Annotated in this window: 57 protein-coding genes, 1 pseudogene and 2 other annotated features (2 of these 60 only partly in view); of the genes and pseudogenes, 5 read left to right on the top strand and 53 right to left on the bottom strand. The window is 37.1% G+C overall.

Features of this window, described 5'->3' with window-relative positions; all coding sequences use genetic code 11:
- The 5 genes in view from tgt to ruvA are tightly spaced (at most 19 nt apart) and all read right to left on the bottom strand, a layout consistent with a single transcriptional unit that may run on beyond the window.
- Nucleotides 1–1,083, bottom strand: partial view of a tRNA guanosine(34) transglycosylase Tgt gene (gene tgt / locus KHA96_RS01735; RefSeq protein WP_213127574.1) — the 5' portion only. 66 nt of this gene lie to the left of the window's left edge; 1,083 of the gene's 1,149 nt are visible here — the first part of the coding sequence; the start codon lies at nucleotides 1,081–1,083; its stop codon lies off the left edge, out of view.
- A 16-nt stretch (nucleotides 1,084–1,099) separates the two neighbouring features.
- Nucleotides 1,100–2,125, bottom strand: coding sequence for a tRNA preQ1(34) S-adenosylmethionine ribosyltransferase-isomerase QueA (gene queA / locus KHA96_RS01730; protein WP_213127573.1), 1,026 nt, complete (start codon nucleotides 2,123–2,125; stop codon nucleotides 1,100–1,102).
- Nucleotides 2,125–2,334, bottom strand: coding sequence for a DUF2905 domain-containing protein (locus KHA96_RS01725; protein ID WP_213127572.1), 210 nt, complete (start codon nucleotides 2,332–2,334; stop codon nucleotides 2,125–2,127). Before KHA96_RS01725 ends, queA begins: the two co-directional genes overlap by 1 nt.
- Complete coding sequence (gene ruvB / locus KHA96_RS01720) at nucleotides 2,331–3,332, bottom strand: Holliday junction branch migration DNA helicase RuvB (protein ID WP_213127571.1); 1,002 nt, start codon at nucleotides 3,330–3,332, stop codon at nucleotides 2,331–2,333. The genes KHA96_RS01725 and ruvB overlap by 4 nt, the downstream gene beginning before the upstream one ends.
- Nucleotides 3,333–3,351: 19 nt before the next feature.
- On the bottom strand, nucleotides 3,352–3,969 hold the full coding sequence (gene ruvA / locus KHA96_RS01715) for a Holliday junction branch migration protein RuvA (protein ID WP_213127570.1): 618 nt from the start codon (nucleotides 3,967–3,969) through the stop codon (nucleotides 3,352–3,354).
- Nucleotides 3,970–4,165: 196 nt separating this feature from the next.
- Here ruvA and KHA96_RS01710 point away from each other — a divergent pair, with 196 nt between their 5' ends.
- The gene (locus tag KHA96_RS01710) at nucleotides 4,166–4,750 is read left to right on the top strand and encodes a YflT domain-containing protein (RefSeq protein WP_213127569.1); all 585 of its coding nucleotides are present in this window, start codon (nucleotides 4,166–4,168) and stop codon (nucleotides 4,748–4,750) included.
- Between the two features lie 36 nt (nucleotides 4,751–4,786).
- On the opposite strand, the gene KHA96_RS01705 is transcribed toward KHA96_RS01710, so the two are convergent.
- The 3 genes and pseudogenes from KHA96_RS01705 to safA all read right to left on the bottom strand — a co-directional run.
- A complete protein-coding gene (locus KHA96_RS01705; RefSeq protein WP_213127568.1) occupies nucleotides 4,787–5,323 on the bottom strand; it encodes an intercompartmental signaling factor BofC in 537 nt (178 codons plus the stop codon).
- Nucleotides 5,324–5,451: 128 nt separating this feature from the next.
- Nucleotides 5,452–6,369: a phosphotransferase gene (locus KHA96_RS01700; RefSeq protein ID WP_213127567.1), complete on the bottom strand. Its 918-nt coding sequence runs from the start codon at nucleotides 6,367–6,369 to the stop codon at nucleotides 5,452–5,454.
- 916 nt (nucleotides 6,370–7,285) lie between these two features.
- A pseudogene (gene safA / locus KHA96_RS23445) lies at nucleotides 7,286–7,429 on the bottom strand (SafA/ExsA family spore coat assembly protein); the annotation flags it as partial.
- Between the two features lie 193 nt (nucleotides 7,430–7,622).
- On the opposite strand from safA, the gene KHA96_RS01690 reads away from it, so the two are divergent.
- Nucleotides 7,623–8,171 carry a transcription repressor NadR gene (locus KHA96_RS01690; RefSeq protein WP_213127565.1) on the top strand — a complete coding sequence of 183 codons (549 nt, stop codon included), beginning with the start codon at nucleotides 7,623–7,625 and terminating at the stop codon, nucleotides 8,169–8,171.
- 22 nt (nucleotides 8,172–8,193) lie between these two features.
- Here KHA96_RS01690 and KHA96_RS01685 read toward each other — a convergent pair whose 3' ends face one another.
- The 28 genes from KHA96_RS01685 to KHA96_RS01550 all read right to left on the bottom strand — a co-directional run bounded on the left by KHA96_RS01685 (nucleotide 8,194) and on the right by KHA96_RS01550 (nucleotide 32,437).
- Nucleotides 8,194–8,649, bottom strand: coding sequence for an ACT domain-containing protein (locus tag KHA96_RS01685; protein WP_213127564.1), 456 nt, complete (start codon nucleotides 8,647–8,649; stop codon nucleotides 8,194–8,196).
- Nucleotides 8,650–8,675: 26 nt separating this feature from the next.
- Entirely contained in the window at nucleotides 8,676–9,968 is a 1,293-nt protein-coding gene (gene obgE / locus KHA96_RS01680; RefSeq protein WP_213127563.1) for a GTPase ObgE, read from the bottom strand.
- Between the two features lie 361 nt (nucleotides 9,969–10,329).
- Complete coding sequence (locus KHA96_RS01675; protein WP_213127562.1) at nucleotides 10,330–10,863, bottom strand: Spo0B C-terminal domain-containing protein; 534 nt, start codon at nucleotides 10,861–10,863, stop codon at nucleotides 10,330–10,332.
- 324 nt (nucleotides 10,864–11,187) lie between these two features.
- Complete coding sequence (gene rpmA / locus KHA96_RS01670) at nucleotides 11,188–11,472, bottom strand: 50S ribosomal protein L27 (protein ID WP_213110444.1); 285 nt, start codon at nucleotides 11,470–11,472, stop codon at nucleotides 11,188–11,190.
- 16 nt (nucleotides 11,473–11,488) lie between these two features.
- The gene (locus KHA96_RS01665; protein ID WP_213127561.1) at nucleotides 11,489–11,803 is read right to left on the bottom strand and encodes a ribosomal-processing cysteine protease Prp; all 315 of its coding nucleotides are present in this window, start codon (nucleotides 11,801–11,803) and stop codon (nucleotides 11,489–11,491) included.
- Nucleotides 11,804–11,815: 12 nt separating this feature from the next.
- A complete protein-coding gene (gene rplU, locus KHA96_RS01660; RefSeq protein ID WP_213127560.1) occupies nucleotides 11,816–12,124 on the bottom strand; it encodes a 50S ribosomal protein L21 in 309 nt (102 codons plus the stop codon).
- Between the two features lie 14 nt (nucleotides 12,125–12,138).
- Nucleotides 12,139–12,272, bottom strand: a sequence feature (ribosomal protein L21 leader region).
- A 26-nt stretch (nucleotides 12,273–12,298) separates the two neighbouring features.
- Nucleotides 12,299–13,792, bottom strand: coding sequence for an Rne/Rng family ribonuclease (locus KHA96_RS01655; RefSeq protein WP_213127559.1), 1,494 nt, complete (start codon nucleotides 13,790–13,792; stop codon nucleotides 12,299–12,301).
- 88 nt (nucleotides 13,793–13,880) lie between these two features.
- Complete coding sequence (locus tag KHA96_RS01650) at nucleotides 13,881–14,747, bottom strand: M50 family metallopeptidase (protein WP_213127558.1); 867 nt, start codon at nucleotides 14,745–14,747, stop codon at nucleotides 13,881–13,883.
- A complete protein-coding gene (locus KHA96_RS01645; RefSeq protein WP_213127557.1) occupies nucleotides 14,740–15,498 on the bottom strand; it encodes a M23 family metallopeptidase in 759 nt (252 codons plus the stop codon). The genes KHA96_RS01650 and KHA96_RS01645 overlap by 8 nt, the downstream gene beginning before the upstream one ends.
- A gap of 124 nt (nucleotides 15,499–15,622) precedes the next feature.
- Nucleotides 15,623–16,432, bottom strand: coding sequence for a septum site-determining protein MinD (gene minD / locus KHA96_RS01640; protein ID WP_213127556.1), 810 nt, complete (start codon nucleotides 16,430–16,432; stop codon nucleotides 15,623–15,625).
- Entirely contained in the window at nucleotides 16,425–17,114 is a 690-nt protein-coding gene (gene minC, locus KHA96_RS01635) for a septum site-determining protein MinC (RefSeq protein WP_213127555.1), read from the bottom strand. The genes minD and minC overlap by 8 nt, the downstream gene beginning before the upstream one ends.
- Nucleotides 17,115–17,270: 156 nt before the next feature.
- Nucleotides 17,271–17,789, bottom strand: a complete 519-nt coding sequence (gene mreD, locus KHA96_RS01630; protein ID WP_213127554.1) for a rod shape-determining protein MreD — start codon at nucleotides 17,787–17,789, stop codon at nucleotides 17,271–17,273.
- Nucleotides 17,789–18,655, bottom strand: coding sequence for a rod shape-determining protein MreC (mreC, locus tag KHA96_RS01625; RefSeq protein WP_213127553.1), 867 nt, complete (start codon nucleotides 18,653–18,655; stop codon nucleotides 17,789–17,791). Before mreC ends, mreD begins: the two co-directional genes overlap by 1 nt.
- Before the next feature lie 334 nt (nucleotides 18,656–18,989).
- The gene (locus tag KHA96_RS01620; protein ID WP_213127552.1) at nucleotides 18,990–20,012 is read right to left on the bottom strand and encodes a rod shape-determining protein; all 1,023 of its coding nucleotides are present in this window, start codon (nucleotides 20,010–20,012) and stop codon (nucleotides 18,990–18,992) included.
- Between the two features lie 239 nt (nucleotides 20,013–20,251).
- A complete protein-coding gene (gene radC / locus KHA96_RS01615) occupies nucleotides 20,252–20,941 on the bottom strand; it encodes a RadC family protein (RefSeq protein WP_283248429.1) in 690 nt (229 codons plus the stop codon).
- Nucleotides 20,942–20,963: 22 nt separating this feature from the next.
- Nucleotides 20,964–21,539: a Maf family protein gene (locus KHA96_RS01610; RefSeq protein ID WP_213127551.1), complete on the bottom strand. Its 576-nt coding sequence runs from the start codon at nucleotides 21,537–21,539 to the stop codon at nucleotides 20,964–20,966.
- Nucleotides 21,540–21,663: 124 nt separating this feature from the next.
- Nucleotides 21,664–22,677: a hypothetical protein gene (locus tag KHA96_RS01605; RefSeq protein WP_213127550.1), complete on the bottom strand. Its 1,014-nt coding sequence runs from the start codon at nucleotides 22,675–22,677 to the stop codon at nucleotides 21,664–21,666.
- 105 nt (nucleotides 22,678–22,782) lie between these two features.
- A complete protein-coding gene (locus tag KHA96_RS01600) occupies nucleotides 22,783–23,526 on the bottom strand; it encodes a hypothetical protein (protein ID WP_213127549.1) in 744 nt (247 codons plus the stop codon).
- The gene (locus tag KHA96_RS01595; protein WP_213127548.1) at nucleotides 23,526–24,122 is read right to left on the bottom strand and encodes a PilN domain-containing protein; all 597 of its coding nucleotides are present in this window, start codon (nucleotides 24,120–24,122) and stop codon (nucleotides 23,526–23,528) included. Before KHA96_RS01595 ends, KHA96_RS01600 begins: the two co-directional genes overlap by 1 nt.
- Nucleotides 24,119–25,081 (bottom strand): type IV pilus biogenesis protein PilM, encoded by a 963-nt coding sequence (pilM, locus tag KHA96_RS01590; RefSeq protein ID WP_213127547.1) that lies wholly within the window; start codon nucleotides 25,079–25,081, stop codon nucleotides 24,119–24,121. Before pilM ends, KHA96_RS01595 begins: the two co-directional genes overlap by 4 nt.
- A 21-nt stretch (nucleotides 25,082–25,102) precedes the next feature.
- Nucleotides 25,103–25,846 carry a prepilin peptidase gene (locus tag KHA96_RS01585; protein ID WP_249315207.1) on the bottom strand — a complete coding sequence of 248 codons (744 nt, stop codon included), beginning with the start codon at nucleotides 25,844–25,846 and terminating at the stop codon, nucleotides 25,103–25,105.
- An 11-nt stretch (nucleotides 25,847–25,857) separates the two neighbouring features.
- Nucleotides 25,858–26,316 (bottom strand): prepilin-type N-terminal cleavage/methylation domain-containing protein, encoded by a 459-nt coding sequence (locus KHA96_RS01580; protein ID WP_213127546.1) that lies wholly within the window; start codon nucleotides 26,314–26,316, stop codon nucleotides 25,858–25,860.
- A 90-nt stretch (nucleotides 26,317–26,406) separates the two neighbouring features.
- On the bottom strand, nucleotides 26,407–27,618 hold the full coding sequence (locus KHA96_RS01575) for a type II secretion system F family protein (RefSeq protein WP_213127545.1): 1,212 nt from the start codon (nucleotides 27,616–27,618) through the stop codon (nucleotides 26,407–26,409).
- Nucleotides 27,618–28,658 carry a type IV pilus twitching motility protein PilT gene (locus tag KHA96_RS01570; protein WP_213127544.1) on the bottom strand — a complete coding sequence of 347 codons (1,041 nt, stop codon included), beginning with the start codon at nucleotides 28,656–28,658 and terminating at the stop codon, nucleotides 27,618–27,620. The genes KHA96_RS01575 and KHA96_RS01570 overlap by 1 nt, the downstream gene beginning before the upstream one ends.
- 8 nt (nucleotides 28,659–28,666) lie before the next feature.
- Nucleotides 28,667–30,331, bottom strand: a complete 1,665-nt coding sequence (locus tag KHA96_RS01565) for a GspE/PulE family protein (protein ID WP_213127543.1) — start codon at nucleotides 30,329–30,331, stop codon at nucleotides 28,667–28,669.
- Between the two features lie 20 nt (nucleotides 30,332–30,351).
- Nucleotides 30,352–31,341 (bottom strand): VanW family protein, encoded by a 990-nt coding sequence (locus KHA96_RS01560; RefSeq protein ID WP_213127542.1) that lies wholly within the window; start codon nucleotides 31,339–31,341, stop codon nucleotides 30,352–30,354.
- Between the two features lie 180 nt (nucleotides 31,342–31,521).
- Nucleotides 31,522–32,010 carry a hypothetical protein gene (locus KHA96_RS01555; RefSeq protein ID WP_213127541.1) on the bottom strand — a complete coding sequence of 163 codons (489 nt, stop codon included), beginning with the start codon at nucleotides 32,008–32,010 and terminating at the stop codon, nucleotides 31,522–31,524.
- Nucleotides 32,003–32,437 carry a type IV pilus modification PilV family protein gene (locus KHA96_RS01550; protein ID WP_213127540.1) on the bottom strand — a complete coding sequence of 145 codons (435 nt, stop codon included), beginning with the start codon at nucleotides 32,435–32,437 and terminating at the stop codon, nucleotides 32,003–32,005. The genes KHA96_RS01555 and KHA96_RS01550 overlap by 8 nt, the downstream gene beginning before the upstream one ends.
- Nucleotides 32,438–32,491: 54 nt before the next feature.
- On the opposite strand from KHA96_RS01550, the gene KHA96_RS01545 reads away from it, so the two are divergent.
- Nucleotides 32,492–33,973 carry a hypothetical protein gene (locus KHA96_RS01545; protein WP_213127539.1) on the top strand — a complete coding sequence of 494 codons (1,482 nt, stop codon included), beginning with the start codon at nucleotides 32,492–32,494 and terminating at the stop codon, nucleotides 33,971–33,973.
- Between the two features lie 157 nt (nucleotides 33,974–34,130).
- Here KHA96_RS01545 and KHA96_RS01540 read toward each other — a convergent pair whose 3' ends face one another.
- Together KHA96_RS01540 and KHA96_RS01535 are read right to left on the bottom strand one after the other, a co-directional pair.
- On the bottom strand, nucleotides 34,131–35,435 hold the full coding sequence (locus tag KHA96_RS01540) for a bifunctional folylpolyglutamate synthase/dihydrofolate synthase (protein WP_213127538.1): 1,305 nt from the start codon (nucleotides 35,433–35,435) through the stop codon (nucleotides 34,131–34,133).
- 59 nt (nucleotides 35,436–35,494) lie between these two features.
- Nucleotides 35,495–38,134, bottom strand: a complete 2,640-nt coding sequence (locus KHA96_RS01535; protein ID WP_213127537.1) for a valine--tRNA ligase — start codon at nucleotides 38,132–38,134, stop codon at nucleotides 35,495–35,497.
- 48 nt (nucleotides 38,135–38,182) lie between these two features.
- Nucleotides 38,183–38,412: a binding site (T-box leader), on the bottom strand.
- A gap of 286 nt (nucleotides 38,413–38,698) precedes the next feature.
- On the opposite strand from KHA96_RS01535, the gene KHA96_RS01530 reads away from it, so the two are divergent.
- On the top strand, nucleotides 38,699–38,890 hold the full coding sequence (locus KHA96_RS01530) for a hypothetical protein (protein WP_213127536.1): 192 nt from the start codon (nucleotides 38,699–38,701) through the stop codon (nucleotides 38,888–38,890).
- A gap of 18 nt (nucleotides 38,891–38,908) precedes the next feature.
- Here the strand turns inward: KHA96_RS01530 and ysxE are convergent, their stop codons facing one another.
- From ysxE to hemA, 8 genes are all read right to left on the bottom strand, one after another.
- A complete protein-coding gene (gene ysxE / locus KHA96_RS01525) occupies nucleotides 38,909–39,943 on the bottom strand; it encodes a spore coat protein YsxE (protein ID WP_213127535.1) in 1,035 nt (344 codons plus the stop codon).
- 76 nt (nucleotides 39,944–40,019) lie between these two features.
- Nucleotides 40,020–41,138, bottom strand: a complete 1,119-nt coding sequence (gene spoVID, locus KHA96_RS01520) for a stage VI sporulation protein D (protein ID WP_213127534.1) — start codon at nucleotides 41,136–41,138, stop codon at nucleotides 40,020–40,022.
- A 120-nt stretch (nucleotides 41,139–41,258) separates the two neighbouring features.
- Nucleotides 41,259–42,548, bottom strand: a complete 1,290-nt coding sequence (hemL, locus tag KHA96_RS01515) for a glutamate-1-semialdehyde 2,1-aminomutase (protein WP_213127533.1) — start codon at nucleotides 42,546–42,548, stop codon at nucleotides 41,259–41,261.
- Nucleotides 42,549–42,563: 15 nt separating this feature from the next.
- Nucleotides 42,564–43,547, bottom strand: coding sequence for a porphobilinogen synthase (hemB, locus tag KHA96_RS01510; RefSeq protein ID WP_213127532.1), 984 nt, complete (start codon nucleotides 43,545–43,547; stop codon nucleotides 42,564–42,566).
- On the bottom strand, nucleotides 43,540–44,358 hold the full coding sequence (locus KHA96_RS01505) for a uroporphyrinogen-III synthase (RefSeq protein ID WP_213127531.1): 819 nt from the start codon (nucleotides 44,356–44,358) through the stop codon (nucleotides 43,540–43,542). Before KHA96_RS01505 ends, hemB begins: the two co-directional genes overlap by 8 nt.
- Nucleotides 44,355–45,287 (bottom strand): hydroxymethylbilane synthase, encoded by a 933-nt coding sequence (hemC, locus tag KHA96_RS01500; protein ID WP_213127530.1) that lies wholly within the window; start codon nucleotides 45,285–45,287, stop codon nucleotides 44,355–44,357. The genes KHA96_RS01505 and hemC overlap by 4 nt, the downstream gene beginning before the upstream one ends.
- A gap of 239 nt (nucleotides 45,288–45,526) precedes the next feature.
- Nucleotides 45,527–46,354 (bottom strand): cytochrome c biogenesis protein CcsA, encoded by an 828-nt coding sequence (gene ccsA, locus KHA96_RS01495; protein WP_213127529.1) that lies wholly within the window; start codon nucleotides 46,352–46,354, stop codon nucleotides 45,527–45,529.
- Between the two features lie 13 nt (nucleotides 46,355–46,367).
- Entirely contained in the window at nucleotides 46,368–47,702 is a 1,335-nt protein-coding gene (gene hemA / locus KHA96_RS01490; protein WP_213127528.1) for a glutamyl-tRNA reductase, read from the bottom strand.
- 194 nt (nucleotides 47,703–47,896) lie between these two features.
- Here hemA and KHA96_RS01485 point away from each other — a divergent pair, with 194 nt between their 5' ends.
- Complete coding sequence (locus KHA96_RS01485; protein ID WP_213127527.1) at nucleotides 47,897–48,385, top strand: LiaI-LiaF-like domain-containing protein; 489 nt, start codon at nucleotides 47,897–47,899, stop codon at nucleotides 48,383–48,385.
- A gap of 70 nt (nucleotides 48,386–48,455) precedes the next feature.
- Here KHA96_RS01485 and yihA read toward each other — a convergent pair whose 3' ends face one another.
- The 7 genes from yihA to KHA96_RS01450 form a co-directional block, all read right to left on the bottom strand.
- Nucleotides 48,456–49,046 carry a ribosome biogenesis GTP-binding protein YihA/YsxC gene (gene yihA / locus KHA96_RS01480; protein ID WP_213127526.1) on the bottom strand — a complete coding sequence of 197 codons (591 nt, stop codon included), beginning with the start codon at nucleotides 49,044–49,046 and terminating at the stop codon, nucleotides 48,456–48,458.
- The gene (lon, locus tag KHA96_RS01475; RefSeq protein ID WP_481748216.1) at nucleotides 49,043–51,319 is read right to left on the bottom strand and encodes an endopeptidase La; all 2,277 of its coding nucleotides are present in this window, start codon (nucleotides 51,317–51,319) and stop codon (nucleotides 49,043–49,045) included. Before lon ends, yihA begins: the two co-directional genes overlap by 4 nt.
- Before the next feature lie 229 nt (nucleotides 51,320–51,548).
- On the bottom strand, nucleotides 51,549–53,213 hold the full coding sequence (gene lonB, locus KHA96_RS01470; protein ID WP_213127524.1) for an ATP-dependent protease LonB: 1,665 nt from the start codon (nucleotides 53,211–53,213) through the stop codon (nucleotides 51,549–51,551).
- Between the two features lie 680 nt (nucleotides 53,214–53,893).
- Entirely contained in the window at nucleotides 53,894–54,361 is a 468-nt protein-coding gene (locus KHA96_RS01465) for a transposase (protein WP_349305639.1), read from the bottom strand.
- 146 nt (nucleotides 54,362–54,507) lie between these two features.
- A complete protein-coding gene (gene clpX / locus KHA96_RS01460; RefSeq protein WP_213127523.1) occupies nucleotides 54,508–55,773 on the bottom strand; it encodes an ATP-dependent protease ATP-binding subunit ClpX in 1,266 nt (421 codons plus the stop codon).
- A 223-nt stretch (nucleotides 55,774–55,996) separates the two neighbouring features.
- Nucleotides 55,997–57,286 carry a trigger factor gene (gene tig, locus KHA96_RS01455; RefSeq protein WP_213127522.1) on the bottom strand — a complete coding sequence of 430 codons (1,290 nt, stop codon included), beginning with the start codon at nucleotides 57,284–57,286 and terminating at the stop codon, nucleotides 55,997–55,999.
- A 146-nt stretch (nucleotides 57,287–57,432) separates the two neighbouring features.
- A protein-coding gene (locus KHA96_RS01450; RefSeq protein WP_213127521.1) for a tetratricopeptide repeat protein crosses the window boundary here: on the bottom strand, nucleotides 57,433–57,671 show its 3' end. 772 nt of this gene lie beyond the right edge of the window; the window shows 239 of its 1,011 coding nt (coding positions 773–1,011); the start codon falls outside the window, past its right edge; its stop codon occupies nucleotides 57,433–57,435.

Genomic DNA, 57,671 nt, shown 5'->3' with positions numbered 1-57,671 from the left:
TAGGCGATCCTCTTTAATCGCATTTCTGACTTGCTTCATCAATTTTAACAGAAAATATAAATTATGGTAAGTCGTAAGTCTAATTCCGAACGTTTCGTCACATTTTATTAAATGTCTAATATACGCGCGTGAATAGTTTCTACAAGTGTAGCATTCACATTCTTCATCAAGAGGCCTAAAATCCCTTGCAAATGCTGCATTTTTTACTACAAGTCTTCCATTGGTCGTCATACATGTTCCATTTCTCGCTATTCTAGTAGGCAACACACAATCAAACATATCCACGCCGCGGATCGCTCCATCAATTAACGAATCTGGAGAACCAACCCCCATTAAATATCTTGGCTTATCACTTGGTAAAAGCGGTGTAGTAAATTCCAAAACTTTATTCATGACATCTTTTGGTTCACCTACGGATAATCCACCAATTGCATAGCCAGGAAAATCTAATGAAACTAAGTCCTTTGCACTTTGTGTTCTTAAATCCTCATATTCCCCGCCTTGTACAATCCCAAACAACCCCTGATCTTCCGATCGTTGATGTGCTTTCAAACATCTCTCCGCCCACCGGGACGTACGCTCCACTGACTTTTTCATATATTCATGTGTTGCAGGAAAAGGGGGACACTCATCAAAAGCCATCATAATATCTGAGCCTAGTGCATTTTGAATTTCCATTGCCTTTTCCGGTGATAAAAATAACTTGTCACCGTTTAAGTGGTTGCGAAAATGGACACCCTCTTCTTCTATTTTTCTAAAATCACTTAATGAAAAAACTTGAAAACCGCCTGAATCGGTAAGAATAGCTTGATCCCAATTCATAAATGAATGAAGACCACCTGCTTCCTTTACAATCTCATGTCCAGGCCTGAGCCAAAGATGATAAGTGTTACTCAGGATGATTCCCGCACCCATTTCCTTTAATTCTTCAGGAGACATCGTTTTAACTGTTGCCAATGTACCAACAGGCATAAACATAGGTGTTTCATACGATCCATGGGGCGTATGGACCATGCCAAGGCGCGCTCCTGTTTGCTTACAAGTCTTAATTAATTCGTATTTAATAGCAGTCAAGCACTTCATTTCCTTTCTACATATCCTAAATGATCAACATTGCATCTCCAAAACTAAAGAAACGATATCGCTCTTTAACAGCTTCGTTATATGCACGGAGCACGTGCTCACGTCCAGCTAAAGCACTGACAAGCATAATTAATGTGGACATCGGCAAATGAAAATTTGTGATCATGCCATCAATTGCCTTAAAGGTATAGCCGGGATAAATAAAAATATCTGTCCAGCCGCTGCCGGATTTAAAATGTCCATTATTACTGGCAATCGTTTCTAATGTTCTTGTAGAAGTAGTACCTACTGATATGATACGGCCACCTTGTTTTTTTACCTCATTTAACAAAGAGGCTGTTTCCTCTGAAATACTATAATATTCCGAATGCATGTCGTGTTCATCAATATTTTCAACACTGACCGGCCTAAAAGTCCCGAGTCCAACATGAAGTGTTATAAAAGCGATTTTTATACCTTTATCCTGAATTTCTTCCAGAAGTTTTTCTGTAAAATGAAGTCCAGCTGTAGGTGCTGCAGCAGATCCTCGCTCTTTTGCATAAACGGTTTGATACCTGCCTTGATCTTCCAGTTGTTCCTTAATATATGGAGGTAAAGGCATTTTCCCTAAAGAATCAAGTATTTCATAAAAAATACCCTTATAATGAAATTCTAGAATTCTTCCTCCATGCTCCAGTTCCTCGATACAAATTGCATTCAGCTGACCATCACCAAATGAAATAGTTGTTCCTTTTTTTACTCTTTTCGCTGGTTTAACGAGAACTTCCCATTTATCTCCCTCTACTTGCTTAAGCAGCAGCACTTCAATTTTAGCACGCGTATCAAGCTTTGAGCCGAGTAATCTTGCTGGCAAAACTTTTGTATCATTTAATACAAGACAATCGCCTTTTTGCAAATAATTTAATATATGGTTGAACGTATCATGTTTGATATCACCTGATTCTTTTTCAAGCACCATCAACCGACTAGATGCACGATTTTCTAAAGGTACTTGAGCAATTAATTCTTCAGGCAATTCAAAATTAAACATATCAACTTTCACTATTTCCCAAGCCTCCCAACAACATACAGAACAATGGTTAAAATAATACTAATTATAATGGAGGTCATCATTGGAAAGTAAAAGGTTGTATTGCCTTTTTTAACAATGAAATCTCCTGGTAATTTGCCAATTTTCACAAACTGTATAATAAAGCCTATTAAAAAAATAGCAGCTCCAATAACCATCAACAGTTTGGACATACCACTCATTTCCCCGGTACCTCCATTTTAAAATGCTCATATACAAGAGGCGTAACAATTCTTCCCCTTGGTGTCCTTTGCAGAAAACCAATTTGCAATAAATATGGTTCATATACGTCCTCAATCGTGGTCGCTTCTTCCCCAATGCTGGCGGCTATCGTGTCGATTCCGACTGGACCACCTCTAAATCTTTCGATCATTCCGATCAATAGTTTGTGATCAATATTGTCTAAACCGAGACGATCCACTTGCAGCAGTTCCAATGCCTCATCTGCTAAAGTAAAAGAAATAACTCCATCCGCTCTTACTTGTGCAAAATCCCTCACCCTTCGAAGGAGTCGATTGGCAATTCTAGGCGTTCCCCGAGAACGGCGTGCAATCTCAACTGCTGCATTCCAGTCAATATCTGTTTCTAGTATTTGTGCCGTTCTTACAATGATATCTGTCAGCTGTTCCTCATTATAATATTCAAGCCTGCTCAAAACACCAAAACGGTCCCTGAGAGGTGCAGATACCGCTCCTGCGCGAGTCGTAGCCCCCACTAATGTAAAAGGAGGAAGATCAAGTCTCACTGATCTTGATTCTGGTCCTTTTCCAATTACGATATCTAAGCAATAATCCTCCATAGCTGGATATAATACTTCTTCAATAGCTCTTGGCAACCGATGTATTTCATCGATAAATAATACTTCACCCGGCTCTAAAGAAGTTAATATTGCCGCTAGATCACCTGGACGTTCGATTGCTGGTCCTGAAGTTGTTCTTACATTCACACCCATCTCATTGGCAATGACAACAGCTAAAGTAGTTTTCCCAAGACCGGGAGGACCGTATAAAAGGACGTGATCCAATGTTTCCTTTCTCATTTTAGCGGCTTCAATAAATACAGCCAAGTTACTTTTCACTTTATCTTGGCCAATATATTGAGACAACCTTTGTGGGCGGAGACTTTGCTCGAAAGAAAGATCATTACTCATTGCTTCGCTCGATAGCACTCTTTCTTCCATTTTTTCTACATCCCTTCTATTACGTCATTAGCATTTGCAATGCTTGTTTAATATATTGATCTGTTGTCATTTCTTTATCTTTTAGTTTAGGAGCAATTTTCTTTAATTCACGATCTGAATATCCGAGGGCAGTTAACGCTAGTAATGCTTCTTCTAGGGCTTCTTCCGCTTTATTTTTAGCTGACACAGGCTTCTGTTCTTCTACAGTAAAAAGATTAGGAGACTCATCATATGCAACATCATGCAATTTCCCTTTAAGATCCAGAATCATTTGCCGGGCTGTTTTTTTGCCTACGCCCGGGAATTTGACTAAAAACTTCTCATCTTCATTTTCAATGGCTCGGATTACTTGAGATGGTTCGCCATAAGCAAGTATAGCTAAAGCCCCTTTTGGCCCGATTCCAGATACTCCAATAAGTTTTCTAAACATCAGTTTCTCTTCTATCGTTGAGAAACCATATAAAGCAATAATATCTTCTCGAACATGCTGATATGTATAAATAATTGTTTGCATTCCTTGTTTGCCGGAAAATACATAAGGATTTGGCGTTAGTACTTGATAACCGATGCCATTATTTTCAATGACAATATATTCAGGGCCCGTATACTCTATGGAGCCTTTTATGTATTCGTACAATGTCTTCTCTCCTCTTTCATGCTATCCATCATTGTATCATAAAATTCATTGCCATTTATATTAAAAAACTTAAGTTAAGTGTTTAGCAAATAGCAGTTATGGGTATTGTTAATTCAACATAGAATATTGCTTTATGAAATGTTCCCGAATCTACAAGAAATATTGTCTTATACTTCTTAATAGGAGGAATTCTTTCATGAAAAAAAATGTTGTTGGTGCATTTGTATCTAGCTTTGAAGCTCTGCGTACAATAAATTCGATGAAAGATGACGGGATTGATAAAAGTCATATTTATGTCATTGCACATGATGATTACGAAACTAGAATGATCGAAGAAAAAGCTGGCGTGGCAGTAGATCAATCCATTTCAGAAGAGGAAAATCGTGGATTTTGGAATGAATTAAAATCTTTCTTTACAGGTAACTCGAGTGAATACTCCGCTTATTCTGATTACCTGCTTGGTTTAGGAATGACACAATATGATGTTGAGCAATATGCAAAAGAAGTGGAAAGTGGAAAGATTCTAGTCCTAGTTGATAGTGAATATGATGAAGGAAGAACTGGGGTTTTAACGTCGGAAAATATCTCCGAAAGAACACATGCCGTCGAACTACACACGCCTCCCGAGGATGACATTTTACAAGATTCAGGAGAAACCATCATACAAGACGAAACTGAATTGGATAAAGATTCACTTCGACATTCACTATTAAACAACGAAAACAAAGAGATTCGCGAGAAAGAATATGAAGAAGAAGAAAATCCATTTTATAATAGTTAAAATAAAAAGCGCAAACTAAAAAATGAGAAAAAGCCATCAATTCGGCTTTTTCTCATTTTTCTTTTGCAGCGTATATTGCTTCATCGTTTCTAGTACTTCCGTATATATTTCTTTTGTTTTCACTGGAATTCCTTTCTTAAGTTGCAAGTGCTTATTTCCTTCTAATTTTTTTATATCAATTTGAAAAAAAGATTGGATGATATCAGCCTGATCAGGATAACCATTAAAGATAGACAACGTTCCATCTTCAGTAAGACCAAAAAATCCGTTTAATTTTAAGATTGGAGAAATATCATCAATCTTAGTTTCAAATATTAACTTTTCTTCATCCATATCTACAAGCTGCCACGCTTCGTATTTCGCCCAAAAATCTTCAAGCGCCCAGATCGTCTCCTGAACTTTTTCTTCACTAACCTCACCATCAAGATATTTTCTTTTTAATACTACATCTAATATAAGTGGGTCTTCGTCTGTACCACGAACTTCATTCACGTGATTTACTATTTTTGACCCGTCTTCTGTTTTTACTATTTGGCCCAAGGTACTTTTAAACGGATAATTTCCGTTAAACATAAGTGTACATATCATAAATAGCATGGCAATAAACTTCATCCGGATCACCTCTAAACATAGAATGATTTTCGTTCTAAGCTTAGAGTACCCATAATTTAACATGGATATCCGAATTTTAATTCAATAATTCATTTCCATTTTTCTACTCTATCTTTTATTTTTTCATAAAAAACTAACCTTTCTTTGTATTTATGGAAGGTAAGTCTTTGTACATAACTCCACTTTTTAGATTGTTCCTTATTATTGGAAGTTGAATAAAAAATCCATTCTCTAAAAATATCAGTCGGATACACAAGCGCTGCTAGAAATGGCCTTTCGTTCTTTAGATTGTTTAATAACTCAAAACTAAATAACCGCTCTGCATCCCAATCCAATAAAGGTAAAATCCTATTGCAAAATTGCAATAAATCTATATGTGATGGTGCAATACTAATTAAATCAAAATCAATCATATACAATATTCCATTACTTTTAATGAAATTGTGACTTGCAACATCACCATGAATAATACAATGTGGTTTTTTTACAAAATATGAAACGTGTTCGTTCATGTGCTCCAAAGCCCATACTCCATATTGCGCAAGCCTATTTAAATGTGAGTATACTGGGTTAAATCTATGTATATTAATATAAGTATAATAATCGATAAGCCTCTTTTCCCATTTCGATCGTTGTTGAAAATATGGTAATTTTTCTTTGAAAGTATCCACAAACGTTGCAGTCGTTTGATGAAAGTTCGTTATTAGCTCAAGCGCAGATTGGATATTTTTGTCTTGATCATAATGAAAAGCCCCGTTATTCTTAGACTCAATATACTGCATTAGACCGAAAATGCGTCCTTCCAATTGAAATATATGAGGAAAAAATAAATATGTTTGCATAAAGCCGTTATTTTTCAACTCTTTTGCAAAGTCTATCTGAACAGATAATTTAAACGTAGAAAGATATTCTTTTAGTACCCAATTTTCGTTATTTGAAATTAATAACCAAACCCCCTGTTTAATTTGTCTTATATGAGTAAATGGAATTCCAGACTTTTTTTTCATAAAAAGAAGGAGACGGTCATTCAATCCGTCTCGATCCTTGTAATATTGTTTATTCATCTTCAAAGCCATTATCATTTCGAGCTGGCATTGCATAGGCATTTGCATGGTTCATTGGCAATATTGAACCAAATGGATATGGATTAAAAGGAATTGGTTGTGCAAATGCCTGCCTTGCATAAGGATATGGTGCATATGCATTTCCTCCGCAGCCACAAGGCATTGAAGCAGGAGCTGCACCAGGCATTGCAGGATATGCTTCCATCATAGGCGCATGAGTATAAGGCATTTGATATCCTTGGTAAGGCATTGCCTGTTGAGCGGAAGGCATGACCCCACTAGGTCCTTGACCCCAATGCATTTCTGGATGGCTTGATGATTCATCATGCCAACCTTGTACTCCAGCTTCATAACCTGTTGCTGGTACTCCAGGCATTGCAGCAGGCTGCATACCCATTGGCATTGGCTGCATCATTGCCCCTTGAACCTGTGGCATCATTTGCGGATGGTAACCATAAGTGTATGGGTTGTAACAAGGGTCACAAATCGGCATGACAGGGTAGCAGTAATTAACCGGTTGTTGAACAGGCATTGCAGGCATAACAGGCATTTCAGCCGGTACTTCCTCCTGCACCTCTTTTTGCGCTTGTACTTGAGTCTGAGATTGTTGCATATTCATCATATAATAGTTACTGATATCAATTTCAGGCAGTGGCTGGGGCATCACAGGCTGATAAATGGGATAAGGTTTCTCCTTTTGTACCTCTTTTATAATCTCTTTTGGCTGCACGATGGGAACCGGAACCTCCTTCTTTATATATTCTACTTTAGGCATTTCCTTTGGCGCGTGATGCGGCATATGGTGTTCTTTCGGTGCATGATGATGCGGCACATGGTGCTCCTTTACTGAGCTTCCTCCTGGTACTTTTATTTTCATACCAGGCATAATCATATCTGGGTTAGACAATTGGGCATTCATCTTTTTTAATTCTTCAAAATCCACGCCATATTTTTTTGCGATTTTCCAAAGAGTTTCTCCTTTTTGCGCAATATGGATTTTCACACATTTCCCCTCCTCAGGCATAAGTCCATATAGTGTATGAATATATAGGCAAATTGCTAATAATCTTCACAAAAACTTATGATAACTAAATCAATTTTATGCTCAAGCTTCATTGAAAAAGGGTGATGATCCCTTATGTAATTTCAAAATATGATATGATTCAATATATAGATTGTGGAACGGAGGATAAAAGATGGAAATAGAAACTAAAAAAATCCTTGGGGAAGAAAGAAGAGAAATGCTGCTTTCCCTTTTGAAAAATAGTACTGTACCTATAACAGGAAGCAAGCTTGCCCAAATAGCAAATGTAAGCAGACAAGTCATAGTTGGGGATATTACTTTATTAAAAGCTCGCGAAGAACCGATCATTGCAACTAGTCAAGGATATATGTACATGAATTTAAGTCCTGTCAATAAAATCATCGAAAAAACAATCGCTTGTATTCATACTCGTGAACAAGCGAGAGAGGAATTAAATATCATTGTAGATCATGGGGTAACAGTAAAGGATGTGAAGGTGGAACATCCTGTTTATGGAGACCTGACTGCATCTATTATGGTATCGAATAGACAGGAAGTGCAAGGATTTCTTGATAAAATCAAAAATACAAATGCCTCATTATTAGCTGATCTAACATCAGGCATCCATTTACATACATTGACTTCATCAAGTGAAGAGGCAATAAAAAAAGCGGAGGATGCTTTGAAAGCAGCAGGGATCTTAATGAATGAAAAAAACTGAGACCCATATTTGGGTACTCAGTTTATCCTCCTGAACTTAGAACATCTACCTTATCAACAAATTCCAATCTCCTAAGTTTAACAAGCAACTCATCTATATCTCCAGACATGTTTGTTATATCGAGCGACAGTGTTACATTGGCACGCCCTTGTAAAGGAATTGTTTGATGGATTGTTAGTACATTGCAAGAATTCGTCGCTACAGTGCCGAGCAATTTAGAAAGTGCTCCTGGTTTATCCTCAAGGAAAAAAAATAATGAAATAATTTTTTCTTTAACAACTAAATGAAAAGGAAAAACCGTATCTCTGTACTTATAAAAAGCACTGCGGCTTAAATCAACTTGCTGGACCGCGTCCCAAACAGAATCCGACTTACCGCGTTCAATTAATTCTTTTGCTTCCAGTGTTTTTTTCATCGCCTCTGGGAGTACATCTTCCCTAACTAAATAAAACTTTTGATCGTATTCTTTTTTCCCCAATACCCCAATCCTCCATTCAAATGAGTCTAATCGACAAATTCAAATTCGAATTCCAGCAAACGGATGGTGTCGCCATCTTTTGCCCCTCTTTCCCTTAGTACATCATCTACACCCATGGACCTCAATTGACGTGCAAAACGTCGAACAGATTCGTCCCGTGAAAAATCAGTCATTTTAAATAAACGTTCTATTTTGCCGCCGCTAACGACAAAACTGCCATCTGGCTCTCGCGTAATTGTAAATTCGTCCTGAGGTTTTTCATGTTTGTACATAACCCGGTTGATTGTTTCTTCTTCTTCCACCACTTCATGAAGCGGGAATTCAGGAGTATTTTCAAGTTGGTTGGCTATTTCAAATAATAGCTCTTTAAGACCTTCCCTTGTAATCGCTGATATTGGAAAAACTGGATAATTATCTTGAAGCTTTTTCTTAAATTCATCTAAATTAACTTGCGCTTCAGGCATATCCATTTTATTCGCAACGATAATCTGCGGTCTTTCCAATAGGCGAAGATTATATTCTTCAAGTTCTTGATTAATTGTTGAATAATCTTCATAAGGGTCTCTGCCTTCCATTCCTGACATGTCAATTACATGAACAATGACCCTTGTCCTTTCAATATGACGCAAAAATTGATGCCCAAGTCCTACTCCCTCATGTGCACCTTCTATTAATCCTGGAAGATCGGCCATGACAAAGCTTCTGCCATCTCGTGTTTCCACAACCCCAAGGTTTGGAACGATTGTCGTAAAATGATACTCTGCAATTTTTGGTTTTGCAGCCGAAACAACTGACAGAAGAGTAGACTTTCCAACGCTTGGAAAACCAACAAGGCCAACATCAGCCAAAACTTTTAGCTCAAGAATAACATTTCTTTCTTGTCCCGGTTCCCCGTTTTCGGCAATTTCCGGCGCAGGATTTGCCGGAGTGGCAAAACGAATATTTCCTCTTCCACCTCTACCGCCTTTAGCAATAATTGCTTGCTGACCGTGACTTACTAAATCGGCTATAACTTCTTTCGTGTCTTCATCTGTTACGACCGTTCCGGGAGGTACTTTTACGATTAAATCCGAAGCACCTTTTCCATGCTGGCTTTTGGACATTCCGTGTTCACCGCGAGGAGCTTTAAAGTGACGCTGATATCTAAAATCCATCAAGGTTCTTAAGCCCTCATCGACTTGGAAGATGACACTCGCTCCTTTTCCGCCATCTCCACCTGCAGGTCCACCCATTGGAACATATTTCTCTCGGCGAAATGCAACCATCCCATTTCCGCCATCTCCACCTTTAACAAATACTTTCACTTGATCTACAAACATAAGTACTACACTCCAATCTATATGCAAAACGAATTAAAGAAAAGCGCAAGCCTCTTGCTCATCGACGTAAAATCATCATGGCCTTCAACTTTGATAAAGGAAACACGGCGAGGTTGGAAAAGCAGAAGACGCTTGGTCAGACCCGACAAACAAATGTTCCGAATCAAAAAAGTCTGGTAATGACATTTATCGAATCAGGTTATTTGACCATTGGGGCTGGCGCCAGCAGCTAGACAAGACAAGCCGTTGTTGACTTAAAGCAAAAGAGAAGGGCAGGAAGTTACTAGTCGATAAGCACTGAAGCTGAAGAGCAAAAGTTTAATTCAAAATGTAAACTTTAAAAAACTTTTACCTTCTTTTCTTAGGAGAAAAAAACATCTACAACCATTTCAGAATCATTTATTTCTTGTATGTTAGTGGCATATGGGTATTTTTTTTCATTAGTTAACCAGCCTATTATTTTTGATGGATTCTCGAGCCATCCATTATAATGAAACAGAAAATGGACATGGTCGTTTAACAACTCCACTGTAATATACAACTGGTTTTCATAGAGAGGGTTTGCACAACGATCGAGCTCATCAAAAAAATCACGAGTCCAATTTGACAATAACGTATCATCCAGTAGATTAGACTGAAAATTATCCAATATCTCATATTCAATCCGAAATGCACGTTTTCCCCAGTTATGAGTTAGGAGCAAAACAGCAAATTGAGGAAGCTGCATATTTGTTAATCTTGCTTCATTTTGTGTATCTAAAATAATTCCATTGATCACTCGATCCGCCTGATCAAGCTTCCCAAGTGAAATATAGGATTTGATTAACTGAATTCTATTTAACCAATCATGTCGTGTATTTTGAATAACATCAATTACATTCAACTGTTCACTCATCATTATATCCTCTCTGTCCAACTTCAATCGTTATTATAGTATAACAGAAATTGCCAAGTGAAGAGTAATTTTTACATTACAAAAATAGAAAAGCTCTAACCATATAGGTTAGAGCTTTTCAACATTGTTTAGCTTCAGTGAAGATAAACAGGCGCTTCCGCTTTTTTTGTCCAGCTACAGCGCCTATCGACTAGCAAACTTTTTGTCCTTCTCCTACAATAAGTCAACATCAACTCGTCCTATCGAACTCGCCATGTTTCCTTTATTTCAGTCGAAGGCCCTAAAGTATTTTAGCCGATAAACAGGCGCTTCCGCTTTTCTGTATTATTGCGCTTTAGGATAAACACTTACTTTTTTCTTATCGCGGCCTAGACGTTCAAAACGAACAACGCCGTCAATTTTAGCAAAAAGAGTGTCATCGTTGCCGCGGCCAACATTTTCACCTGGGTGAATTTTTGTTCCGCGTTGACGGTATAGAATAGATCCGCCAGAAACAAATTGACCATCTGCACGCTTAGCACCAAGACGTTTTGCTTCTGAGTCACGTCCGTTTTTAGTAGAACCTACCCCTTTTTTGGATGCAAAGAACTGAAGATCCAATCTTAGCATTTGTCCCACCTCCTATTTATGAAAAAGTAACTTTTATATAATCTTTATAATCTCTTTCAATCGTTTGCAGAGAAATAATCATGCCTTCCAGTAAAAGCTGGACTTCAGATGATTCGGTTGGAAATGCACATTTCAGAAATCCACTTTCCGACTGTTCAATCTCTGGTTCCACTTTAGTTAAAGCAATGATGGCATTCACACAGCCAAATGCAACAGCAGATGCACCTGCACAAACGATATCCTGCCCTTTTTCAGCGAAATCAGCATGCCCTTTCATCGTAAAGGAGCTGATTTTCCCATCATGCGTTTTTTCAACGCTAACAAAAATCATAAGACAGCCGCCTTATGCGTTGATTTTTTCAACTACAACTTTTGTGTATGGCTGACGATGACCTTGTTTTTTGTGGTAGTTTTTCTTTGATTTGTATTTGAATACAACAATTTTTTTCGCACGGCCTTGTTTTTCAACTTTAGCTGTAACAGTAGCACCTTCTACAAAAGGACTTCCCACTTTTACATTTTCGCCGCCAACAAAAAGAACTTTGTCAAAAGTGAATGTATCACCCTCTGTTGCATCCAACTTTTCAACGTAAATTGCTGAGCCTTCTTCAACTTTTAATTGTTTTCCACCAGTTTCAATGATTGCGTACATGAACTGCACCTCCTTAATAGACTAAGACTCGCCAGATTCAGGCGTTTTGAAAGAGTACAAAACACTCGGCGTTTTGAAAAAGCTCAAAACACTCGGCATTTTGACATTCAAAATCTTATAGACCTGAGCTGTGCGGTTGTAGCACGGGTGCTACAAACTAACATGAAAATACTATCATATGCCATTATGCATGTCAACAGCTTTCGCTTTAATCACCTCAACGGATCCAAACTGGCGAATAAAATATTCAAATTTAAGGGTATGAATGACTTTAAAAAAGATTTTAATATGCAACAGTTTTTCTATTCTTAACAGATGACGATTTCCTACTCCTTTAAAAATCTCCATCGTTTCCTTATCAATTTCAATCAAAACAGCATCGTGCTCATCCATAGGAGTCTCAAATAATTCTCGCTCCAATCGAAAGGAGACTGTTTCGGGACTTTCTACAAACCCAGTTCCATGGCAGGCAGAACATTTCGTCTGCATTATTTTAGGAAGGGATAGTTTAGTCCGTTTTCGAGTTACTTCAAATATCCCTAGGGGAGTGAAACCAACAGCGCGAGTATGCTTTGGATCCTTTTTAAACAATTCTTCTAACAATTGCTTAACTTTTCTTTTATCTGCATTACTCTCCATATCAATAAAGTCTATTAAAATCATGCCGCTATAATCTCGTAGACGCAGCTGTCTCGCTATTTCTTTCGCCGCGGCTAAATTCGTTTGGACAACTGTCTCAGAAACGGCTTGCTTTCCAGTGAATTTGCCAGTATTAACATCAATTACGATTGCGGCTTCTGTTTCATTAATGACAATATACGCCCCATTATTTAACCAAACTATCGGTCTAAATGCTTTTCCAATTTCATTTTCTAAGCCGTATTTGGAAAAAACACCTTCCTTATCTTGATGAAAATGAAATTCCCAATCCATTTTTTCTAAGCTCGGAAGCAAATTTTGTATTCCATTCAATATTTCCTTGTCATTATAATAAAGTTCGCCATTTTTAAGACGACCCATTTCCCGAACGATTTCCTCAAAAAATAATGACTTTCTCATTAATATTGCAGGAGCTTTCACTTTGGTTTGCATGTTCTGAATGGAAATATAAGTATTTCGAAGCTGTTCCGCCTCTTGTTCCCATTCCTCTTTGCTTCCCGAAAGTGCTTCTGTTCGAATGATAAAACCTTCCTTATTTTCCTTAAATTTAAGGGCAATATCTCTCCACGTATCCCTTAATCTCTCATCACCTTTTTTTGAAACAGCAATATATTTACCTTCAGGCATATAGATCGATTTTTCACCAGGAATTTCAATTATTCCCGTTAACAAAACACCCTTGCCTCCAGTTTCATCCTTTTTAACTTGAACTAGAAGCTTTTCACCTTCAGTAATAAATTTGGAAATAGGCATATCCTTTTTTCGCGGATCAGTAGAATGGATATAGGCAGGGAGTTGGTCCTTTTGTAAAAATCCATTCTTTTCTTTACCAATATCTACAAAAACAGCGTTCATTCCCTTTTTTACACTCTCTACCTTTCCTAAATAAATGTTTCCGACTTCGGAAATGTCACTCGGCTGTTCAACAAAAAACCTCGTAACTAACCCATTTTCTCTTATAGCAAACCTTTGTTCCGCTGTTTTACTATCGACAAATATTTCGTTCATTTTCGCTCACCCGCTAGGAAAAAAATAAACTGGCTTATTCGCCAGTTGTTTTCATTACTTATTACTTTAGCGGTGTAATTAATTGTAGTCAATCATTGTATACTAAGTCTTTTAGCTGCGCACTAACACGTTTCTCCGTAAAATAAGCATGAAGAATTTCATTTTCATCTAGCTTCCCGAGGTGGCTATCCTTTCCTCCAACATAGATTAAATGTTTACAGCCACGTTTGAACTTCTCTAATACTTCATGCAAATGCTCTTCCCCTTTCGCCTCAATCGACTGCAATTGGGAAAAACTTAAGTTTTTTCCATAATGCCTTTCTAGTAAAAATCTCATGAAAACATATCGTTGTTGTTTCCATTCAGTCCATAAGATGATGTCCAAATAAAGTAAAACAAGCCATACGTTTATATTTAATGGATAAAAAAAGAGTATCATTGTATGCAATACGAGCAAAACAGCAAAAGAACTCATCAATGACAGACGACAAGCATTTTTATACGGATGTTGTGTAGAAAGATAGAGTTGTACGAGTTTGCCTCCATCTAATGGCCAGATGGGAATAAGATTAAACAAAAGAATCATTAAATTATATTGAGATATTTGTTTTGCTACATCAGCAGGCAAAAAGGAAAGCATGACCAACACCGGAATGAAGACCGCAATCAGAACATGCTGCAAAGGTCCGGCGATGATGACGATCAGATCCTCTTTAATTCTCCGATTGCCATGTTCATCCACTTCGCATACCCCGCCGAATGGCAAAATCAAAATCCGTTTAATTCTCCACCCATAATGTGCAGCTGCTGCAGCATGTCCAAGCTCGTGAATAAATACGATCGCAAACAAATAAAGCAACTGCCAAAAGTATCCTGTAATAATTGCAATACTAGCTACTCCCCAAAAAAGCGGATGAATTTGCATTTTTTTAATGAGTAATCCATATTTATTCAAATTTTATCACCTGAATAGGATCAATAAACATATCATTTTGTTTGATTGCAAAGTAAAACTCTCCAGTCTCTCCTTCTTTACCTAGTGATACAACTCCTACATGTTTACCCGCTTCTACATTTTCTCGAGGTTTTACGGTAATTTTATCCAACATCCCATACCAAGTCTCAGAGTGATCCGCATGTTGAATAATAACGGTTTGGCCGATATCTTCCTTTTTACCTGCAAAGATGACTACACCGCCAGTCATTGCTTCTACTTCTGCATTCGTACCAGTTTCCATAATAATGCCTCTTCCATCCACCGAAAAGTCTTCTAATATTTTTCCTGAAACTGGCTGAGCATAAGATAATTCGTTATTTGCTGTATCTGTTTTCTCATCATTTTCAAAGGGGGGAAGAAGTGCCAACGGCTTTCCAAATTGATTCTCATACCAATTGGCAACTGCAGCAAACTGAAACTCTTTTTCCATCGTTTTCTTTACACCTAATTTTATCGGTTCTAATTTAGTTGATGTCGACTGAAATATAATCGCGAGTATAAGGACAAGGACAACAGATGCAAGGATTTTAAACAGGAAAATATCACGATTCCAAAGTGGATGAAAAGAATCTTTAGGTTCCGCTTCAAATACGGGGGATTCGAATTCATTATCAATAAACGGAGTTGATCCAGTCCTCTCCTTGTTAGGATTATATTGCTTTCTCCGTTTACTTATTCGTTTCCGGATTTCATCAGCTCTTCTACTCATTCTCCCCCATCTCCCTTAATTATTTTCTATTACACTATGACTCGTCCTCATAAAATATGCTTTTATTGCCCAGAGAAAAAAAGGAGCCATGCGATCAATTACTATGAACGCATGGCTCCTTACATTATTTAGCTCCAACACCAAAAAGCTTTTTCAACCTTGCAAACACGCCTGATTTTTCGTCATCTAAAGATTGCAGCGGAACAGACTCACCCAAAATTCTTCTCGCAATATTACGATAAGCAATGGACGCCTTGCTATTCGGGTCTAAGGCAATCGGCTCACCTTGATTGGAAGATCTAATTACATCTACATCATCTTGGACAATACCAATCAAGTCTATCGATAAATGCTGGGCAATTTCATCGACATCCAGCACATCTCCATCTCTCATCATTTGACTGCGAATACGATTGATGATTAATTTTGGCGGCTCAACGTTTTCTTCTTTTTCTAATAATCCAATGATACGATCTGCATCTCTCACTGCAGAAATTTCTGGAGTCGTCACGACAATTGCCTTATCAGCCCCGGCTACAGCATTTTTATATCCTTGCTCGATACCAGCGGGACAATCAATTAATATGTAATCGTACTCGTGCTTCATATCGTTAACGAGCTTTTTCATTTGTTCAGGAGATACGGCTGTTTTATCGCTTGTTTGTGCTGCCGGAAGTAAAAACAACTTGTCTTCAAATCTTTTATCTTTAACAATCGCCTGATGCAGCTTACATCTTCCTTGAACAACATCTACTAGATCATATATAATCCGATTTTCAAGACCAAGTACTACATCAAGATTTCGTAGACCAATATCTGTATCTATGAGACATACCTTTTTCCCCTGCAGGGCAAGAGCTGTCCCCAGGTTAGCCGAAGTTGTAGTTTTTCCGACTCCTCCTTTACCCGAAGTTATTACAATCGCCTCACCCATTGTATTGTCCCCCTTTTAATCTAGTAATATTTGGTCGTAAATGTTTTAAAACTTGCAATCGATCAATAACGATTTGATGTCTAGCGTCTATGTAAGCACACTCCATTTGGTGACGATCTTCTTGATCATAATGATCTGGAGCACGGCTAATACAATCAGAAATTCTTAGTTGCGATGGGGTCATAAATGATGCAACGATGACCGCTTCGTTTCTTCCCGTGAATCCAGCATGGGCAATCCCTTTTAAGGCACCCATAATAAATATATTACCAGCTGCTCGAACTGTCCCCCCTGGATTAACATCTCCGACAAGCAATAAATCCCCGGGAACTTCTAATATTTGTCCAGATCTGACGACAGTAGCAACAGATGTCACTTCTTGTTCGTCAATCATACGTTCTGCCTCTGTTTTTGTGATGATATTACTCTCTATCTCTTCAACTATTAAATTTTGTTTTTTGCGAATCATTTCTTTTAATTTTTCTTGTTGTTCAATATTAAGATACCGATTACCTGAAAGAATGCGCACCGAAATTAGGGGACTGTCCGTATCTACCCCTTGTAAATCAGCGAGTTTCTCTTCCAGCTCTATAAGTAATTCTTCGTAAGAGCAGCGATCATTTAATTGCAAAGAAAGACCGTTCTTAGTCCCTTTAATCATAACATTTTGTCTGTTTTTCATGTGATACGGGCAAGGAGACTCAACTTGCAGAATAGTGCCCTCATATCTCCTTTCACTACTACTTCTATTTATCTTTAGTTTATCTCATTATTGATATTTCGTCATCCCTTGCTGAATTCGACAAACTACATCGATTTTCCTCTTATTCAAAAAAAATTATTCATTTATCTCTTCTTTTTTTCTATTTAATAAAAATTTATTGAACGGGAAATAAACGATAATGAAAAATATAATATTCAAAATGAGTGTTGGCACCAATCGAATCATAGAAAATTCATTTATATCCATACTTTTCCGCAAAACTAGAATATTCATTCCGTATACAATTGTTTCAACTAAGGATATACATAACATCGATGTGAAAAGAGCAGTGAAAACATTTGAAAAAAGAATTTTGGCCAATTTTGCCGATATATATACTGCGATTGGAAACAAAACTAAATAAATGCCGATGATCTCTGTAAAATAAATATCAAATAACAAACCAAAAACTGCTGCATAGATGAGTGTGCGATTTCTAAAGAAACTGATTCCCATTATGATTAATAATACTAATAAAAAATGCGGAACAAGGATCCAATCCCTTCCGAATATGCCAGTAGGTAAAAAGTCTACAAAAATACTTTCAATATAAAAACACAAAGTTAAAAGGAAGGGAAGAATCAAATGTCTCATCATTCCCCCTCCTTCGCTTCATCTTCTATAGTTTCCATTGTGCGTACAATGACCAATACATGTTCAAATCCGTAAAAATCTGCAGAAGGTTCAACATAAGCTATTTGTGTCAATCCAAAACGGTCGACTTCCACCTCTTTAACTTTTCCAATATCCAATGCTTTTGGAAAAACACCCCCAAGACCGGAAGTGACAACATTCTGCCCTTTTTTAATTTTTTGGTCAATGACAATATCTTTCATGATTAACATTTTCTTTTCTTTATCATAGCCATCAATGAGACCAAAAACATGCTCATCTCCTTGAATTTCAGCAGCTACTCTATTCTTTTTATTATCTGAGCTAAGAAGTTCAACCGTAGCTGTCATCGGTGATGTGCTGACAACTTTCCCAACTAAACCTTTTGCTGTCGTGACAGCCATATTCGTTTTAACACCACTTTTACTGCCTTTATTAATCGTAATTTTTTCAAACCATCGATCAGGAGTCCGACTGATGACAGTGGCTTGAATGGCGTTATAATCACGTAAATTCTCGGTTTTATTTAGTACATTCCGCAATTCTACATTATCTCTTTTTAAATCTGATATTTCCTTTTCAAGCTTCGCTAATCCTTCCAATCGTGCCTTAAGTTTTTTATTTTCCGTGTATGTATTTTGCAGATCATGAATATTACCAACAAGGTTTGCAACTCCTTGAGCTGGTATAGAAATAAGTGATTGGCCAAAGCCAACAACGTCTTTTACAAATTGCTCAGGACGTGTAATATTCTCTCTATCTCTTAAAGAAAATCCGATTAACGACACGAGAATGATGATGCTGATAAGTAGAATAATGAGACGTTTGTTTAAAAAAAAGTGTGACATAGTTTACACCCCGTTAGAAAAGCATAAGCGCCTTGCTTATTAATGTACAGGCCCGCAGGATGCGGGTCCGTCGACGTTCCTTTTTGGCCCAACACTTTGCGATAAAGAAAACAGAACAAGCGAAGAGTCTGGCTTCCTTATCAAAGGGACAAGGACAAGAAGATTGCTGGTTGATAGGCGCTGTAGCTAGACATCCACAAAAATTTTTTACTTGTTAATAATTGTTAAGCAATACGCCTTTCACAATGGCGCTTAAGCAATACATTAATTTACTATTTTCATTTTAAAATGCTGTTAAAAACGCAAGCGCCGTAAAAAACGGCGCTAGTCATTTTTAACGCATATCTCTCACTTTATTTTTGAAAAGATGAATATTCTCCAATGCTATACCCGTTCCGATTGCAACACAATCTAATGGTTCATCTGCAATTAATACTGGCATATCCGTTTCTTGACTAATGATCTTATCCAAATTATGCAGCAAGGCTCCGCCGCCAGTTAAAACAATCCCTCTATCCATAATGTCCGCAGACAGTTCTGGGGGAGTTTTTTCAAGCGTACTTCTCACTGCTTCAATAATAGAGTTCACAGTATCACGCAATGCAACCGATATTTCTTCGGCTGTTATTTCAATTGTTTTTGGGAGTCCGGTTAATAAGTCCCTTCCACGTATTTCCATTGGAGGTATTCCTTCAGGCTCTCCAGCTGATCCAATTTCAAGTTTAATGGCCTCTGCCGTACGATCACCGATCAATAGATTATATGACTTCCGGATGTATGAAATAATGGACTCGTCCATATTATCACCGGCAATTCTAATCGACATGCTCGTTACAATCCCACCAAGAGAAATAACCGCTACTTCTGTCGTACCACCACCAATATCAACAACCATACTCCCAGTTGGTTCCCACACAGGCAAGTTGGCTCCTATGGCAGCAGCAAATGGCTCTTCAATAGGATATGCCTCTTTAGCTCCAGCTTCTTTCGTCGCATCCAAGACCGCTCTCTGCTCAACAGCAGTAATTCCAGATGGAACACAAACCATGACATGTGGTTTTCCGCCAAAGAAGCCTCTCCTCTTCGTCGCATGTCGAATATAGTATTTCATCATCGCTGCAGTTGTTTCATAATCAGCAATAACTCCATCTTTCATTGGTCTAAGAGCAACAATATGTCCTGGAGTTCGACCAATCATATTTTTGGCATCATTTCCAACCGCTACAATTTTTCTTGTGTCAGTTTGTAATGCGACTACTGATGGTTCACGCAGAACTATTCCTTTTCCTTTAACAAATACAAGTGTATTGGCAGTTCCTAAATCTATCCCAAGATCTTTCGTTCCAAATCCAAACATGTATGTATCTCCCTTTCTCAATCAAATGCATTTTTTAGTGCATCTGCTCCCTATACTTTCAAATTCATTTAGATTTATTCAATAGCCTGTCCAATACAACATATTTTACGTTTTTTCAATGAATTTTTTTGTAATTTACTACGTATCTTATTTTACATATATTTATTTAGCTTAATAGGAACATGCCTAATAAAAATCATAAGTTTAATTATAGCTTATCATTTTTTAAAATCCTAGTGTCACATATACCCTTTTTCTTTCATACTGACATATTTTTTATCGCCGATGATTAAATGATCAAGAAGCTCTATTCCAACCATTTTACCGCATTCTACTAATCGCTTTGTAACCTCTATATCTTCCCTTGAAGGCGCCGGATCACCGGAAGGATGATTATGCAGACATATAATAGAAGCAGCGGAACGACGAATAGCTTCTTTAAAAACCTCGCGAGGATGGACAATACTGGCATTGAGGCTGCCTATGAAGATTGTTTGCCGATGGATGACTTGATTTTTTGTGTTTAAATATAGGCAAACGAAATGTTCCTGACTTAGGAAACGCATATCATTCATACAATAGTTTGCCCCATCTTCTGGACTGCGAATAACATATCTTTCATCATACGCAAGATTGCTAATTCTTCTGCCAAGTTCAACTGCTGCGGCTATTTGCACAGCTTTCGCTTCGCCAATCCCTTTCAGATTTGTCAATTCTTCGAGGGCTGCATCCTTTAGCCACATAAGACCATCAAATTGTGATAGAAGACGATTAGCTAATTGAATGACGGATTCTGATTTTGTTCCGGTTCTTAATAAAATCGCTAATAATTCATGATTCGATAAACTTTCTGCCCCATTGTTGATGAGACGTTCACGAGGCCGCTCATCGACAGGGTAATCGCGTATCATGAGTGTGTCGGTTTTCAAGTATAGTTTCCTCCTTTTTAGTCTAGTTGGGAGGAATGATGATACCCATAGCTGAAAGGGTGCGGTATAAACGGGAAATAGGAAGGCCTACTACATTGTAATAATCCCCAGTAATGGATTTTACGAGTAATGCCCCTTGCCCTTGAATGCCGTATGCGCCAGCTTTATCAAAGGGCTCCCCACTCTTTATATACTGATGAATATTAGTTTCTGTCAACTCCCAAAATTCTACATCTGTTTTTTCATAAAATGTTTCGGTCTCGCCATTATGAAAGATGGCTACACCTGTATAGACCGAATGAATACGTCCTGATAGTTGTTTTAGCATTTGGTAGGCTTCTTCTTGATTCTTTGGTTTACCAAGAATAAGCTCATCGCATACCACTACAGTATCCGATCCAATAATGGCTGCGTTTGGAAAATGCTCTGACGCAAGGCTCACTTTACGTAAAGCAAGTGTCATGACAAAATCTGATGGCCGGAGTCCTGTTGATAGAGTTTCGTCGGCATTTGGTGAAAAAGTAGTAAAAGGAATGTTTAGTTTCTGTAGGATTTCTTTTCTTCGGGGTGAAGCAGAAGCGAGTACGAGGCGATCCATAGGCATGGTCTTCCTTTCTTGGGTAAGGAAAATAGTTTTATTACATTTGATAAAGGGAGATACGTAACTCTATCCTATCAAAGTGTTGGGAAAGAAACAATAGAAAAAAGGGGTCATGAACCCCTTAATTGCTTTTACTGTAGTATATTTGAACAAATTCCAACAAAGCTTGTTGAGCTTGTAACAATTCATTACTAGTTGCTTCGGATGTGGGAAAGCTTTTTAGATGCTTTTGCGCTGTTTGAAGGTTGCCGTGAAGGTCTTTTGCAACTTCATTTTGAAAGGTGCCTGTTATTACTTTTTCAGAACTATTTATTACATCTTCATTCACTACGCCTTTCACAAACCCGTTAGCAGATTCTTCCGCAAGCTTATGAAGAGTGTAGATTTCATCTGTCAAACGATCGGCTTCTTCTTTTGAGGCTAATTCAACCGTCTTGCCACTAATCGTTAGATTCTTTGCCCAAACTTCTTCTAGCCCTTCTTCCTTCAATTTATTTGTCCATGATTTAGCAGTTACTAAATCACCTGCTACCCCAATAAATAAATAATATTGTCCTTCTATTTCAATGATAGTTGTTCCAAGCTGATATTCGGCCAAATCTTCACCCGCAGAAACAGCATTCTCCCTAGTGGAATAAAGGCCACCTTGAATCACAGGTATAGTAATATCTGGAAGAGTAAAAGAATAAATTTCATTCTTCGTATTTTGTTCTTCCTTTTCCGTTACTGGAGAATGATCAGCTTCCTTTAACGCTACGTGGCTATCTTCTGATTGGATTGCCATTTTATATATTATAAGTCCAAGAATTAATCCGACAGCGATTGCTAGGAAAACAGAAATAAACAAACTTGAAATTCCAGGTTTTATATTTTTTCTCCACTTTGGCATAGGGAATTTTCCGACGTTGTCTTTTGTTGCATTAATAATTTTATATTCCGGCACTTCATTTTTTTCTACATTTGGCAAAATCCACTCAAATTCTTCGTCTTCTACTGTTTCTTCAGATTGAGCAGCTGATGCTTCCTCTGTAGCTGATTGCCAATCATGAATGGCGGTTTCTTCTGAAAATGGCTGCTCTCTACCATTCAATTTTATTTTAATAGTTGAATTGCGCTCCCCTTTTTCATTATCCATTCATCTTTAAGCCTCCCGCACATAAATTTTGTTTTATCCTATCATACAAGCATAAAAAAAAGACGAAACTTTTGTCGTCTATTACTAAAAGGTTTTCGTCAAATTTTATTTCTTTTCTTTATTAATTTCAGGGAAATTGTTGAATGGATCTTTCTTTTTTGCAGGTGGCGGTGAATCCATTTTTGGCGCCTCGTCTATTAAATCCGTTAACCCTGGGATATAAAAAGCCGAAATCACAATATTATAATGATTTAATTCATTCTCATCAGCAATATTCGTCATCTCTTCGGGAGCTGAAACGGAAATTTGTTCAACTTGTACAATACGAGTCTGAGATTCAAGATAGTTTATAAATGCTTCAAAATCAAAATAGTTTTTTGCTGATAAAGAAAGAGAAACTGTAACTTTTTTTAGTTCATCTAGATTATATAATTGACTTTGATCTTCCGTTTCTTCAATTTCATTTACTTCGGAAGATGTTTCAGCTTGTTCAGTTCCTTCAATAGCTGCCAGTCCTTCACCTTCTGAAATAACCATATTTTCAACGTATACATTGGCAACGGTCTCTGCTTTTTCTATATCTAAGATGAATTGATCTGTCAAAGGCAAGACAGGAATTTGCTCTTGCAGTGAAAATGAACTTTCTACTGTATAACTATTTTCATTTGCTGTTTTTTCTTCTAATACTTTCAGCATTTTTTCCTCAGTTTTTAATTCATTTTCTAGAATCATAGATTGACTCGCAACAGGTCGGTATTGACTGGAATAAATGTAAAGAATAATAGTGAAAAGTATTAGGGTCGTTATAATAGTAATAAACCATTTATTTTTCATCCAATGAAGTGGCATTATTGTTTGCCTCCTTCAACTTGCAAATCTGTAATATATTTTTTATCAACGAACAATTGATAAATGGCTGTATATCGTGGAAGGATCTTTTCATTTTCAATTGGATGCCCTTCTTCTGTTTCTTCTTTCGCCGTAATGGATGCTAATGAAGCTTTGTTTAACCACGGAGAGTGAAGCAATGCATTTAAGTAGTAAGCTGCCTCTCTGCTTGAATCAAATTGCACCGTTAATTGGATATCACCATTTAAACTATAGGTAAGCGATTCAAAAAAACCTCTTTCAGGCAAAAGCGAAATAAGTTGGCTTAAAATAGGGACACTATCGATTTGCTTCTTATCGACCTCTACAATAATATTATTTAATATTTCGGTAGAACTTGTTAATTGGGAATTAGTAAGCTTACTTTTTTCAATCTCAATTAATTCTTGAATTTGCTGAGACTGTTTCTCCAATGATCGAACATGCTCTTTTTCAAACTGTAATTGAACTAATATAATTGTGCTCACACAAATAGCAACCCCAAATATAGTAAGTAGGCTCACTAAAAGGAAATAGGATTTCTTTTTTCGAGGTGGAATTAAGTTAATCTCGATCATCTCATATCCACCTCTTTTAAAGATAAACCAAGTGCGGAAAAGTATGATGGAGAGATTGGCTTTCCATCGACGGTTAAATATTTCTCTTGATTAAGCTGTTCGATAGGTAATTGCAAATAAGTTCCCAATCTTTCCCTAATAAAAGTGAGATCATTGTGATCACCACTTAAGATAACTCTATTAATCAATACTTTCCCCTGATTCAAAGTATATCTATAAAAATCCATTACCTTTTGAATTTCCACGATCGCATCATCTAAATAATACGTATCGTCCTCACCAATCATTTCCATCGTATTCTGAAGGAGGGATTCCGAAGTAATGGGGCGCACAAAAATTGGAATGTCTTGATGAAAAATTGATATAGTTAATAAATCCTCATCATAATTCAATAGTAATATATGATCTTCTTCTCTTGTCATTCCGGCTTTTTTGTACAGTCGATATAAAGATAGAGCGGATATTTCGGCGGCAATCGGCTTTAATTTTACATTTTCTAAAGGTTTCATATAAGAATCAACAATCTCGCGTGGAGCCGCTACAAGCAAAATATCTTGGTCTTTTTCATTTTTTTGAAGAATAACGGAATCTATTACGGGATCCTCAAATGGAAGATGGATGCTTGTTCCTGTTTCAAGAAATAAATAACCATTTAACTCATCTTCTTGAATATCGATTGGCACCTTCATTTGCCGCACAATAATAAAAGGATCAGGAATTAAAAAACGAACCTCCCGCCTTTTAATATTCCAAGTATCAACACATTGTTCCAGTATCATTCTAAACATTTCGGAATCAACGATTTTCCCGTCTTTTATCGTACCGGGAGCAAGAGAACACTCACTCATTTGTAGTATTTCAATTTCAGATTTCTGGACTGTTTCCAAGAAACGAATAGTCTTATCCGTAAAAACGATATTAGCTGCTTTAAGACTTCGCTTAAATAGTTGGAATGTCATCACGAAAACTCCCTTTGCTGTCTACAAAAATGAAAAATACCAATCTATAATGTTTTGATGATAAAAATAAACAACTAAAGTTCCAAGCCCTATATAAGGACCGAATGGAATCGAGTCACCTTTTTTGAACAGTCCACAGGCCATCCCAATAATTCCAAATATGCCACCTAACACCGAAGCAGCAAAAAATGATAATAAAACTAACTTTGAGCCAAGTGCGAACCCGATAACCCCAAAAAGTTTTATATCTCCTCCCCCCATCCCTCCTTTACTAATGACCGCAATCGCAAGTAAAAGGGTAAATCCAATCGCAGCACCCAGAAGAGAGTCCCACCACGGATCTACTGGCAGTGCGATTCGTTCAATAAGGAATAAAGGTATAAAAAATAGGAGAATACGATCGGGGATCAGCATGTATGTAATATCTGTTATGAAAATGATGATAAATAAAGAGATCAATGTCCAGACAAAAATGAGTTCAAAGGACCAGCCAATTTTCCAATAAGCAAATAGAAATATTACAGCTGTAGACAGCTCCATAATAGGATAAAGAGGGGAAATCCGACTTTGGCAAAGACGGCATTTTCCCCCTTGGATTACATAAGAAAAAACAGGTATTAACTCAATAGCCTTTAAAGTATGTCCACATCTTGGACAAGCTGACCGTGGCTTAACAATTGACTGATTTAATGGAACCCTAAGCCCGACGACATTGAAGAAGGAGCCGAGGAATAGGGCGTAAAGAAGAATAATAATTATAATCAATAATTTTTACCTTATTCTGAAGATGGTTTCAAGTTTATTTGACTTCTATTCATTTTTTCAAGTGTACCAGAATAATATTCATTATTACCACTATTTGTAAGTGTTATAGAATAAGTATATTTGTCATCACTCTCTTTTTTTACAGTTACATTGGTACCCTCACCATATGTTGTACCTGAAGGATCTTTTACAGCTTCAATATAATTGTCTTTTACCAATTGGCTCAATGTAACTGTAGCTGCATTATTTTTATTGTATTCTAATTCATCGGTGGTAACCATCAACTTCACTGCATTCACCATCGTTTGAGCATTCGCAATATGTGCATCTTTCTTTGAATTGTTAATCAATCCCCCAATACTCGGAATAGCAATCGCCGAAATAATCCCTAAAATGACAACAACAGCTAGTAATTCTACTAACGTAAGACCTCGTTGGTTTTTAAATAGTTTCCTAACTTTTTTCAACATTGGTTTTTCCTCCTTATTAACAGAAACTATTATGTATATAGTTCCTTTTACCCATGATATCACACAAAATGCATATTTTGACAATATATTTTAATAGTTTTGGATATTGTCGAAAATCTTAAACATAGGGATGATTATGGCTGTTACTATTGTTCCTACTAAGCCCGCGAGCACGATGATCATCATTGGTTCTATCAATGCTTTCAACCGATCAGTGGCTGCGTCTACCTCTTGTTCATAAAAATCTGCTACCTTTGCTAACATTGTATCTAATGAACCTGATTCTTCACCGATTACGATCATTTGTGAAACTAGTGGCGGGAAAGCCCAATGTTCTTCGATAGGTTTTGCAAGAGATTTTCCTTCCTCCAGCGAAACCCTTGAATTTTTTATAACCTTTGCCATTACATCATTTCCAATTATTTTTTCGACCATGGCTAGGGCTTGTAAAATAGATACAGAGCTTGCTAGCATGGAGCTTAACGTCCTTGTCATCCTTGCAATCATTGCTTTTTGGACAAGTGGGCCAATAAAAGGAAGCTTAAGGACAATTAAGTCCATATAATACTTTGTTTTTACATTTTTTTCTAGGGCAATAATACCTAAAACTAAAAGGGCAAGCATAAGGAAGATCAGAATCCAATAAGTTTTGGCTAAATCACTCACACTCAATACAAATTTCGTAATCGCCGGCAATTCGCCACCAAATCCTTCAAACATTGAAACAAACGTGGGAACAACACCTATTAGAAGGAAAATGACGACAGCAATAGCAACAATCCCGACAACTAAAGGATAGGAAATAGCCGTTAACACCTTTTGTCTCGTGCGATGTTGTTTTTCATAATGCTCACTTAGTCTGTCAAACGTCTCATCCATCGTCCCTGATAGTTCTCCTGCTTTTACAAGATTAATAAAAAGAGAATCAAAGATTTTCGGATGCTTCCCAAGTGCCTCAGATAGTGATAATCCTTCTCTTAAATCTCCTTCAACTTCACCTAACACTTTACTAAGAGTTTTGCTTTCTGTTTGAGCGGATAAGATTTTCGTAGCTTCTACTACTTTAATTCCCGCTTTAAGCAATGCAGAAAATTGTCTTAAAAACATGACGATATGCTGGAGCTTGACCGCTTTTCCGAATGTAATATCCTTCGTTAAAAACGATTCGGGAATTTCTTCTATTTCAATAATCCGAACACTCTCATTGTTCAATTTCTCCATTGCTTCTCGTCTAGAATTAGCATTAATTTTCCCAGTCACGATCTTTTGTCTATTTCTACCTTTATATATAAAACGGGCCATTATAAGTCATTTCCTTTTAGATAAGGATAGGCTATTTCTTTAGGAATTTGTTCTGCTGTTACTAAATCTTTAATACTCGTCTCCAATAAATGCATGCCTTCATTCCTTGATGTCTGGAGAACATTGGAGATTTGATGAATTTTTTCATTCCGAATCAAATTTGCGATAGCTGTATTGTGTACAAGCATTTCCGTAGCAGCAACCCTCCCTTTTTTATCTGTAGTTGGAAAAAGTCGTTGCGAAATAATCCCCGTTAAAACAGACGCAAGCTGAATTCTTATTTGCGTTTGTTGGGCAGGCGGAAATACATCAATAATCCTATCAATGGTCGACGGTGCACTAGAAGTATGCAAGGTACCTAATACGAGATGCCCTGTTTCCGCCGCTGTGATTGCAGTCTGAATGGTTTCCAAGTCCCGCATTTCTCCAACAAGAATAACATCGGGATCCTGTCTTAAAGCACTTCTTAATCCTTGATTAAAGCTTCGAGTATCAAATCCTATTTCTCTTTGATCAATGATCGACATCCCATGCTTATGCAAATATTCAATTGGATCTTCCAAGGTAATAATATGCTTGCTCATCGTCTTGTTCATATAACCAATCATTGCCGCAAGCGTCGTTGATTTACCGCTTCCTGTTGGACCAGTAACAAGAAATAATCCTTGGGGCTTTTCACATAGCTTCTTTAATATAGGCGGTAATTTCAAATCATCTAAAGTTGGTATATGAGTTGGAATTACACGAATCGCCAGAGCTACACATGAACGCTGATGAAAGGCATTTACACGAAATCGCGATACGCCAGGGATTCCATATGAAAAATCAATTTCCCCTTTTTCTATAAAAGAATCCCATAGATGTGACGGAATGAGTGATTTTGCTATATTTTCCGTATCTACTGGCAAAAGTTCTTCACGCCCATATCGTTTCAGCGTTCCATTAATTCTCATAATAGGTGGAACTCCGACCGTTAAATGAAGATCCGATGCACCTATTTCAAAAGCAGAAGCCAATAATGTATTACTATGATTATCCATTTTCACACCTACTCCACTAGCGCAATTCGCAATACTTCTTCTGTCGTTGTAATTCCTTGTTGTACTTTTAATAACCCATCATCAATTAGGAAAATCGTTTCGTTTTCGATCGCCAGCTCACGCAGCTTTGAGAATGGTTCATTATTCATCATTGCTCTACGCAACTCTGCATTTACTTCAAGAACTTCCTGTATTGCTATTCGTCCTCGGTATCCCGTCATATTACAGGATGCACAGCCACTTCCACGAACTACTTTTTCAATACTCATCCCTCGTTTTGCAAAAATGGCAATTTCACGCTGGGATGGTTCATGCATTTCGGCACAATCGCGGCATACTTTTCGAACGAGACGCTGCGCCACAATCCCAGTAACTGAATTTGCAATCAAAAATGGTTCCACACCCATATCAAATAGGCGTGTGACTGTACTTAAAGAATCATTAGTATGGATTGTCGATAAAACTAAATGACCTGTGAGTGATGCACGAATGGCAATTTCCACAGTTTCCTTATCACGGATTTCCCCGATCATAATAATATTCGGGTCTTGTCTTAAAATAGACCTTAAGCCAGTAGCAAACGTTAAACCTACATTCGAATTGATTTGAATTTGATTAATGCCTTCCAATTGATATTCAACTGGATCCTCAATTGTAATAATATTCATCTCTTCACTATTTAAATGGTTTAAAGCAGCATATAAAGTGGAAGATTTCCCTGAACCAGTCGGACCTGTCAACAGCACAATCCCATGTGGCTTCTCAATCATATGAAGCAGCCGTTCTAAGTTTTTCTTGTTAAAGCCAAGTTGATTAAGATCATTTAGTCTACTGCTCAAATCCATTATTCGCAACACAATTTTTTCACCAAAAACAGTTGGCAACGTTGAAACACGTACATCGACATGACGAAATTCTATATTTGTTTTTATCCGCCCATCCTGAGGAATACGATGTTCGGTAATATCTAAATTTGCCATAATTTTAATTCTTGCCGTCAGTACACTTTGCATATACTTTGGCAAAGTTCGTTCAGTTCGTAATAAACCATCGACTCTGTAGCGAATGATTATTTTTGTCTCCTGTGGATCAATATGAATATCACTTGCTCTTTGTACAAAAGCATTTGTAAATATTTGATTAACTAGTTTGACGACTGGAGAGTCTTGGTCAGTAATTTCTTCCTGTTCAACAACTTGAACAACCTCTGGAATTTGTTCCGCTATATCATCAAATTGATCATTCATATCATAATATTTATTAATTGCCCTTAAAATATCATCTTTTGTAGCAATTGCTGCTTCTACATGAAACCCAGTTGCTAATCTTAAATCTTCGATAGTATAAAAATCCATTGGGTCTGCCATCGCGACAAAAAGCTTGTCGCCTTCTTTTTTTAACGGGATAATAAGGTTTCTTTTAGCAACAACTTTAGGTATGATCGAGAATAATTTAGGATCAAAAGGATAGCGATAGAGACTAATATGAGGTATACCTAGTTGGAACTCTAAAACTTCAATTAATTGTTGCTCTGTTATATATCCTCTCTGAACTAATGTATCACCAAGCCGTTGACTTTCACTTTGTTCTTTTAATGCTTGTTGAAGCTGCGAATCTGATATAATTCCAGATTCAACGAGTAAATCACCAAGCCGTTTCCTAGCCTTTACCATGTTTATCATCTCTCCTGAGATTATTTCGAAATATCCCCTGGGTCCGTCCAAATAATGTCATTTGTTTCCGTCTCATTTTGCTTCATTTCATTTGAGTCTTTTTCCTTTACTTGCTCATTTTGATCCAATTCATTGTTATCTTCATCATTAACTTGCTCAACTTGATTATTATCTTGTTCTAGGGAGCCTTCTTCATCGATATTTTTTTCACTGGCTTTTAGCAATCTATGAATCTCTATTTTATGGACAGGCAAGTAAAAATCTTCTGCAACTACTTCTTTATCTACCACTCTACCGTTAACATCCATCTTTTCTTTAATTACAGTTATTGACTTGCCATCATTTCCTTTTTCTTTTACTTGAAAATCGTTGTTTGTAATGGCTGGACTATATTGTTTAATGATTCTTGGTTTGTATGACTTTTCTTCCTCAAAACGAATTCGATATTGTTCTTTTTGAATGGAGCCAAATAATATTGCATTTAAGCTTCCTTTACTTTGTTTCCATTCAATATGAATAGGTTCTTCGTTTGGGTTATAAAAGCTAAAATCGAGCTTAGACTGGGGATCCACTTTTGCTTCGAGGCCTAAAATGAATTCATCATTAAATGTATTACTTATGTTCCTTTCCATCACAATAAGATTTGATTGAATTATGAGTTCATATAAGATTGAAGCAACCTCGCTCATATTTTCACTTTCAACAGATGATAGGTTAGCTTTCTCGATATGTTGTAAAATCGAAAATTGTGATTTGCCTTTAATCTCCACATTTTGTAGCGAATCTAACAGCAATTGGAATCTGGGGGTATTTTGGAACTCCCTATTTACTTCACTAATCATAAATTCGTTATTAGTAAGTTCGTTATCTGAAATAACTTCTTCCTCTTTAGGTTCCTTCGTTGATGCTTGAGGATTGTTGGAAATGTTGTCATTAAAACGGGAGCAACCAATAATTAAACACGAAATTAGGAGCAATAGAAATATAACTTTTGTTTTTCCTATAGCCATTGCTCACCCCTCCTTTAGTCACAGTGCTTTTATCCCATTTCTATCACTTCAGTCTATGATTATTGTATAATAGTGGTAAGTAATTTGAAAGATGATAGGGGTATGTGGCGAAAATATTTTATTTTTGTTGAATAAGGTGTGACATTGTTATTAATTGTCATATCAAACGAATTCCATAAACTATTTATCAGTTTCCTGCACTAAATGAACGATGGCTTCCTCATTTGAAGTATTTGTGTCATCAAATGAATTATTTAAGGATGGTGTGACTTGGTAATCAATAACAATTTGGTTGTTTTTATCAATGTTCACTAAATTAATCTTCAAACGAAATTGTTGCCCTTCTTCTTTAAATTTCTTTGTAATTTGATTTCCAGGAATAAACTTTGCAATATTGGATTCTAATTTATTTTTATATTCCACTGAATCGTTCGAGTACTTAATTTCAGTATTTAGTTTATTAACGGATTGCTCAACTACGCCTTCCAAATATGTTATGCCCATTTCTCTTAAATTTTCAATTTGTATATTTTGTTCGACTTTCTTATATTGGTGGGTACTACTCATGATACTTGATATAATAGGCGGTGTTAGTACTGCAATAATAGTAATGATTAAGAGGACTAGAATGAGAGCATAGCCGTTTTGTTTTTTAATATAGTTATTCATCTTTATCCTCCAACTTAAGATAACCGTAGGTTTCAGAAACAGGTGTATTATCACTTTTATGAGTAAATATCAAAACATGGACAGTTTGTAATTTTAATTCCTCTGGCGTTTCTTGTGTTTTATTTACATATGGATAGTAGGACTTATTATTTATAATTATAGGTTCTATTTCTTTGTATTGTTTTTCGTCTATTGTACGGGGATTCTTGCCTGTATAATCAGCTGTTTGATCTTTTACATTACTTAATACTGTCTCAGCAATATTTATTGAAGTTACACGGTCCTCTGCCTTGCCTGAAAAAAGCATAGCTTGGGAGAAAAAGGCTAAGAATGATAAAATAACAATTGTTAAAATTGTAATGGAAGCTAGTATTTCTATAAGCGTTAAACCTTTATGATTTAAGTATTTTTTGATTATCTTATCCATAATCTTATCCTTCCATAAAAGATATCAAACTATTAAAAAGTGTGGTGAACCAAGTTGATTAAAAAGTATGTATCACAACAAAAGGGAATTACTCTCATAGAATTATTGACCACCTTAGCCATTTCGACATTAATTATAGGTCTAACCTTTAGTGTACTTTCCACTACTAAAAAGTTCAATGATAAAACGCAAGCACATGTCGAATTAAGGCAAGAAGCAAATATAATTATGTCGAATATGAGGTATCAATTAAAAAATAAGGGCGAAGTTTGCTATGATCAATCACTTATAGATGACAAATTAGCATTGGAAATATATATAGATAAAGCAGAATTAAAGAAAGAAAAATGTTGGACTCCTAGAAATAATAATGAAGGGCATGTTGAGCTCAAGCTTACAAATAAAGAACATAATTATAGTTTTGAAGTTGATACATTCATGGAAAAACAGAAAAGAGAAAACTTTGTCATAAATGTACCGAAGGAACCAATACCTGATCCACCTATCAAAGATGAAAATTTCTATGATTATTTGAAAAATAATAATATTTTTGTTTATGGAACAGATTTAGGTATCTTCGGATCAACACCTGTAAAAACGGATAAAAATGGAGCGGGAACCGTTGTTATCAATAATCTCAACAATTCAAATTTAGTATTTGGCGGTAATAATGTATTAACAGTTAGAAAAATATATATTGATAAAAAAGGAAATGAAGTTAAATTTGAAAGCAGCACACAACTCGGAGATTATAACAATACGGAATTAGTAAGAATCGGGGGCCATGTTCAATTAAATAATGGCGGAGCAAAGATTTATGGCAATACTATTTATATTGATGGAAATGTCACTCATAATAGCAGTGCTGATATTAATGGGAAGAAAGTTATCATTGATGGGGATGTGCAATTAAATAACGGAGCTGCGAAAATACATGGAGACACTATTTATATTGATGGAAGTGTATCTTTTAATGATAGTGCCGAAATAAAAGGGAAGAAAGTCATCATTACTGGAAATGTAACTTTTAAAAATTGGTCAGCAAAAATCAATGCAAATGAAATCTATATTGCAGGAACTATTATAAAAGAACAATCAGGTAATTTAGTTGGGATTTTAAAGAATTTTAATCAACATGGGGAAACAAAAGTAATACCTGAAAATATTCATATTCTTCCCCCTTCTTTTCGTGAAGATTCGTGGTACAGCGCCAATGGTTACGAAGTGCGTTCAAGTGGAAATTTAACTGATGGCAGCAAGGTCTTTTCAAAAAATTCTTTTAAACTAGATGATTATCAAAGTAATAGAAGAAACGTGATTATCATTAGTAAAGGTGATATTACTCTTAATAATTTTGGGAGTAGTGAGCTGACCGGAATTTTATTTGCTCCAAATGGAAAAGTAACTTTTAAAGGTGGGGCATTTAAGGGGATTGTCATTGCTAGAGATGGATTCTATACTGGTTATAATCCATCTATTACCTTTATTAATGTAGAAGAATTTATTAATAATCCCACCCTTGCGCCTTTTAAATAGAGAAATTCATTATAAAAAAGCAGATGAATTGTCCATCTGCTTTTTTTTATTTTTTACAATTATATAATGAGATTCAAACTATTATCGATTGATTAACTGTTAATAGTTTGTGTTAAGTTGTTGAATTCCCGGAATTAATTGGTAGAATAGTCGTTTCTTATTTTAAATTCCCCACTAAAAACGGCTTAATCGTTGAGATAAAATAAAGTGATCCGGTTATGGCTAATACCTCATCGTCTTGCAAAGAAGAAATCAATGATTTCATTAATTCTTGCCAATTCGATTCTGCTTTAGCTAATGGATTATTGCATAATTCCTTTAATTCCTGCGCCGAAGCCGCTCTTGGAAAATCAAATTCGGTTAAATAGAGTTCTACATCCATTTGTTTAAAGATCGAAAACATTTCAGTCAGATCCTTATCTTTTAAGGCTGAAAAGATAATTTTTACCTTCCTGCCTTGATAACGCTGCCGAATAGCATTTGCAAATGCTTGTACACCCTCAGGATTGTGTGCACCATCTATTAACACAGTAGGATGTTCCTGCAATATCTCCATTCTTCCTGGCCAATATGCCTTCTTTAGGCCTGTCCTAATATTATATTCATCTACAAGAATGGCTCCGGTATTATTTAAAAACTCTATCGCCGCTATAGCTCCTGCAGCATTTTCAGTTTGATGCTTGCCTAGAAGTGAAAGTTGCAATTCATTCATCTCATCCACTGTTGATGAATATGTAAATTGTTCACAATCCTCTAAAGAACGATGATCCGTAACAAAAAAATCCTTTTTGATTTGTATCATCTCTGCACACTTTTCATTTGCAGTTTCTTTCAAAACAGATAAAGCTTTTTCATTTTGCACACACGTAATAATCGGGGTGTTTTTCTTAATAATCCCTGCCTTTTCAAAAGCAATTTTGCTTATCGTGTCACCCAATATTTGCGTGTGATCCATACCAACATTCGTGATGATCGTAGCAATCGGTTCAATGACATTCGTTGAATCAAACCTTCCGCCAAGACCTACTTCGATAACCGTTATATCCATTGGGTTTATCTTGGAAAAGTAATAAAGAGCCATCGCCGTAATGACTTCGAATTCAGTAGGAGATCCAAGCTCTGTCTGTTCTAATTCCTTTGCCAGCGGTTTTATAATATTGGTCAATTCCGTTATTTCTTGATCTTGAATCGGCTGTCCATCCACACTAATTCTTTCATTAAATTGTTCGATGTATGGAGAAGTAAAGGTGCCCACCCTATATCCAGCTTCATTCAAGATTGAGCGAAGGTATGCAACGGTAGAGCCTTTCCCATTTGTTCCTCCGACATGAATGGCCTTAAGCCCCTTCTCAGGGTTTCCTAATCTTTCAAGCATCCATTCCATTCTTTTTAATCCTGGTTTTATTCCTAATCTTAATCGAGAATGTATCCATTCAAGTGCTTCTTCGTATGATTGCAACATTCACTTGCACCTCTTGTCTTCATTATCAAAGCGAATCCTAATCGGATTCGCTTCTCTCTTTACTCTGATTTTATTTCCTTTAGCCTTTCTTCTACTGTTGCACGCTTTTCCAAATAATCCTTCTCTTTCGCACGTTCTTCATCAACAATGGACTGTGGTGCTTTGCTGATAAATTTTTCGTTAGAAAGTTTCTTTTGAACACGTTCTACTTCTTTGTTCCACTTATCCCATTCTTTTTCTAGTCGAACAATTTCCTCTTCAATATTGATAAGCCCGGCTAATGGTAAAAAGAGTTCTGCACCAGTTACTACAGCAGACATCGATTTTTCCGGCGGAGTAATGTTAATAGCAATCTCTAGTTCTTCAGGATTACAAAATCTTTCGATGAAATGTTTGTTTTTTTCTAACGCCGCAAGAACCTCTTCATCTCTTGCCTTAAGCATCATTTTTATTTTCTTGCTCATCGGCGTGTTCACTTCTGCCCTAATTGTACGAACAGAATGAATGATATCCATCAAAAGTTTCATTTCACTCGCTGCTGTTTGATCTGATAGACTTGAATCAACTTGTGGCCAAGCAGCAATTGTAATAGATTCTCCTTGATGAGGAAGGTTTTGCCATATTTCCTCCGTTATAAATGGCATAAACGGATGCAGTAAGCGCATTGTGTTATCCAAAACATACGCGAGAACGGAGCGAGTAGTCAGTTTTGCCTTTTCATCCTCACTATATAATGGCAACTTCGCCATCTCAATATACCAGTCACAAAGATCGTCCCAAATAAAATTGTATAGTGCACGGCCTACTTCTCCAAACTCGTATTTTTCAGCGAGCTTCGTAACTGTTTCAATCGTGTCGTTAAGACGAGTTAAAATCCATTTATCTGCAACTGATTTTTCTCCTGACAAATCAATCTCCTCATATGTGAGTCCATCCATATTCATCAATGCAAATCTTGAGGCATTCCAAATCTTATTAGAAAAATTCCATACAGCTTCAATCTTTTCCATACTGAAGCGTAGGTCCTGACCCGGTGAACTTCCTGTTGATAAAAAGTAACGTAGTGAATCTGCGCCATACTTATCAATAACTTCCATTGGGTCGACGCCATTCCCTAACGACTTACTCATTTTTACTCCTTCTGCATCACGAACAAGTCCATGAATCAATACATCACGAAACGGACGCTTATCCGTGAATTTTAGGCCTTGGAAAATCATCCTTGATACCCAGAAAGAAATAATATCGTAGCCTGTTACGAGGCAATCGTTGGGATAGTATCGTTTAAAATCACTTTCTTCTTCTTTTGGCCAACCCATTGTTGAAAATGGCCACAATGCCGAGCTGAACCATGTATCAAGAACATCTTTATCCTGTTCCCAATTTTCTTCATCTACAGGCGCCTCATATCCTACAAAAATTTCTCCTGTTTCTTTATGGTACCAAGCAGGAATTCGATGGCCCCACCAAAGTTGACGAGAAATGCACCAATCACGAATATTTTCGATCCAATGCATATAAATTTTTTCAAAACGGTCAGGTACGAAATTAACTTTTTCTTCACTCTTTTGTAATTCGATTGCCTTATCGGCAAGTGGCTGCATTTTAACAAACCATTGCGTCGATAAATACGGTTCTACAACTGCACCACTTCTCTCAGAGTGACCAACCGAATGTAAATGCTCTTCAATTTTGAAAAGTACTCCTGCATCTTGAAGGTCCTTAACGATTTGCTTACGACATTCAAAACGGTCGAGGCTGTTATATTTTCCTGCTTTTTCATTCATCGTACCGTCTTCGTTCATAACAAGAACTCGTTCAAGATTATGACGATTTCCAATTTCAAAGTCATTTGGATCATGAGCTGGAGTGATTTTCACAGCCCCAGAACCAAATTCCATATCAACATAATCATCTGCAATAATTGGAATTTCACGACCAATGATTGGAAGAATAACCGTTTTTCCAATCAAATGTTTATAGCGCGCGTCTTCAGGATGTACGGCAACTCCAGTATCACCAAGCATTGTTTCTGGACGTGTAGTTGCAACTTCAATACTGCCACTTCCATCTGCAAGTGGGTAATTCATATGATAAAAAGCACCTTGAACATCTTTATAAATAACTTCAATATCTGAAAGTGCTGTTTTTGTAGCTGGATCCCAGTTAATAATGTACTCTCCACGGTAAATCAAGCCTTCATTGTATAAGGAAACAAAAACTTCGCGGACAGCATTCGATAGGCCTTCGTCCAGTGTAAAACGTTCTCTTGAATAATCAAGCCCTAATCCAAGCTTAGCCCATTGCTGACGAATAAAGTCAGCATACTCTTCTTTCCATCTCCATGTTTCTTCTAGAAATTTTTCGCGGCCTAAATCATATCGTGTCTTACCTTCTTCTCTTAACTTTTCTTCCACTTTTGCTTGAGTAGCAATTCCAGCGTGGTCCATACCTGGAAGCCATAAAACATTATACCCTTGCATTCTTTTCATCCGTGTTAAAATGTCTTGAAGCGTTGTATCCCATGCATGGCCAAGATGCAGTTTCCCAGTTACATTTGGTGGTGGAATTACAATCGTATATGGCTCTTTTTCCAAGTCATTTTTCGCTTCAAAAAATTTGCCTTCTAGCCACCAGTCATATCTGCCTTTTTCAATACTTTGCGGCTCGTATTTCGTAGGCATCGTTAATTCTTCCATTTGTTTTTCCTCCTAACCAATAATAGAAAATAAAAAAGCCCCCCTCGTTAAAAGGACGAAGGGAGCGGGTTCGCGGTACCACCTTTTTTCACAGATCAAAAAAAACTTATGATCTGGCACTTATGTTCATAACGGCTCTTAACCGGCTTCTACTACTTAAGTTTCACAGAAGCTGCTCGAGGGCGACCTTCCATCGGAACTGTTTAGGAATCTTTCAGCACTGATTCCCTCTCTAAAAAACAATTCACTCATGTACTCTTCCCTGTCAATGCATTTATTCGTTCTCGCTATTATTCATTATAGTAGCGAAATTCGATTCATAAAGCAATAATTTCTCATTATTTTTTTGAAAAATAGGCTTAATATGTCTAGATGCATCACCTATCGACTAGCCAATTGCTTACTTGTTCCCTACCATAAGGAAGACTCTGACTTTCAAGTCTCATCGTATTTCCTTTACGAAGAATGAACGTCGATGAGCAGCGTTTCAGCTTTTCTATTCACATAATAACCAAAAAACTCATATTTTATAATAGGGGGCTTTTAGGGAGGAGGTAAAAATAAGTGAAAAGAAAGTTTAATCAGTACACGTTTCAAAATTGGTTTAAGAATTTTAAAGCAGTTTGTAAGCAACTTATCATCCCTTTTACCATTTTCCAGGCAATCCGGACTTTTATATTCCCTACTACGATTGATGTATTATTATTGGCGATTTTTATTGCCATTTCACTTGCGTACCACTACGAGTGGATATAAACAATCCCCTTCCATAAATTAGTTGGAGGGGGGTGTTTGCTGTTGTTCTTTTTTCATTCTTTCTCTTTCCTCAAGCTTTACCACCACATATTCTGTGTTTTTCATACGCCAATATTGATGTTGTAATTGATTTACAAATTTCATTTCATTTTTATCTTTACCAGATGAAAAGTATCTTTCTGCCACTCTGAAAATTGCACCTGGATGGGCTAAATAACTAAGAAATAAAAGCATCTCTTCTGCTTTAAAAGGGAAATGCCGAAAGTACGTGTCCAACCATTCTATACTCTCATCAAACCTTTTGGGGTGGGTACTCAATGTCCTGTCTAAAAAAGGAAGTAAATCATGAATGGGAGAGGCTATTTGTGCTTGTTCGAAGTTTGTGAAATAACCAGTGCCATTTTCATCATAAAGAAAATGTTCATTAGATAATTTCCCATGAATTATGACGCTTCGAGCTTTTGTTTCTTCATCCGTAGCCTCTTTCCATTCTTTTATTTTATCTAAAGCGAATCGCTCAGCACCATTAATTTCACTGAAAAAAGTACAATAAAGAAGTTGGAAAGGAGACATATAAACCGTTCTTTCACATTGTTCTGCAAAGGATTCTAGTGCCTCTCTTTCGCTTTCCCAACGTGCCGTTGTTTGTTCATAATGTTCTTCCCTCATTTCTTTCGTAATAGGAACTTCACGAACAGATAATGTATGGAGGCGAGCAAGCTCACGAAATAAATCTTTATTCTTTTGTAGTCGCCCTTCTCTTTCTTTGTTTTCTAGCCAAGGCATTAAATAAAAAAGCGAATTCCCTTCTAAGATCGCATATCTACCATCTAAGGTAGGATAAATTGGAACAATCCTGTTATAGCCCTGTTGATACAAATGTTGAACATAGCGAAGGAAATCAAGCCCTTTTTTTGCCTCGATTTGCTTAAAGGCAAATTCCCCTTTATCAGTGTATATTTTATAAACTCGCCCATGTTTTTCAACAAAATTCATTGTTAATCCATAATAATTTGCCAACCTGCCTATTTCCTCATTTGTAAAGCCTGTCATACAATCTCACCTGCTTTATACACTAATCTAAAAAAGAGGACAAACTGCCGTGCAGGAGTCCTCCTTAATTAGGTATTCATCTGTTTTTCTTAAGGGGAGAATTGACTTTCGCTGGAATATATAAAACTTGCCCTTCATACACTTCATGACTAGCTTCCAAACGATTCGCCCGCAATATTTGTTGGACAGTTACTTCATATTTATCTGCAAGTTGCTGAATTGAGTCTCCTTGTTGAATAAGGCGAACTCTCATTTTTGTATGAGACTCATCTTCCTTTCGAGCAAAAAAGTCCGCGAAAGACATTGATTTGTATTTATCTTTCTTTTTCTTAACGTGTGTTTTTTCCTCTTCTGGGCTAGATTCAATACTACTCGATGATTCATAAGAGGATTCATAATATTCAATTGGGGATTCTACGTTATCATGCTGTGTGGATTCGACTCTATTTTCAAAAGGAAAAAAATCTAACGTACGTTGTGCTAATGTTTCAAATGAAAGTTCTGGTATTTTTGGAATGGAAGGATTAAAATGTATTTTTTCATTACTTTCAAATCCTTCTTGCGGAAGAACTCTTGCTTCAACTGAAAAAGGTTCAAATAATTCTTCATCTTCTTGATCCTCATCATCATTAGATGAACGTGCTAATAACTCTACCTCTACAAGCTCTTCTTCTACTTGTTCTTGTTCATCGTCCCCTTCAAAAACATCATTAAGCTGTTCTTCATCTTCCAAACTTTCTTCAAAAGAATCACGTATTTCCGTTCCTTCCTCATAAATACCGTGCACATAAATATCTGCAATGAGCTTTAACCTGCAATTGTCTTCTAACTCGTAATCAAACGCATGGATTTCAATTTCCATATCATCCACATTAACAATTCTTCTTTTTGGAATTGTAATATCGACTGGGAATCGATGAGAAAAGATGCTTTCTTCTTCATTTCGGATATTTACTGCTTCAATATACGTCCTTCCGGTTTCAGGAAAATCTCCAATCGCTTTGTTTCCTAAGCCATGATTAAATTCACCGTTTAGCTCGAGGGTTCCTTTTAGTACAACATAATCATCTTCATCTATAATCGATATATTTGGATCCAATGATATAGATATAAGTTCATCTACTTCCTGTCCTTTTTGAAACCATACAGTTTCTTCCAATGGGAATTTTAAAGATGTTTGTTGGCGATCGGGCAAGATTGATTCCTCCTTTCATTTCCAATGCAAATAATATCGGTCACTACAGCCTATGAGTGAATATATAATTTTATGAAAAAAAAATAGGAGTAATGGCATTTACCATCACTCCTAGCATTATTACTTCTTAAGCTCACTAAAAGTCGTTTTAAGAGCCTCAATTGTTTTTGCAATATCATCGTCGGTATGTGCTGTAGAAAGGAATAGACCTTCAAACTGGGAAGGTGGTAAAAACACACCGTTTTCGGCCATCCCCTTGTAATATCTAGCAAATAATTTTAAATCTGATTTCTTAGCACTTTCATAATTAATTACTTTTTCATTCGTAAAGAAAATTCCAATCATTGAACCAGCACGATTAATTGTATGTGGAATATTATACATTTCCGCAGCCTCTTTCAATCCCACTTCCAGTTGATCAGCTTTTCGATTGAATTCCTCATATGTTTCAGGAGTCAGTTGGGATAGTGTCTCATATCCAGCAGTCATAGCAAGTGGGTTTCCTGAAAGTGTACCTGCTTGATAGATCGGACCACTTGGAGCTATCTTTTCCATAATTTCTGCTCTTCCACCATATGCTCCAACCGGAAGGCCACCACCAATTACTTTCCCTAGGCAAGTCAAGTCAGGAGAAATCCCAAAATACCCCTGCGCGCAATTATAACCAACCCGGAAACCAGTCATCACTTCATCAAAAATTAATAATGCTCCATACTTATTTGTAACTTCTCGTAGACCTTCCAAAAATCCAGGTAATGGAGGTACGACGCCCATATTTCCTGCAACTGGTTCGACAATAATACAAGCAATGTCATCTCCAAATTCTTTGAAGGCATATCGTACACTTTCCAAATCATTGTATGGAACGGTAATCGTATTTTTAGCAACACTTTCAGGTACTCCAGGGCTATCAGGCAATCCGAGTGTTGCAACACCTGAGCCAGCTTTAATCAAAAGTGAATCTCCATGGCCATGATAGCAGCCTTCAAATTTCAATATTTTATTTCGGCTTGTATAGCCTCTAGCAAGCCGCAAGGCACTCATCGTTGCTTCTGTTCCAGAGGAAACCATTCGAATGATTTCAATGGATGGAACTCGCTCCTCAACAAGCTTAGCAAGTTTATTTTCTATTACCGTTGGAGCTCCAAAGCTTGTCCCGTTTTCCGCCACTTTTTTTATCGCTTCTACAACACGATCATTTGCGTGGCCTAGAATTAATGGTCCCCATGATAAAACGTAATCAATGTAATCATTGCCGTCAATATCATAGATTCTAGAACCTTTTCCTCTTTTCATAAAAATCGGATCCATATCGACCGATTTAAAAGCACGAACAGGACTGTTTACCCCACCCGGCATAAGATTTACTGCTTCTTTAAAAGCTTGCTTTGACTTTTCGAAAGAACGCATCGACAAAACCTCCATCTATTTAATCCGTTGCAGCCACCTTGCAGCATCTTTCGCAAAATAAGTAATAATAATATCGGCGCCAGCACGTTTCAAACCAGTAAGCATCTCCATCGTCACCGCTTCTTCGTCTATCCATCCGTTTACAGCAGCTGCTTTGATCATTGAATATTCACCGCTTACGTTATACGCAACGATTGGAGCATTAAAGTTATTCTTCACATCTCTAATAATATCCATATAAGAAAGTGCTGGCTTTACAATTAGAAAATCTGCACCTTCCTCAATATCAGAATGTGCTTCCCTAAATGCTTCCATTCTGTTGGCAGGATCCATTTGATATGTTTTCCGATCGCCAAATTGCGGGGTGCTATTTGCCGCATCCCTGAATGGCCCATAAAAAGCGGATGAATATTTAACTGCATAAGACATAATTGGAATATTTTCAAATCCCGCTTCATCCAATCCCTCTCTAATTGCTGCAACAAATCCATCCATCATATTCGAAGGAGCAATTATATCGGCGCCAGCTTTAGCTTGACTAATTGCCGTTTTCACAAGTAATTCAAGGCTTTCGTCATTTAATACATAACCGTTTTCTACGACGCCGCAATGACCGTGGTCGGTATATTCACATAAACATGTATCCGCTACTACAAGGAGTTCAGGATAATGTTTTTTTACTTCCCTAGTTGCTTCCTGGACAATCCCATGATCATGGAAGGCCCCGGAACCACAATCATCCTTTTCTTTCGGAACTCCGAATAAAATGACAGATTTTATTCCAAGACTTACAATCTCATCCAGTTCCGCCTTCAATAGATCCAAGGAAAACTGAAAAACGCCTGGCATGGAAGAAATTTCATTCTTTTCATTTACACCTTCTACGATAAAAAGCGGATAAATAAAGTCTTCCACATGTATATGTGTTTCACGTACCATCGATCTAATATTTGCGGAATGACGTAATCTCCGGTGCCGTTTAAATTCAAGTTTACCCATTGCTAACATTCCCTTCCTTGGCCTGCTTGTTGAAAAACATACATATTTCATTAAACATATCATCAATTGTAAATTTTTCAGGACAAATATGTGTAGTGTAACCCGTTTGTTCAATCGTTCTTTTCGTTACCGTGCCGATTGCAGCATATAAAAGCTTTTTAGCGTGCGGTCCAAGATGGTGCTGATCTACTATTTTTAAAAAATGGTTGAATGTCGATGGGCTTGTAAAGGCAGCTACATCAAGCATATCCTCTTCTAAAAAAAGAATAAGTTTATCCGTTTCTCTTGTAGGATAATACGTTTCATATACTGTCCATTCATCTGCCGTAAATCCTCTTATCCTAAAACTTTCCGCTATAATATTACTTGCAAGATTACCTTTTGGAATCAATACTTTTTTCCCGGTTAGCCCTTGATTAAAAAATTCACGGGCAAAATCTTCAGCCGTATACACATTAGGCATAAAACGAGAAGGCAGGCGATAGCGACGCAGAGCTTCTTTCGTTTTTTCGCCAACAACTGCAAATTGGATATTGCCCTTATAGAGAATATGTTCTTCGATTTTGTCATTTATTTGTTGGAAAAAATATTGAACACCATTTTTACTAGTGAAAATAATCCACTCATATTGATTCATATTTTTAATAAAATAAGAGGCATTCTGATCATGATGGGCACGAAAATCAATAAGAGGAACCATGTGAGGGACCCCTCCCATTGATGCAACATCCATACAAAACTTTTCTCCTTGGTCGCCACCACGAGTAATGAGCACATGCTTGCCTTTTAACGGAAGCTCTTTGCTTTTCATTTCTCCAATTCGTCCTTCACTTGATCAATCAAATCCTTTGCTCCTTGATCAATTAAAAGTTTAGAAGCTTTTTCGCCTACTAATCTTGGTTCCCACCCGGTCACTGTTTCTTTGTACACTATTTTTCCATCAGGGGATGCGACAAGAGCTGTAAGCTCAATCTCATCATTATCTAAGATTCTTCCGAATCCCGCTATTGGCACTTGGCAACTTCCTTCCATTTCCTGCAAAAAGACACGTTCTGCTTCAACAGCCCGAGCTGTAATGTTAGATGTTAAATTTGCCAAATGTTCCAGCAACTCTACATCATCAGTACGGCATTCTATCCCTAATGCCCCTTGTCCAATTGCAGGCAGGCAATTCTGAGGCTCTAGAAATTCAGTGACAATATCTTGTTTCCACCCTACACGTGAAAGTCCAGCAGCAGCTAAGATAATAGCATCATAATCCTCTGTTTCAAGCTTACTCAAACGAGTTTCAATATTTCCGCGAATCCATTTAATTTCCAAATCAGGACGCATTGCTAAAATTTGAGCACTTCTTCTTAAGCTGCTCGTACCTACTTTAGCACCTGCTGGAAGATCCCTTAGCTTAATATGATTTTTTGAAATTAGCACGTCACGCGGGTCTTCCCTTTCAGGAATACAACCGATTACAAGACCATCTGGAAGAACAGCAGGCATATCTTTCATGCTGTGAACTGCCATATCAATTTCACCATCTATCATGGCTTGTTCAATTTCTTTAACAAAAAGTCCCTTTCCTCCCACTTTTGAAAGAGTGACGTCAAGAATTCGATCACCTTTCGTTACGATTTCTTTAATCTCAAATTCAAAAGGAGCACCTAGCTTTTCAAGCTGTTCACGGACCCAATTTGTTTGCGTTAATGCAAGCTTACTTCTTCTTGACCCAATGATGATTTTTCGCATGAAATGATCTCCTGCCTTTATATAAATTATAAAAGAAGTATAAACTTTTTAGGTTTATATTTTTGAATATAGGCTTTTGCTGTCTAGCTCCAGCGCCTATCGGCTAGCAAACTTCTTGTCCTTCTCGCTTGCGTAGTCAACATCGATTCGCCCTGCAGGCTCATCGTGTTTCCTTTATCTCAGTCGAATGCCCTGAAGTTTTACGCCGATGAGCAAGGCGTTTACGCTTTTCCTTTAAATTACTCATACCATATATGAAAATTTGATAATCGACTTATGAAAATAAAGTTAACTAATACAATAAGAAATGCTGCTGTATTCCATAAAGCGAGTGTCTTCCCATACATTTCCTTTTTTCTATATAAATATATGACTAGGCTGTAAACTAATAAAACGAAAAAGGAACCAATGATTTTTAGATCATACCATTGAAAGAATGAAAGTTTCATAAAAGCCCATTGTAAACCAAGGATTAGGCTTAAAAGCAGCAATGGAATCCCAATTAAGTTTAATACATAAGATATTTTTTCTAAATTAGCCAAATCACTCAAACGCCAAAGACGTTGTATCCATATCTTTCCCTTCAGCAATTTATACTGAAGCAAATAAAGCGCTGAAAACACAAAAGATAATGTAAAAGCTCCATAAGATAATATAGCCATTGTAATATGAATAAATAATAACTCTGAAATAAGCTGTCCTGCCATTGCCGACCGTTGGATAGGGGCAAACGCATGGATCGCCATAATCGTAAACCCAAGAATATTCGTAAAGAATATAGTGAAATCGACCTTTAAAATTCGATGGATCATAAGGGACAGCGTTATGAGTACCCAAGAATAAAAATAAAGGCCTTCAAATAATGTAAGAACAGGGAATCTTCCAGTTTCCAACATATATAAACATAAAAAAATTGTTTGAAGAATCCAAACAATCGAAAGAAGCAGGAAGGCAAGTCGATTTGCCTTCCGATTGTGTTCAAGAAAATCGAAAAAGTACAATAAAATCGATAAAGCATATATAACAATAACAATTTCCGGCAATCTCAACATCATCAGCTCTATCATTTCACACATCCTCTTATGATTGGAAAGTAGGAAGCGGGAAAGACACTAGATGTTTCTCTTGTTGTTCTGCTTGTCCACTACTCGAAGCTTCTAAATCAAATATTTGTTTAAAAAGAGCAATTTTTTCAGCTGCCATTGGTTCCCCTGAAAACTCTTTTACCTGTAAAATAGGATCCTTTAACAACTGGTTAATAATGCTTTTTGTATGCTTATTAATAATTTTCCGCTCACGGTCAGTTAAATTGGGTAATTTTCGCTCAATACTTTCCATCGTATTTTGTTGGATCGTGTTCGCTTTTTCACGCAATGCCGAGATGACAGGAACCACCCCGAGTGTATTAACCCATTCATTAAAGGAAGAAATTTCCGCTTCAATCATAACTATGATTTTATCAGCTGCTTTCTTTCTTTCCACCATATTGGCTTCAACAATTCCTTCAAGATCATCAATATCATATAAAAATGCAGTATCTAAATCGGAAACAGCTGGATCAATATCTCTAGGGACGGCAATATCCATAAGAAATAAAGGACGCCCTCTTCGAATTTTCTCCATATTGGCAAGCATAGTTTTATCGATGATGTAGCCATTTGCACCAGTAGAGCTAATGACAATATCCGCTTCTATCATCGCACATTGGAGCTCTGTAAGATTTTTGGCGTTTCCAGAAAACTGTTCTGCCAAAGACTGTGCTTTCTCAAATGTCCTATTTACAACAGTCACCTTTGTAGCACCGTTAGAATACAGATTTTTAATCGCAAGCTCGCCCATTTTTCCTGCACCAATGACAAGAACATGTTTATCCTTTAGATTACCAAACACTTTTTTAGCCAGTTCTACTGCGGCGTAACTTACAGAAACAGCATTGGCTCCTATATCTGTCTCAGAATGTGCACGCTTAGCCACAGTGATCGCTTGTTTTGCTAAATGATTAAAAATAGTGCCGGTAACTCCCTTTTCTTGGGCTATTAGGAAACTACTTCTAATTTGGCCAAGTATTTGGGTCTCTCCAAGAACCATTGAATTCAAACCGCAGGTTACTTTAAAAAGATGCTCTACGGCAGATTCATGTTCTTGAATATATAAATGGCCCACAAATTCTTCTTGATCAAGATTAAACCATTCTGATAAAAATTGTTTTATATAGTAGCGTCCAGTATGCAATTGGTCCACAACCGCGTATACTTCCGTACGATTACAAGTGGAAACAATCATATTTTCCAAAATACTTTTTTTGTTTTTTAATGTTGTCATGGCTAAAGGCAAGTCCGTTTCAGAAAAAGCAAGCCTTTCCCTAATTTCAACTGGAGCCGTCTTATAATTGAGTCCTACTACAATGATGTGCATTAAATTCTTGCACCTCCAGATTTATTGCTCTTATCGTCTATTATACCACGTCAGATTAGAAGAATTCTAAAAAGATGTGAACAGATCTTGAAAGGTGTGTTATATTTAAGACATGTTAAATATATTCTAATTCCTTATGTAACATAACAAATGAGTAGTAGAAATACAAGCTAACAGGACTGGTGTCAATATTTATGAAAAAAACATCTTATCTTTCAGGTGTCACGTTAATCGGATTTGGTATTTATTTTCTATTTCAACAATATCATTTTTCCCCTTTTCAAGGATTTTACACATGGCCTACACTTCTCGTCATCGTAGGAATTGGATTTCTTGCCAATGGATATTTTGGCAAGGATTATGAATCAATTCTCCCGGGCGTTATTTTAACTGGATTAGGATTTCATTTCCATATTGCTAATAAACTCGAAGCTTGGCCTGATCATGTTGGTATTTTTTTACTATTAATTGCAGTAGGTTTATTACTAAAATACGTGAAAACGGGGACAGGTCTTTTTCAAGGCTTGCTTTTCCTAACCATTTCAGCAATTTTACTTTTTTTTGAGAGATTAGTAGATTGGTCAGCCAATAAAGGACATAATATCGCCAGTATTAGCAACTTCCAGCCATACTTCTTTATTATTGTAGGAGCTTACTTATTATTTATAAAACGGAAAAAGTAACGGGTATCCGAGAATATTCTCATGATACCCGTTTTTAAATTCTAATCGCTGATAAACAAAGCGATTGCACTTATCTTACTTTGCTTAGATTACTTAATATATTCCATACATTATCTTTACCAAGGCCAGTTTCAGAGGAAAATACAACAATCTCATCATTTGGATCAAGATCAAGTGTTTCTTTCACGACTTTTTTATGTTTATCATATTTTCCTCGCGGAATTTTATCTGCTTTTGTTGCAACGACTATACATTTGAGGTCATAATGCTTTAGAAATTCATACATCATCACATCATCTTTTGTTGGAGGATGACGTAAATCAACAATCATTAGAACAGCCAGCAACTCTTCTCTTGATGTGAAATACGTTTCAATCATCTGCCCCCATGCTTCCCGCTCCCTTTTTGAAACCCTTGCATATCCATAGCCTGGAACATCGACAAAATAGAGGGATTCTTCTATTTTATAAAAATTTAGCGTTTGTGTTTTTCCAGGCTTCGATGAAGTTCTTGCCATGCTTTTTCTATTAATCATTTTATTTATAAATGATGATTTGCCTACATTCGATCTACCTGCGAGGGCAAACTCTGGAAGGCCCTCACTAGGATATTGCTCAGGTTTTACTGCACTAATTACAAGTTCTACTTGATGTACTTTCATATTTGCTCTCCTGTAAGTGCTGTTTTCAGCACCTCATCCATATGTGATACAGGAACAAATGTCAAATCACCACGAACACTTTCCGGAATATCATCAATATCCTTTTCGTTTTCTTTCGGTAATATGATGGTCGTTAATCCTGCTCTATGTGCACTTAATGTTTTTTCCTTTAATCCACCAATAGGCAACACTCTGCCTCGAAGTGTAATTTCCCCAGTCATTCCTATTTCCTTTCGGATTGGCCGACCTGTAAGAGCAGACACTAAAGCAGTAGCGATTGTAATCCCTGCTGAAGGACCATCCTTTGGAACAGCACCTTCTGGAACATGGATATGAATGTCACATGTTTCGTGAAAGTCTTTTTCCAGTTTTAATTCCTCTGCTTTTGAGCGAACATAGCTAAATGCTGCTTGAGCAGATTCCTTCATTACATCTCCTAATTTTCCAGTGAGGACAAGTTTTCCTTTTCCGGGGGCAAGTGAAACTTCAATTTGCAAAGTGTCTCCGCCAACTGCCGTATATGCTAGACCTGTTGCCACTCCAACTTGGTCCTCCAGCTCCGCCTGTCCATATGAGTATTTTTTCTTTCCAATGATCTCTTCTATATTGTCGCCAGTGACAATCACTCTTTTACGATCACCCGACACGATTATTTTGGCAGCTTTTCGACAAATAGATGCAAGTTGTCTTTCTAATTCACGAACACCGGCCTCACGAGTGTAATAACGAACTAATTGTTGTATCGAGCAATCTCTCATTTGCAGTTGGGTTTTAGTCAGCCCATGCTCACGAATTTGTTTTGGGAGTAAATGCTCTTTTGCAATATGAACCTTTTCCAATTCAGTATAGCCGGCAATTGTAATAATTTCCATTCGATCTCGCAAAGGTCCAGGTATCGTAGCTAAATCATTGGCGGTTGCTAAAAACATGACCTTTGAGAGATCATATGTTTCCTCTATATAATGGTCGCTAAACGTGCTATTTTGTGCAGGGTCAAGAACCTCTAACATAGCAGAAGAAGGGTCGCCGCGAAAATCATTCGACATTTTATCTATTTCATCTAATAAAAACACAGGATTAATCGTTTCCGCTTTTTTCATCCCTTGAATGATTCTACCTGGCATTGCTCCTACATATGTTCGTCTATGTCCACGAATTTCAGATTCATCCCTAACGCCGCCTAATGATATCCGTACAAAATTTCGCCCCATCGATTCTGCAATGGATCTAGCAAGACTTGTCTTACCAACTCCAGGAGGACCGACTAGACAAAGAATTGGACTTCTTAAAGATTTTGTTAGTTGCTGAACTGCTAAATATTCAAGTACTCGCTCTTTTACTTTTTCAAGCCCAAAATGATCACGTTCAAGTATTTTTTCCGCTTTCTGAATACTTAAATCATCTTTCGTTGCTTTTGTCCATGGCAAAGAAACGAGCCAATCAATATAAGTTCTTATTACCGAGCTTTCAGCGGAGGTGGAAGGGATTTTTTCATAGCGATCCAGCTCTTTAAAAGCTGTCTTTTTAGTATGTTCCGGCATATTCGCCGCTTCAATTTTTTCTGTTAAATCAGCTATCTCACCTGTTTTTCCTTCTTTATCTCCGAGTTCCTTTTGAATAGCTTTCATTTGCTCGCGCAAATAGTATTCTTTTTGCGTTCTTTCCATCGATTGCTTGACACGCTGACCAATTTTCTTTTCTAAATTCAGTACTTCTCTTTCATTATGAATGATCTTAATAATATTGCTAAGGCGTTGTTTTACATCAATAGTTTCTAGAATTTGTTGTTTATCCGGAAGTTTTAGCGGGAGATGGGAAGCGATAATATCCGCCATTCTTCCAGGTTCTTCAATATCAGCGACAGTCGCAAATGTTTCTGCTGTAATCTTTTTGGAAAGTTTTATATATTGTTCGAAATACTCAAGCATCGTTCTCATGAGTGCCTGTATTTCAATGTCTGGCTCAATTTCATCTTCAAACAGTTCTAATGTTGCCGCGTAATACGTTCCTTGGTTGCTTAAAGATGAAAATCTTGCACGTGTTAAGCCTTCAACTAGCACACGGATTGTCCCGTTTGGAAGTTTCAACATTTGCTTAACCTTCGTTAAGGTTCCCATTATATATATATCATCTTCATCTGGTTCATCAATGGACACATCTTTTTGTGTTGCTAAAAAAATCAAATGATCATTTAGCATTGCTTGCTCTAATGCTTGTACGGATTGCGCACGGCCAACATCTAAATGAAGCACCATTGTCGGGTACACAAGCATTCCTCGTAATGGCAGGAGAGGAACGAGCTGCTCGGTTTGTTTCTTCAAATCTACACCTCCATAATTGAAAAAGCCTGAGCGAAGCAGTCTACTTCGGTTATAGCATCATGAAAAGTCTTAAGAAGTAACTGAAAGCGCTCAAGCGAAAAAAATAAATACTTCCCTAGAGTCTTTTTTCAATTTTAGCCTATTGAGATGTACAATGTCGAGAAAGAGGCTTTGTTGAACATCATACGCTTTTTTTATTGTGTGAACTCAGCATACTTGTTGAGATTATTTCGTGATCCTGATGTTTCAATAATGCTTCTTCCAAAACGGTTTCTAGTTTTTTTACAGGAATGATTGTAATATCTTCAATTTCTTTTAAGCTGGACTGGTTGTTATCTGCAGGAATGATTACTGCTTTTGCACCGGCACTTTTTGCGGCTTTTACTTTCGAAAATACACCGCCAACAGGCTTTACATCACCATGTAGTCCGAGCTCACCTGTCATAGCAATCGTATTTTTCACTGGTATTTTATAAATGGCTGAATAAATGCCAACCGCCATGGCGATTCCAGCGGAAGGCCCATCAATTGGGACACCTCCTGGAAAATTAATATGTATATCATATTGATTTGCGGGTACTCCCATCGTCTTTAAAACAGTAATGACGTTCTCTACAGAGCCTCTAGCCATACTTTTTCTCTTCACAGATTTACCTTGACCATTAATGCTTTCTTCCTCAATAATTCCATTAATATTAATGGTCCCGTTATCAGACGGAAAAACCGTCACTTCAATATCAAGCAGCATTCCGCTATTTGGACCAGTAACTGCCAGCCCGTTCACAATGCCTACCTCTGAATTTTGTGAAATCATCTTTTCATATCTTGGAGTCAATTGACTTGAACGAATTACCCATTCTATATCTTCATCCCGAATATATTCCCTGTCTTCGGTAATGGCCAGTCCTGCAGCAATTTGCATCATATTAACGGCTTCACGTCCATTTCTCGCATAAGAAGATAAAATAGATAAACCGGAATCTTTAATATCCAATTGTATTTTATTCGTTGCATTTTTGGCTATTGCTATAATTTCACGCTGTTCTAAATCCTTGAAAAACACTTCCATACATCGTGACCTGATGGCAGGTGGGATTTCGTTAGGTGTTCTCGTTGTGGCACCAATAAGACGAAAATCTGCTGGTAAGCCTCTTTTGAAAATATCATGAATATGAGCAGGAATTTGTGAATTTTCTTCGCTATAATAAGCACTTTCTAAGAAAACTTTCCTATCTTCTAATACTTTTAATAATTTATTCATTTGTATGGGATGCAATTCCCCAATTTCATCGATGAAAAGGACCCCTCCATGCGCATTTGTAACTGCCCCTTGCTTTGGTTGTGGAATCCCTGCCTGCCCCATCGCTCCTGCCCCTTGGTAAATAGGATCGTGGACAGAACCGATTAATGGATCTGCAATTCCTCGTTCATCAAATCTTGCTGTTGTTGCGTCTAATTCTACAAAGATAGAGTCGGAACGAAAAGGAGAGCGTTGATTTCTCTTTGCTTCTTCAAGAACTAATCTTGCTGCTGCTGTTTTTCCAACCCCAGGAGGTCCATAAATTATGACATGCTGCGGATTTGGACCACAAAGCGCAGCCTTTAATGCTTTTATTCCATCTTGTTGACCGACAATATCGGAAAAGCTTGCCGGACGTACTCTTTCCGCTAATGGCTCAGACAAACGAATGCCTCGCATTTTTCTTAATTGTTCCATTTCCTTTTTTGATTCTTTATCAATAGTCACTTTTTGGGAACGCTGGTTTTTAAGTAAATTTAAAAAATACATTCCGATTACGATTCCAAAAAAAAGCTGTATCATCAAAACAAGCACTGTCCAATTCATCGGATTCCCTCCTAGAAACACTGATTCACATAGTGATTAGTATTTCCGTCACCGAATGGGAATAAACCGAGTTTTTGGCACTTCTAAAAAAATCCACAATCAAAAGTGGAGCTCAAATTCTAATATTAAGTCTGTTCCCGCATAAATTATTTTTTTAAAAAGAAAAAACAACTTATTTTGAACTGTAAGAAAACACGAAGACCAGTGGAATTAGCGGTTTAGGTTAAACCAAGTCCTTCTATATAGGGATTCCATGAAATACTGTTGAGTTACGCTTCAGGCGGACGCTTTCTTACCTGTAGTCAAGTATTTTTCCTAACTTATTTTGTTGGGAAATGAAATTTAAGAACGGATAATTATCAATAGGCTGTTTGCGCAAACTTTGTTGCTTTTAACTAAGTAATGCGGAAGCTTGATTTCCGCTACAGTTGCTCGCTTTCCGCGGGGCGGGCGGTGAGCCTCCTCGGCGTAAACGCCTGTGGGGTCTCACCTGTCCCACTAATCCCGCAGGAGTCTCGCACTTTCGCTCCAATCAACCTTCAACAGGTTTTGCTTAAAAGCAACAATCTCCTGGAAAAGAACCAATAAATAAAAATACGTATGCCAAATAGACTTATCGAAAATCTGTTTTTTCACAATGTCTTTTGTGCTATAGTGAGATTATCCTGTTACTAACTTGCTTAAGACAATTCGTAGTTATACAGGATGCCGTGTTGAATAAGGTGAAATGCGACTTTCAGGAACTTATTCACACATGCTATTACGGCAACCTTATGATGCTTGTTCTGAGGTTGCTTTTTTAATTGATCATAATAATCTACAATCCGATTCTGTGACCTTTTTCGTTGGGAGATCATCGTCATTATCATGAAAAACAGGAGTTTCCGCAGCCTTCTATTCCCGCGTTTATTAATCCGATCTTGATGCTGAAGCTTTCCGGATTGATACCGTTGAATATCAATTCCCGCATACGCATTCACTTGTTTATGGTTTTTAAAACGGTGAATATCCCCTAATTCAGCGATAATCTTGACGGCAGTCTGTGCTCCGATTCCCAGAAAAGATTTAAGTACTTGGAAATCGATCCGATCCCTGGAGAGATCCACCATTTGTTGAATCGTTTCTTTTTCCTGTTGTTTCAGTTCCACTAAGTTTGGAGGACTTTTTCATGCCCTATGGTAAGTTGAAGTGTATTTCAACTGTAAAGCAAAAGCAGCTAACTTTTGGAATACAGTTAATGGGATAACAAAAAACCTAGACTTCCTCTTGAAAGAGGTGTCTAGGTTCTTAAGGGTTATGCTGATGTTTTTTCTGTTCCTTTTATAATCGTTCCATCTTCAAGAACAAGCTTTGGTGGTTTGTTATTGACCACTGAATCTTTTGTAATGATACACTTTGCAATATCATCACGTGATGGCAACTCAAACATCACATCAAGCATTATTGTCTCAATAATGGAGCGAAGACCACGTGCACCCGTTTTTCTTTCAATCGCTTTTTTCGCAATTTCGTGAAGGGCCTCGTCTTCAAATTCAAGTTCTACATTATCAAGCTCGAGCATTTTTTGATATTGTTTAACAAGCGCATTTTTAGGCTTAGTTAAAATTTCAATTAATGCTTCTTCATCTAATTGTTCCAAACTTGCGATTACAGGCAAACGTCCGATAAATTCTGGAATCAAGCCAAATCGAAGTAAATCTTCTGGAAGGACTTTTGTTAGCAATCCTTTGCTGCTTACTTCTTCCTGCTTAACATCCGATCCAAATCCAATCACTTTTTGCCCTAATCTACGTTTAATAATTTGTTCTACACCATCAAAGGCACCACCACAAATGAACAAAATATTAGTCGTATCGATTTGAATAAATTCTTGATGAGGATGTTTGCGACCGCCTTGTGGAGGAACGCTCGCTACTGTTCCTTCTAAGATTTTCAATAAAGCTTGCTGAACTCCTTCTCCAGATACGTCACGTGTAATAGAAGGATTTTCAGATTTACGGGCAATCTTATCGATTTCATCGATATAAATAATTCCTCTTTCAGCCTTTTCAACGTCATAGTCAGCAGCTTGAATTAATTTAAGTAGAATATTTTCTACGTCCTCACCAACATAACCTGCTTCAGTTAAGGAAGTCGCGTCTGCAATGGCGAATGGCACATTAAGAATGCGCGCCAATGTTTGCGCAAGAAGCGTTTTTCCGCTTCCCGTAGGACCAATTAAACAAATGTTACTTTTCGCAAGCTCTACATCATCAATCTTACTGTTGGAATTAATCCTTTTATAATGATTATAAACAGCTACGGCGAGAGATTTTTTTGCTTGATCTTGGCCTATTACGTATTCCTTTAAAATTTCACGTATTTCAAGCGGCTTCGGTACGTCCTTAAATTCTACTTCCTCTTCAGTTCCAAGCTCTTCCTCGACTATTTCAGTACATAGCTCAATACATTCGTCACATATATATACACCAGGGCCGGCAACTAGTTTGCGGACCTGTTCTTGTGTTTTGCCACAAAAAGAACATTTAAGTTGCCCTTTTTCCTCATTAAATTTAAACATTGAATCTCACCCCTTTTAAAAGCTACAACTACTACATTTATCGAAATGTCAATAGTTATGTAATGCATTGTAACATATTATTCCGATTAATAACCATTAAAAGCATTCAAAAAACATCCATATTTATTCCAGTTATGTATTCACTTTGGATAAAACAAGGCACGAACATTACCGTGCCTTGTTTTATCCTGAGTCTTATATCTTATGTTAGTGTTAGTTATTATTATGCACCAGTTTTGCTGTTTTCAACAAGAAATTCAACTGCTTTTTGAACTTTTAGGTCCGCTTTTAAGTTATCCGCATTACCGCCAAGAAGTCTCTTAATTTCTTCAAGATCCATTTGGTAAGCTTCAGCCATTTTCTTCATTTCTTCGTTAACAGACTCTTCATCCACTTCAATATTTTCTGCCTTAGCGATAGCTTCCAATGTTAAGTTGGTACGCACACGCTTTTCAGCATCTTCTTTCATTTGAGCGCGCAAAGCATCCTCGTCTTGACCTGAGAACTGGAAGTAAAGTTCAAGATTCATTCCTTGCATTTGTAAACGTTGTTCAAATTCCTGAAGCATTCTATCAACTTCAGTTGATATCATGATTTCTGGAATTTCAACTTCAGCGTTTTCAGTTGCTTTCTCTACAACCTCGTCACGAAGTTTTTGCTCCGCTTCGTTTTTCTTACTCTCAGTTAAACGATTTTTAATGGATACTTTCAAATCTTCTAGAGTTTCTGCTTCTTCAGCAACATCTTTAGCAAACTCATCATCAAGTTCTGGCAGCTCTTTCGATTTTATTTCATGAACTTTCACCTTAAATACAGCTTGTTTTCCAGCTAATTCCTCTGCATGGTACTCTTCAGGGAACGTTACTTCAACATCTTTTTCCTCGCCAGCTTTTACACCAACCAACTGATCCTCGAACCCAGGGATAAATGAACCTGATCCAATTTCTAGGGAGTAATTTTCAGATTTACCTCCTTCAAATGGTTCACCATCAACATAGCCATCAAAGTCAATGACAACCGTATCTCCTTGAGCAACTTCGCCTTCTTCTTTTACGACAAGCTCAGCTTGGCGATCTTGAAGACTTTTTAGTTCAGCCTCAACATCTTCATCTGTAACATCAGTATTCATTTTTTCCGCTTCAAGACCTTTATATTCACCTAGCTTCACTTCAGGCTTAACTTGAACAGTCGCTTTGAAAATAAGTTCTTTTCCTTTTTCCATTTGCTCAATCTCGATGTCTGGGCGATCAATTGGCTCAATACCTGTTTCTTCAATCGCAGTTATGTATGCATCTGGCAAAATTGCATCAAGTGCATCTTGGTATAGACTTTCCACTCCGAAGCGTTGTTCAAACATTGATCTTGGAATTCTACCTTTACGAAAACCTGGAATATTTACTTGTTTGGACACTTTTTTAAATGCAACATCTAGACCGTTTGCTACTGTTTCAACATCTACTTCTACTGTTAAAACACCTTTATTTCCTTCTAGTTTTTCCCACTTTGCGCTCATATTCATTACCTCCAACAATATATAATCGTTTCTTAATTTTCCATTTTTAGAAACTGCCGTATGAAAAACCACTTTTGGATAATGTATCCGCAGTTCGGCATAACCATTATATTATACCACAGCTTAGTTCCTTTCAACAATTGTAGCTATATAATAGGTGAAGAAATTTCTTCTAAAGTTAATAAGTAGGAGAATGCATCAACCATTTCTTCACTATTGACACCGAAATTAATAGCAATTTTTTCTTTATCCCATTGTTCTCCATACAATTCATATCCCATACAGCGATAAGCAGCAGCCCATAATATTGGATCTGTCTTACTTAATTCAAATGGATAAAGAATAAAAGCGTGCCTACCGCTCATTTCTTTTAGCTGTTCTAACA

Source organism: Bacillus sp. FJAT-49711 (genome assembly GCF_018343715.1).
Classification (GTDB): domain Bacteria; phylum Bacillota; class Bacilli; order Bacillales; family Bacillaceae_C; genus Lederbergia.
Note: the sequence above shows the minus strand (reverse complement) of the source record. Positions and strands in the feature narration are given on the sequence as shown.

What these genes read in the sequence shown, in the direction of transcription:
- KHA96_RS01725 (WP_213127572.1), bottom strand. Translation starts at nt 2,334, where the DNA reads ATGAGTGGTATGTCCAAACTGTTGATGGTTATTGGAGCTGCTATTTTT.
- ruvB (WP_213127571.1), bottom strand. Translation starts at nt 3,332, where the DNA reads ATGGAAGAAAGAGTGCTATCGAGCGAAGCAATGAGTAATGATCTTTCT.
- KHA96_RS01710 (WP_213127569.1), top strand. Translation starts at nt 4,166, where the DNA reads ATGAAAAAAAATGTTGTTGGTGCATTTGTATCTAGCTTTGAAGCTCTG.
- KHA96_RS01705 (WP_213127568.1), bottom strand. Translation starts at nt 5,323, where the DNA reads ATGTTTAACGGAAATTATCCGTTTAAAAGTACCTTGGGCCAAATAGTA.
- KHA96_RS01700 (WP_213127567.1), bottom strand. Translation starts at nt 6,369, where the DNA reads ATGAAAAAAAAGTCTGGAATTCCATTTACTCATATAAGACAAATTAAA.
- KHA96_RS01690 (WP_213127565.1), top strand. Translation starts at nt 7,623, where the DNA reads ATGGAAATAGAAACTAAAAAAATCCTTGGGGAAGAAAGAAGAGAAATG.
- obgE (WP_213127563.1), bottom strand. Translation starts at nt 9,968, where the DNA reads ATGTTTGTAGATCAAGTGAAAGTATTTGTTAAAGGTGGAGATGGCGGA.
- KHA96_RS01675 (WP_213127562.1), bottom strand. Translation starts at nt 10,863, where the DNA reads ATGAGTGAACAGTTGAATGTAATTGATGTTATTCAAAATACACGACAT.
- rpmA (WP_213110444.1), bottom strand. Translation starts at nt 11,472, where the DNA reads ATGCTAAGATTGGATCTTCAGTTCTTTGCATCCAAAAAAGGGGTAGGT.
- KHA96_RS01665 (WP_213127561.1), bottom strand. Translation starts at nt 11,803, where the DNA reads ATGATTTTTGTTAGCGTTGAAAAAACGCATGATGGGAAAATCAGCTCC.
- rplU (WP_213127560.1), bottom strand. Translation starts at nt 12,124, where the DNA reads ATGTACGCAATCATTGAAACTGGTGGAAAACAATTAAAAGTTGAAGAA.
- KHA96_RS01655 (WP_213127559.1), bottom strand. Translation starts at nt 13,792, where the DNA reads ATGAACGAAATATTTGTCGATAGTAAAACAGCGGAACAAAGGTTTGCT.
- KHA96_RS01645 (WP_213127557.1), bottom strand. Translation starts at nt 15,498, where the DNA reads ATGAGTAGAAGAGCTGATGAAATCCGGAAACGAATAAGTAAACGGAGA.
- minD (WP_213127556.1), bottom strand. Translation starts at nt 16,432, where the DNA reads ATGGGTGAGGCGATTGTAATAACTTCGGGTAAAGGAGGAGTCGGAAAA.
- minC (WP_213127555.1), bottom strand. Translation starts at nt 17,114, where the DNA reads ATGAAAAACAGACAAAATGTTATGATTAAAGGGACTAAGAACGGTCTT.
- mreD (WP_213127554.1), bottom strand. Translation starts at nt 17,789, where the DNA reads ATGAGACATTTGATTCTTCCCTTCCTTTTAACTTTGTGTTTTTATATT.
- mreC (WP_213127553.1), bottom strand. Translation starts at nt 18,655, where the DNA reads ATGTCACACTTTTTTTTAAACAAACGTCTCATTATTCTACTTATCAGC.
- KHA96_RS01620 (WP_213127552.1), bottom strand. Translation starts at nt 20,012, where the DNA reads ATGTTTGGATTTGGAACGAAAGATCTTGGGATAGATTTAGGAACTGCC.
- KHA96_RS01610 (WP_213127551.1), bottom strand. Translation starts at nt 21,539, where the DNA reads ATGGATCGCCTCGTACTCGCTTCTGCTTCACCCCGAAGAAAAGAAATC.
- KHA96_RS01605 (WP_213127550.1), bottom strand. Translation starts at nt 22,677, where the DNA reads ATGGATAATGAAAAAGGGGAGCGCAATTCAACTATTAAAATAAAATTG.
- KHA96_RS01600 (WP_213127549.1), bottom strand. Translation starts at nt 23,526, where the DNA reads ATGCCACTTCATTGGATGAAAAATAAATGGTTTATTACTATTATAACG.
- KHA96_RS01595 (WP_213127548.1), bottom strand. Translation starts at nt 24,122, where the DNA reads ATGATCGAGATTAACTTAATTCCACCTCGAAAAAAGAAATCCTATTTC.
- pilM (WP_213127547.1), bottom strand. Translation starts at nt 25,081, where the DNA reads ATGACATTCCAACTATTTAAGCGAAGTCTTAAAGCAGCTAATATCGTT.
- KHA96_RS01580 (WP_213127546.1), bottom strand. Translation starts at nt 26,316, where the DNA reads ATGTTGAAAAAAGTTAGGAAACTATTTAAAAACCAACGAGGTCTTACG.
- KHA96_RS01575 (WP_213127545.1), bottom strand. Translation starts at nt 27,618, where the DNA reads ATGGCCCGTTTTATATATAAAGGTAGAAATAGACAAAAGATCGTGACT.
- KHA96_RS01570 (WP_213127544.1), bottom strand. Translation starts at nt 28,658, where the DNA reads ATGGATAATCATAGTAATACATTATTGGCTTCTGCTTTTGAAATAGGT.
- KHA96_RS01565 (WP_213127543.1), bottom strand. Translation starts at nt 30,331, where the DNA reads ATGGTAAAGGCTAGGAAACGGCTTGGTGATTTACTCGTTGAATCTGGA.
- KHA96_RS01560 (WP_213127542.1), bottom strand. Translation starts at nt 31,341, where the DNA reads ATGGCTATAGGAAAAACAAAAGTTATATTTCTATTGCTCCTAATTTCG.
- KHA96_RS01555 (WP_213127541.1), bottom strand. Translation starts at nt 32,010, where the DNA reads ATGAATAACTATATTAAAAAACAAAACGGCTATGCTCTCATTCTAGTC.
- KHA96_RS01550 (WP_213127540.1), bottom strand. Translation starts at nt 32,437, where the DNA reads ATGGATAAGATAATCAAAAAATACTTAAATCATAAAGGTTTAACGCTT.
- KHA96_RS01540 (WP_213127538.1), bottom strand. Translation starts at nt 35,435, where the DNA reads ATGTTGCAATCATACGAAGAAGCACTTGAATGGATACATTCTCGATTA.
- KHA96_RS01535 (WP_213127537.1), bottom strand. Translation starts at nt 38,134, where the DNA reads ATGGAAGAATTAACGATGCCTACGAAATACGAGCCGCAAAGTATTGAA.
- ysxE (WP_213127535.1), bottom strand. Translation starts at nt 39,943, where the DNA reads ATGACAGGCTTTACAAATGAGGAAATAGGCAGGTTGGCAAATTATTAT.
- hemL (WP_213127533.1), bottom strand. Translation starts at nt 42,548, where the DNA reads ATGCGTTCTTTCGAAAAGTCAAAGCAAGCTTTTAAAGAAGCAGTAAAT.
- hemB (WP_213127532.1), bottom strand. Translation starts at nt 43,547, where the DNA reads ATGGGTAAACTTGAATTTAAACGGCACCGGAGATTACGTCATTCCGCA.
- KHA96_RS01505 (WP_213127531.1), bottom strand. Translation starts at nt 44,358, where the DNA reads ATGAAAAGCAAAGAGCTTCCGTTAAAAGGCAAGCATGTGCTCATTACT.
- hemC (WP_213127530.1), bottom strand. Translation starts at nt 45,287, where the DNA reads ATGCGAAAAATCATCATTGGGTCAAGAAGAAGTAAGCTTGCATTAACG.
- ccsA (WP_213127529.1), bottom strand. Translation starts at nt 46,354, where the DNA reads ATGATAGAGCTGATGATGTTGAGATTGCCGGAAATTGTTATTGTTATA.
- hemA (WP_213127528.1), bottom strand. Translation starts at nt 47,702, where the DNA reads ATGCACATCATTGTAGTAGGACTCAATTATAAGACGGCTCCAGTTGAA.
- KHA96_RS01485 (WP_213127527.1), top strand. Translation starts at nt 47,897, where the DNA reads ATGAAAAAAACATCTTATCTTTCAGGTGTCACGTTAATCGGATTTGGT.
- yihA (WP_213127526.1), bottom strand. Translation starts at nt 49,046, where the DNA reads ATGAAAGTACATCAAGTAGAACTTGTAATTAGTGCAGTAAAACCTGAG.
- lon (WP_481748216.1), bottom strand. Translation starts at nt 51,319, where the DNA reads ATGCTTGTGTACCCGACAATGGTGCTTCATTTAGATGTTGGCCGTGCG.
- lonB (WP_213127524.1), bottom strand. Translation starts at nt 53,213, where the DNA reads ATGAATTGGACAGTGCTTGTTTTGATGATACAGCTTTTTTTTGGAATC.
- clpX (WP_213127523.1), bottom strand. Translation starts at nt 55,773, where the DNA reads ATGTTTAAATTTAATGAGGAAAAAGGGCAACTTAAATGTTCTTTTTGT.
- tig (WP_213127522.1), bottom strand. Translation starts at nt 57,286, where the DNA reads ATGAGCGCAAAGTGGGAAAAACTAGAAGGAAATAAAGGTGTTTTAACA.